The organism is Rothia uropygioeca (assembly GCF_004136585.1).
Taxonomy (GTDB): Bacteria; Actinomycetota; Actinomycetes; order Actinomycetales; family Micrococcaceae; genus Rothia.
The window spans coordinates 230,549-288,219 of sequence record NZ_NOIR01000004.1; the positions used below are offsets into that span (position 1 = coordinate 230,549).

Annotated in this window: 52 protein-coding genes and 1 tRNA gene (1 of these 53 cut by a window edge); 13 read left to right on the forward strand and 40 right to left on the reverse strand. The window is 61.1% G+C overall.

Features of this window, described 5'->3' with window-relative positions:
- Positions 1 to 81 precede the first annotated feature (81 nt).
- Together EWR20_RS11030 and EWR20_RS11035 are read left to right on the forward strand one after the other, a co-directional pair.
- Complete coding sequence (locus EWR20_RS11030) at positions 82 to 1,701, forward strand: LCP family protein (RefSeq protein ID WP_129360718.1); 1,620 nt, start codon at positions 82 to 84, stop codon at positions 1,699 to 1,701.
- A 17-nt stretch (positions 1,702 to 1,718) separates the two neighbouring features.
- Positions 1,719 to 2,720, forward strand: a complete 1,002-nt coding sequence (locus tag EWR20_RS11035) for a lipid II:glycine glycyltransferase FemX (RefSeq protein WP_129360719.1) — start codon at positions 1,719 to 1,721, stop codon at positions 2,718 to 2,720.
- A gap of 56 nt (positions 2,721 to 2,776) precedes the next feature.
- Here the strand turns inward: EWR20_RS11035 and EWR20_RS11040 are convergent, their stop codons facing one another.
- Both EWR20_RS11040 and glpX read right to left on the reverse strand, forming a co-directional pair.
- Positions 2,777 to 3,001, reverse strand: coding sequence for a hypothetical protein (locus EWR20_RS11040; protein WP_129360720.1), 225 nt, complete (start codon positions 2,999 to 3,001; stop codon positions 2,777 to 2,779).
- 104 nt (positions 3,002 to 3,105) lie between these two features.
- Complete coding sequence (gene glpX, locus EWR20_RS11045; protein ID WP_129360721.1) at positions 3,106 to 4,098, reverse strand: class II fructose-bisphosphatase; 993 nt, start codon at positions 4,096 to 4,098, stop codon at positions 3,106 to 3,108.
- 280 nt (positions 4,099 to 4,378) lie between these two features.
- On the opposite strand from glpX, the gene EWR20_RS11050 reads away from it, so the two are divergent.
- The 6 genes from EWR20_RS11050 (at position 4,379) to EWR20_RS11075 (ending at position 11,861) form a co-directional block, all read left to right on the forward strand.
- On the forward strand, positions 4,379 to 5,080 hold the full coding sequence (locus EWR20_RS11050) for a DUF4245 domain-containing protein (protein ID WP_129360722.1): 702 nt from the start codon (positions 4,379 to 4,381) through the stop codon (positions 5,078 to 5,080).
- 76 nt (positions 5,081 to 5,156) lie between these two features.
- A complete protein-coding gene (locus EWR20_RS11055; RefSeq protein WP_129360723.1) occupies positions 5,157 to 5,795 on the forward strand; it encodes a carbonic anhydrase in 639 nt (212 codons plus the stop codon).
- Positions 5,796 to 5,832: 37 nt separating this feature from the next.
- Complete coding sequence (locus EWR20_RS11060; RefSeq protein ID WP_129360724.1) at positions 5,833 to 7,239, forward strand: class II fumarate hydratase; 1,407 nt, start codon at positions 5,833 to 5,835, stop codon at positions 7,237 to 7,239.
- A 187-nt stretch (positions 7,240 to 7,426) separates the two neighbouring features.
- Positions 7,427 to 8,098 carry a TetR/AcrR family transcriptional regulator gene (locus tag EWR20_RS11065; protein ID WP_238147715.1) on the forward strand — a complete coding sequence of 224 codons (672 nt, stop codon included), beginning with the start codon at positions 7,427 to 7,429 and terminating at the stop codon, positions 8,096 to 8,098.
- 86 nt (positions 8,099 to 8,184) lie between these two features.
- Positions 8,185 to 9,942: an MDR family MFS transporter gene (locus tag EWR20_RS11070; RefSeq protein WP_238147736.1), complete on the forward strand. Its 1,758-nt coding sequence runs from the start codon at positions 8,185 to 8,187 to the stop codon at positions 9,940 to 9,942.
- Between the two features lie 173 nt (positions 9,943 to 10,115).
- Positions 10,116 to 11,861: a pyruvate dehydrogenase gene (locus tag EWR20_RS11075; RefSeq protein ID WP_129360725.1), complete on the forward strand. Its 1,746-nt coding sequence runs from the start codon at positions 10,116 to 10,118 to the stop codon at positions 11,859 to 11,861.
- A gap of 81 nt (positions 11,862 to 11,942) precedes the next feature.
- Here EWR20_RS11075 and EWR20_RS11080 read toward each other — a convergent pair whose 3' ends face one another.
- The 3 genes from EWR20_RS11080 to EWR20_RS11090 are packed head-to-tail and all read right to left on the reverse strand — an operon-like array spanning position 11,943 to position 13,782.
- Positions 11,943 to 12,425 carry an NUDIX hydrolase gene (locus EWR20_RS11080; RefSeq protein WP_129360726.1) on the reverse strand — a complete coding sequence of 161 codons (483 nt, stop codon included), beginning with the start codon at positions 12,423 to 12,425 and terminating at the stop codon, positions 11,943 to 11,945.
- A gap of 59 nt (positions 12,426 to 12,484) precedes the next feature.
- Complete coding sequence (locus EWR20_RS11085; protein ID WP_129360727.1) at positions 12,485 to 13,012, reverse strand: prepilin peptidase; 528 nt, start codon at positions 13,010 to 13,012, stop codon at positions 12,485 to 12,487.
- An 8-nt stretch (positions 13,013 to 13,020) separates the two neighbouring features.
- Positions 13,021 to 13,782 (reverse strand): isoprenyl transferase, encoded by a 762-nt coding sequence (locus EWR20_RS11090; RefSeq protein WP_129360728.1) that lies wholly within the window; start codon positions 13,780 to 13,782, stop codon positions 13,021 to 13,023.
- 192 nt (positions 13,783 to 13,974) lie between these two features.
- Here EWR20_RS11090 and trhA point away from each other — a divergent pair, with 192 nt between their 5' ends.
- On the forward strand, positions 13,975 to 14,778 hold the full coding sequence (gene trhA, locus EWR20_RS11095) for a PAQR family membrane homeostasis protein TrhA (protein ID WP_129360729.1): 804 nt from the start codon (positions 13,975 to 13,977) through the stop codon (positions 14,776 to 14,778).
- Positions 14,779 to 14,784: 6 nt separating this feature from the next.
- On the opposite strand, the gene EWR20_RS11100 is transcribed toward trhA, so the two are convergent.
- Positions 14,785 to 15,153: a hypothetical protein gene (locus EWR20_RS11100; RefSeq protein ID WP_238147716.1), complete on the reverse strand. Its 369-nt coding sequence runs from the start codon at positions 15,151 to 15,153 to the stop codon at positions 14,785 to 14,787.
- Positions 15,150 to 16,121 (reverse strand): mycothiol conjugate amidase Mca, encoded by a 972-nt coding sequence (gene mca, locus EWR20_RS11105; protein WP_238147737.1) that lies wholly within the window; start codon positions 16,119 to 16,121, stop codon positions 15,150 to 15,152. The genes EWR20_RS11100 and mca overlap by 4 nt, the downstream gene beginning before the upstream one ends.
- A gap of 147 nt (positions 16,122 to 16,268) precedes the next feature.
- Between mca and EWR20_RS11110 the strand changes: the two genes are divergently transcribed.
- Positions 16,269 to 16,682 (forward strand): DUF4307 domain-containing protein, encoded by a 414-nt coding sequence (locus tag EWR20_RS11110; RefSeq protein ID WP_238147717.1) that lies wholly within the window; start codon positions 16,269 to 16,271, stop codon positions 16,680 to 16,682.
- A 179-nt stretch (positions 16,683 to 16,861) separates the two neighbouring features.
- Positions 16,862 to 17,362 (forward strand): transcription elongation factor GreA, encoded by a 501-nt coding sequence (greA, locus tag EWR20_RS11115; RefSeq protein WP_129360732.1) that lies wholly within the window; start codon positions 16,862 to 16,864, stop codon positions 17,360 to 17,362.
- Positions 17,363 to 17,473: 111 nt separating this feature from the next.
- Here greA and ilvA read toward each other — a convergent pair whose 3' ends face one another.
- From ilvA to sdhC, 24 genes are all read right to left on the reverse strand, one after another.
- The gene (ilvA, locus tag EWR20_RS11120) at positions 17,474 to 18,724 is read right to left on the reverse strand and encodes a threonine ammonia-lyase (protein WP_129360733.1); all 1,251 of its coding nucleotides are present in this window, start codon (positions 18,722 to 18,724) and stop codon (positions 17,474 to 17,476) included.
- Between the two features lie 56 nt (positions 18,725 to 18,780).
- A complete protein-coding gene (locus EWR20_RS11125; RefSeq protein ID WP_129360734.1) occupies positions 18,781 to 20,112 on the reverse strand; it encodes an AI-2E family transporter in 1,332 nt (443 codons plus the stop codon).
- A gap of 111 nt (positions 20,113 to 20,223) precedes the next feature.
- On the reverse strand, positions 20,224 to 21,072 hold the full coding sequence (locus EWR20_RS11130; RefSeq protein ID WP_129360735.1) for a Bax inhibitor-1/YccA family protein: 849 nt from the start codon (positions 21,070 to 21,072) through the stop codon (positions 20,224 to 20,226).
- Between the two features lie 165 nt (positions 21,073 to 21,237).
- Positions 21,238 to 21,314 (reverse strand) — tRNA-Leu (locus EWR20_RS11135).
- Positions 21,315 to 21,395: 81 nt separating this feature from the next.
- Positions 21,396 to 22,781 (reverse strand): NAD(P)/FAD-dependent oxidoreductase, encoded by a 1,386-nt coding sequence (locus EWR20_RS11140; protein WP_129360736.1) that lies wholly within the window; start codon positions 22,779 to 22,781, stop codon positions 21,396 to 21,398.
- 99 nt (positions 22,782 to 22,880) lie between these two features.
- Complete coding sequence (locus EWR20_RS11145; protein ID WP_394342287.1) at positions 22,881 to 24,314, reverse strand: S8 family serine peptidase; 1,434 nt, start codon at positions 24,312 to 24,314, stop codon at positions 22,881 to 22,883.
- A 24-nt stretch (positions 24,315 to 24,338) separates the two neighbouring features.
- Entirely contained in the window at positions 24,339 to 25,310 is a 972-nt protein-coding gene (locus EWR20_RS11150; protein WP_129360738.1) for a Ppx/GppA phosphatase family protein, read from the reverse strand.
- A gap of 15 nt (positions 25,311 to 25,325) precedes the next feature.
- Positions 25,326 to 25,928, reverse strand: a complete 603-nt coding sequence (locus EWR20_RS11155) for a DUF501 domain-containing protein (protein ID WP_238147719.1) — start codon at positions 25,926 to 25,928, stop codon at positions 25,326 to 25,328.
- 43 nt (positions 25,929 to 25,971) lie between these two features.
- Complete coding sequence (locus EWR20_RS11160; RefSeq protein WP_129360740.1) at positions 25,972 to 26,619, reverse strand: FtsB family cell division protein; 648 nt, start codon at positions 26,617 to 26,619, stop codon at positions 25,972 to 25,974.
- Between the two features lie 114 nt (positions 26,620 to 26,733).
- Positions 26,734 to 28,023, reverse strand: coding sequence for a phosphopyruvate hydratase (gene eno, locus EWR20_RS11165; RefSeq protein WP_129360741.1), 1,290 nt, complete (start codon positions 28,021 to 28,023; stop codon positions 26,734 to 26,736).
- A gap of 145 nt (positions 28,024 to 28,168) precedes the next feature.
- Positions 28,169 to 29,008 (reverse strand): MazG family protein, encoded by an 840-nt coding sequence (locus tag EWR20_RS11170; protein ID WP_129360742.1) that lies wholly within the window; start codon positions 29,006 to 29,008, stop codon positions 28,169 to 28,171.
- Entirely contained in the window at positions 29,005 to 30,252 is a 1,248-nt protein-coding gene (locus tag EWR20_RS11175; RefSeq protein ID WP_129360743.1) for an adenosine deaminase family protein, read from the reverse strand. Before EWR20_RS11175 ends, EWR20_RS11170 begins: the two co-directional genes overlap by 4 nt.
- A gap of 39 nt (positions 30,253 to 30,291) precedes the next feature.
- The gene (locus EWR20_RS11180) at positions 30,292 to 32,088 is read right to left on the reverse strand and encodes a hypothetical protein (RefSeq protein ID WP_129360744.1); all 1,797 of its coding nucleotides are present in this window, start codon (positions 32,086 to 32,088) and stop codon (positions 30,292 to 30,294) included.
- Between the two features lie 76 nt (positions 32,089 to 32,164).
- Positions 32,165 to 33,472, reverse strand: coding sequence for a thymidine phosphorylase (locus EWR20_RS11185; RefSeq protein WP_129360745.1), 1,308 nt, complete (start codon positions 33,470 to 33,472; stop codon positions 32,165 to 32,167).
- 63 nt (positions 33,473 to 33,535) lie between these two features.
- Positions 33,536 to 33,961 carry a cytidine deaminase gene (locus tag EWR20_RS11190; RefSeq protein WP_129360746.1) on the reverse strand — a complete coding sequence of 142 codons (426 nt, stop codon included), beginning with the start codon at positions 33,959 to 33,961 and terminating at the stop codon, positions 33,536 to 33,538.
- Positions 33,962 to 33,966: 5 nt separating this feature from the next.
- Positions 33,967 to 35,271, reverse strand: a complete 1,305-nt coding sequence (locus EWR20_RS11195; RefSeq protein WP_129360747.1) for an ABC transporter permease — start codon at positions 35,269 to 35,271, stop codon at positions 33,967 to 33,969.
- Entirely contained in the window at positions 35,268 to 36,584 is a 1,317-nt protein-coding gene (locus EWR20_RS11200; RefSeq protein WP_129360748.1) for an ABC transporter permease, read from the reverse strand. The genes EWR20_RS11195 and EWR20_RS11200 overlap by 4 nt, the downstream gene beginning before the upstream one ends.
- Complete coding sequence (locus EWR20_RS11205) at positions 36,581 to 38,140, reverse strand: ABC transporter ATP-binding protein (protein WP_129360749.1); 1,560 nt, start codon at positions 38,138 to 38,140, stop codon at positions 36,581 to 36,583. The genes EWR20_RS11200 and EWR20_RS11205 overlap by 4 nt, the downstream gene beginning before the upstream one ends.
- Before the next feature lie 15 nt (positions 38,141 to 38,155).
- Positions 38,156 to 39,271: a BMP family lipoprotein gene (locus EWR20_RS11210; RefSeq protein ID WP_238147720.1), complete on the reverse strand. Its 1,116-nt coding sequence runs from the start codon at positions 39,269 to 39,271 to the stop codon at positions 38,156 to 38,158.
- A 132-nt stretch (positions 39,272 to 39,403) separates the two neighbouring features.
- Positions 39,404 to 40,636, reverse strand: coding sequence for an amidohydrolase (locus EWR20_RS11215; protein ID WP_129360750.1), 1,233 nt, complete (start codon positions 40,634 to 40,636; stop codon positions 39,404 to 39,406).
- Between the two features lie 125 nt (positions 40,637 to 40,761).
- Complete coding sequence (locus EWR20_RS11220; RefSeq protein WP_129360751.1) at positions 40,762 to 41,553, reverse strand: succinate dehydrogenase iron-sulfur subunit; 792 nt, start codon at positions 41,551 to 41,553, stop codon at positions 40,762 to 40,764.
- Positions 41,553 to 43,313: a succinate dehydrogenase flavoprotein subunit gene (gene sdhA / locus EWR20_RS11225; RefSeq protein ID WP_129360752.1), complete on the reverse strand. Its 1,761-nt coding sequence runs from the start codon at positions 43,311 to 43,313 to the stop codon at positions 41,553 to 41,555. The genes EWR20_RS11220 and sdhA overlap by 1 nt, the downstream gene beginning before the upstream one ends.
- Positions 43,314 to 43,398: 85 nt before the next feature.
- A complete protein-coding gene (locus EWR20_RS11230; RefSeq protein WP_129360753.1) occupies positions 43,399 to 43,884 on the reverse strand; it encodes a succinate dehydrogenase hydrophobic membrane anchor subunit in 486 nt (161 codons plus the stop codon).
- A gap of 3 nt (positions 43,885 to 43,887) precedes the next feature.
- Positions 43,888 to 44,289, reverse strand: a complete 402-nt coding sequence (gene sdhC, locus EWR20_RS11235) for a succinate dehydrogenase, cytochrome b556 subunit (RefSeq protein ID WP_129360852.1) — start codon at positions 44,287 to 44,289, stop codon at positions 43,888 to 43,890.
- A gap of 332 nt (positions 44,290 to 44,621) precedes the next feature.
- Here sdhC and EWR20_RS11240 point away from each other — a divergent pair, with 332 nt between their 5' ends.
- Complete coding sequence (locus EWR20_RS11240) at positions 44,622 to 45,731, forward strand: mannose-1-phosphate guanylyltransferase (protein WP_129360754.1); 1,110 nt, start codon at positions 44,622 to 44,624, stop codon at positions 45,729 to 45,731.
- A 121-nt stretch (positions 45,732 to 45,852) separates the two neighbouring features.
- Here EWR20_RS11240 and EWR20_RS11245 read toward each other — a convergent pair whose 3' ends face one another.
- The 6 genes from EWR20_RS11245 to glyA form a co-directional block, all read right to left on the reverse strand.
- A complete protein-coding gene (locus EWR20_RS11245; protein WP_129360755.1) occupies positions 45,853 to 46,419 on the reverse strand; it encodes a 2'-5' RNA ligase family protein in 567 nt (188 codons plus the stop codon).
- A gap of 15 nt (positions 46,420 to 46,434) precedes the next feature.
- Complete coding sequence (gene trpS, locus EWR20_RS11250) at positions 46,435 to 47,472, reverse strand: tryptophan--tRNA ligase (protein ID WP_129360756.1); 1,038 nt, start codon at positions 47,470 to 47,472, stop codon at positions 46,435 to 46,437.
- 69 nt (positions 47,473 to 47,541) lie between these two features.
- Positions 47,542 to 48,432, reverse strand: a complete 891-nt coding sequence (locus EWR20_RS11255; protein ID WP_238147721.1) for an exodeoxyribonuclease III — start codon at positions 48,430 to 48,432, stop codon at positions 47,542 to 47,544.
- 70 nt (positions 48,433 to 48,502) lie between these two features.
- The gene (locus EWR20_RS11260; RefSeq protein ID WP_129360757.1) at positions 48,503 to 49,039 is read right to left on the reverse strand and encodes a hypothetical protein; all 537 of its coding nucleotides are present in this window, start codon (positions 49,037 to 49,039) and stop codon (positions 48,503 to 48,505) included.
- Between the two features lie 183 nt (positions 49,040 to 49,222).
- Positions 49,223 to 50,125, reverse strand: a complete 903-nt coding sequence (locus tag EWR20_RS11265; protein ID WP_129360854.1) for a bifunctional methylenetetrahydrofolate dehydrogenase/methenyltetrahydrofolate cyclohydrolase — start codon at positions 50,123 to 50,125, stop codon at positions 49,223 to 49,225.
- A 44-nt stretch (positions 50,126 to 50,169) separates the two neighbouring features.
- Complete coding sequence (gene glyA / locus EWR20_RS11270) at positions 50,170 to 51,456, reverse strand: serine hydroxymethyltransferase (RefSeq protein WP_129360758.1); 1,287 nt, start codon at positions 51,454 to 51,456, stop codon at positions 50,170 to 50,172.
- A gap of 220 nt (positions 51,457 to 51,676) precedes the next feature.
- Between glyA and EWR20_RS11275 the strand changes: the two genes are divergently transcribed.
- Complete coding sequence (locus EWR20_RS11275) at positions 51,677 to 54,988, forward strand: beta-phosphoglucomutase family hydrolase (RefSeq protein ID WP_129360759.1); 3,312 nt, start codon at positions 51,677 to 51,679, stop codon at positions 54,986 to 54,988.
- Positions 54,989 to 55,107: 119 nt separating this feature from the next.
- On the opposite strand, the gene EWR20_RS11280 is transcribed toward EWR20_RS11275, so the two are convergent.
- The 3 genes in view from EWR20_RS11280 to manD are tightly spaced (at most 9 nt apart) and all read right to left on the reverse strand, a layout consistent with a single transcriptional unit that may run on beyond the window.
- Entirely contained in the window at positions 55,108 to 56,079 is a 972-nt protein-coding gene (locus tag EWR20_RS11280) for a bile acid:sodium symporter family protein (RefSeq protein WP_129360760.1), read from the reverse strand.
- Between the two features lie 9 nt (positions 56,080 to 56,088).
- Complete coding sequence (locus EWR20_RS11285) at positions 56,089 to 56,634, reverse strand: gluconokinase (protein ID WP_238147722.1); 546 nt, start codon at positions 56,632 to 56,634, stop codon at positions 56,089 to 56,091.
- A protein-coding gene (manD, locus tag EWR20_RS11290; protein WP_129360761.1) for a D-mannonate dehydratase ManD crosses the window boundary here: on the reverse strand, positions 56,628 to 57,671 show its 3' portion. Its footprint extends 186 nt past the window's final position; 1,044 of the gene's 1,230 nt are visible here — the last part of the coding sequence; its start codon lies beyond the right edge, outside the window — the gene reads right to left on this strand; the stop codon is at positions 56,628 to 56,630. The genes EWR20_RS11285 and manD overlap by 7 nt, the downstream gene beginning before the upstream one ends.

A 57,671-nucleotide genomic window follows, 5' to 3' on the forward strand; every position in this document is an offset into this window, starting at 1 on the left:
TGGTAAACACTTTCAACTTCCCCAAATTCTCCGGCAAAGCCACGTGTTTTCGCTGGTCAAACTGTAGGATCGGGTTCGATCATGACTACTCCCCCAAGCAACCAGGATCCCTCCGACCACATCGAGGCCGCACGCGGGCTGGACGAGCACGTTGGCAGCTCGCGAATGACCGACCCCCTGCGCAATCCCCGCTCAGGTGGGGCTCTCACGCGTACCAAGAGGGCTTGGTTACTCCTGATTCTGACGACCATCATCCCAGGCTCGGCCCAGCTCGTTGCAGGTCACCGAAAGGTGGGGCGGATCGCCCTGACCGTCACGCTGACCGTGTGGGTTCTGCTGATTCTCCTGCTCCTCACGTGGCTGATCCATCGCGCCTGGGTGATCGAGCTCGTCACGGGGCGTTACATGTCGCTCGTCCTGGTCATCGTGCTCGTGGCCCTGGCGATCTTCTGGGCCTTCCTGTTCTTCGACACTTTGCGGTTGATTCGGCCCGTACTCCTGGCCAAAGGCATGCGCCCCGCTGTGATCATCGGATTCGTGGTTCTGCTGTTCGTTACTGCCGGCGGTGTCGGGTACTCGGCGTATCTGGTGAACGTGGGGCGCGGGGCCGTCAGCGGAATCTTTGCCTCCGGAGCGAAGATGAAACCCGTGGACGGCCGGTACAACTTCCTCCTCATGGGTGGTGACGCGGGTGATGATCGCGTCGGTCGACGCCCCGATTCGATGACGGTCTTCAGCGTTGATGCGAAGACCGGGCAGGCCGTGACGATCTCGTTGCCGCGCAATACGCAGAATGCACAGTTCTCCAAGGATTCTCCGCTCTGGGACATCTACCCGGATGGGTACAACTGCGGCGACGAATGTATCCTCAACGCCCTGTACCCCGATGTCGCCAATGATCACAAAGACCTCTACCCGAATGCCGCTGACCCCGGAGCTGAGGCCATGAAGGATGCCGCGGAAGGCATCACCGGGCTCCCCATCCAGGCCTATGTGCTGGTGGACATGGACGGGTTCTCCAACCTCATCGACGCAATGGGCGGCATCGATATCAACGTCGGTGGACGGGTGCCGATCGGCGGCGGACACGACGAGATCACCGGCGAGCCGAACCCCATCGACGGATACATTGAGCCTGGTAAGCAGCACCTCGACGGTTTCCACGCCCTCTGGTACGGACGGTCCCGTGAGGGTGCTTCGGATTACGATCGTGAGGCCCGGCAGCGTTGCGTGCAGTCTGCAATGCTCAAACAACTCGACCCCGGCACGCTTCTGACCCGTTTCCAGGACATCTCCGACGCCGGTCAGAAAATCATTGAAACCGACATTCCCGAGAACCAGCTTCCGAGCTTCGTGGACCTTGGTCTCAAGTCCAAGGACCACGACCTGATCCAGTACGGCATGGCGCCGCCTTACTTCGCAGAGGAGTTCCCGACGTATCCCGATTTCGATGAGTTCCAGTCGTCGGTTTCGAAGGTCATTCAGGATTCCAAGGACGGCAAGACCCCGGATACCAAGGCCGCGAGCGCTCAGGAGGCTCCCGGAGGTGGGGCGAATCCCGTATCGGCTGTTTCCCCGCTTGCTGTGGCCCAGACGCTGGGCCTGAGCAGCCACAACCGGACCAATACGGCCCAGGCTGACAACCTCGATGTTCAGCTTGCCGCCGACCTCACCGAGAATGGCACCTGTTCAGTCCCGTAACTCCTAAGATGGGAAGAATGAGCACAATTCTGCAGTCCGATGCGTGGGCAAAATTTCAGCGCGATCTAGGCCATGAGGTATTCCAGAGGTCGGGTGACGGTTACTCGTACCTCGCTACCTTGGAGGGCGGGCGTACAGGGCGTTACTTGTATTGCCCGTACGGGCCGATTGCCAACTCCGCGCAGGCCTTCACTCGGGCCCTCGAGGATCTCAAGCAGCTTGCCGCCAGCAAGAAGTGCCTGTTCATCCGTGTGGAACCGACCCGCGATGAAATGTTCCCCGAAGGGGCAGACCAGGTCGAGGATCTTGAGAGCCGCGGAATGCATTTCGCGCCCCGACAGGTTCAGCCGAGTCACACGTGGATGGTTGATCTCACTCAGGACGAGGACGCGATCCTCAAGGGGATGAAGTCCACCAACCGGAACCTCCACCGGAACATTCACAAAAAGGGGGTCAGCTTCGAGGAATCGCGCGATCCTGCCGACATCGCAGTTCTGCTGAAGTATTTGAACCAGACGGCGGAGCGAGTGGGATTCAACCGGCAGAAGGATGATTACCTGACGCAGGCCGCGAAGTCGCTCATGCCGCTCGGCGCCGCATCGGTCTACCTTGCTCGCGTCGATGGCGAGCCGATCGGAGCGGCGATGGTCTATGATTCCGAGGACACTCGAACCTACGCGCACGCGTCGATGTCGTACGAGCACCGCAAACTCAGTGCCAATAACCCTTTGGTCTCGACCATGATGCTCGATGCCAAGAACAAAGGGCTGACTCGGTTCGATATGTTCGGCATTGCGCCGGAGGGCGAGCCGAACCACCCGTGGGCGGGGTTCACCGGCTTCAAGAAATCATTCGGCGGCTACCCCGTGACGCTTCCGGGTACGTGGGATCTCCCGGTCAACAACCTGGCGTACAAGGCCTACCGGCTCGCGTACTCGGCTCGGGAAACCGGTTTCCCGAAGGCGAAACGCTTTGTCTCTACCGCGGCCGCCCGGGTACGGAAGACGCTGCGCCGGTAACAACCGGTCGTTATGTTCTGCTCACAGGGTCTCTTCCGACGCCGGTGAGCAGAGGCCTAGACCCCGAGACTTCCCAGCTCGACGAGTCGGGCGAACTCCGGCTCGATCTTACTGAGCCGGGCCATCGTGCCTCGGTTCTTCAACCGCCCTCCGGAGAAGAACAGAATTTCGTCCGCCTTCTTGACCGTGGAGAGACCATGGGCGATGAGGATGACGGTCATGTGTCCCCGCAACGATTCGATCGTTAACGTGATCTCGTGCTCCGTCTCGTTGTCGAGCACGTCCCGGCAGTGGACGCGCCGTCAGCCAGGAGAGGATACCGGAACGGCCCGGGGACGCGGCGAAATGCTCGCGCCCCCGGGCCGTTGCGAAATATGAGTCGGAATTACCGCTGGTACTTATCCCATTTTTCGGCAATGTGCTCAGCTTCGACCATTCGCACGGTCCCGGACTTCGACCGCATGACGATCGACTGGGTGCTGATGCGGTCGCCGAAGTAACGAACGCCACGCAGCAAATCTCCGTCGGTCACACCGGTTGCAGCGAAGAAGCAGTTATCACTTGTGACCAACTCGTTGGTTGTCAAAACGGCATCCAAGTTGTGCCCGGCGTCCAGCGCCTTCTGCTTTTCTTCGTCGTCCTTGGGCGCCAGCCGGCCCTGGATCACGCCACCGGTAGCCTTGATGGCGCAGGCCGCGACGATTCCTTCCGGGGTGCCACCGGTTCCGAGCATCACGTCCACGCCCGTGTTGTCGCGGCACGCTGCGATAGCGCCGGCGACGTCGCCGTCCAGGATCATGCGGGTTCGTGCACCGGTTGCCCGGACTTCTTCGACCAAATCCGCGTGGCGAGGCCGGTCAAGGATGCACACGGTGAGCTGGTTGATGCGCTTGCCCTTGGCCTTGGCCACCAAGTGGAGGTTTTGTTTGACGGGCAGGCGGAGATCGACGAGGTCAGCAGCCTCCGGGCCGGTCACCAGCTTTTCCATGTAGAAAACAGCGGACGGATCGAACATCGAACCACCGTCGGCCACGGCGATGACCGACAACGCGTTGTTCATGCCGAGCGCTGTGAGGCGGGTTCCGTCGACGGGGTCGACCGCGACGTCGAGGGCCGGACCGTCCCCATCACCCAGGTGTTCTCCGTTGAACAACATGGGGGCTTCGTCTTTTTCGCCTTCGCCGATCACCACGGTGCCGTTGAAGTGCACGGTTGAAAGCATGTTACGCATCGCATCAACGGCCGCACCGTCGGCCGAGTTCTTGTCCCCGGCCCCTACCCAGTTGCCGCCCGCGATCGCTGCGGCCTCGGTTACTCGAACCAGCTCGAGCGCTAGGTTGCGGTCAGCCTGGTTGTTCTGTTCGTTCGCTTCCGACACAGAGATCCTCGCCTTCGAAGTTGTCGTCCGCGACGCACCGGCCTGTGGCGCGCCACGTGGTGTCCGTGGGCCTGTCTGCCCAACACGGGTGCTCTGCCCAGCTTACTTGCTCTGCCCGACGCCGGGCTCAGGTCGCCCGATATGACGAAAGGTTGTCCCTGACGAACGCAACCCTCATTCTTCGCAGGCCGAGCTCTCGTCGCTGGGTGCGACCGTGAAAGAGCCCGCGAGTTTCATGAGTCAGCTTTGAGCATCCCTCCGGCTGCGGCAGAATAGCCGGGTGAGCGAATCCAACAACGAGAATCCCGTAGATCCATCCGGCCAGCCCTCCTCGGGCAGGGACGGCACCGACGGTGATGAGTTGCCCGTCAAACCGCAGCTCACCGAGTCTCAGGCAAAACGTCTCAACACACCCGTGCGGGCCATGGTTTTCTCGATGATCGCTCTCCTTCTGATTCTCCTCCCTTTCCTGTGGCTCGTACCCAGACCGGACAACCAGTCGTACCGGCCGGATGTGGATCTCACCAAGACCGCGCAGGAAGCCAGCGAAACCGCAGGATACGCCGTCGTCGCACCGCAGTTGGACGACTCCTGGCACGCGAATTTCGCCCGCTGGAATTCCGGTTCGGCGGACGGAGTGCCGTTCTGGGAAGCCGGATTCGTGACACCGTCCCAAGGCTTCATTACGGTCACGCAGACCAACAAGGCCAACCCGACCTGGATCTCGCAGAAGACCGACAGCGCCCCGGCCACGGGCAAGACCGATATTGACGGCGTCACGTGGAGCACCCGTGTCAAACAGGACAAAAACGGTGGGAACGGGACCACCGCATACGTGGGCGACGTCAACGGAACCACACTGATTCTCTCCGGCGATGCCGAACGGGACGAGTTCAAGGATCTGGCGCACCAGTCGTTGGAGTCCCTCAAGAACGGCGATGCCACGTCACCGTCCCCAACGAGTTCCGCGCAAAGCGGCTGACCAGGCCTAATATCAACTGAAGTCGTCCACTCGCGCTGGGCTGCATGAAGAAACTCCACGAAAGGGCCCCGAACACATGTCTGAGAAGCCGGCACAGATCACTCCTCAAGAAGCGTGGAAACGACTGGCGGACGGCAACGCCAGATTCGTTGCCGGCGAGTCCCACCACCCGAATCAGGACGCCGCCCGGCGAGAATCCCTGGCCGGCGGGCAGAATCCCTTCGCCGTGATCTTCGGCTGCTCCGATTCCCGTCTCGCCGCAGAGATCATCTTCGACCTCGGCTTGGGCGACACCTTCGTCGTCCGGACCGCCGGTCAGGTGCTCAGCAACGCTTCCCTCGGTTCTCTCGAATACAGCATCACGGATCTGCAGGTTCCGCTCATGGTGGTGCTCGGCCACGACTCGTGCGGTGCGGTGACCGCCGCCAAGGATTCCTACGAGACCGGTGCTATGCCACCAGGCTTTGTCCGGAACCTGGTCGAAGAGATCATGCCGGCGGTCATCGAGACTCGTCGCAATTCCGATGCGGAAGACGTCACGCTGAACGAAATGGTCCGCACCAACACGCGGCAAGTCGCCGAGCGCATGATTGACCAGTCGAAAATCATCTCGAATGCCGTGGACGAGAACCGGACCGCGGTCATCGGCATGTTCTACCACCTCAGGGACGGGAAGGCCGAGCTCGTCTTCTCATCGCACGATCTTCAGCCCTAGAGCGGAAATAGAAGCACTGTCGGCCTAAACTGGCGGTATGGCTGAAAATACAGAATTCCGCATCGAACACGACACCATGGGCGAGGTCCGAGTACCGGTCAACGCCCTGTACAGTGCGCAGACTCAGCGTGCTGTCCAGAACTTCCCGATCTCGGGCAAAACCTTGGAGTCGGCGCACATCGCCGCTCTCGCGCGCGTCAAGAAGGCCGCGGCTCAGGCCAACTTGGAACTCGATGTCCTCGACCAGGATCGGGCCGAGGCCATCCGCAGTGCTGCGGACGAGGTGATCGCGCACCAACACGACGACGATTTTCCGATTGACGTGTTCCAGACCGGTTCCGGTACGTCCTCGAACATGAATACCAACGAAGTTCTTGCGACGTTGGCCTCCCGCGCACTCGAGGCCAAAGACATCCAAGTTCATCCGAACGACCACGTCAATGCCTCGCAGTCCTCGAACGATGTTTTCCCGACCTCGGTGCACGTCGCCGTGACAGGTGCTTTGATCAATGACCTCAAGCCTGCATTGGACCAGTTGGCGACGTCGCTCGAGGACAAGGCCGAAGAGTTCAAGAACGTCGTCAAATCGGGGCGAACCCATCTCATGGATGCGACGCCAGTGACCTTGGGCCAGGAATTCTCCGGCTACGCCGCACAGATTCGTTACGGCATCGAACGCATCGACGCCGCCCTCCCCCGCGTGGCCGAGGTCCCCTTGGGCGGGACCGCCGTGGGCACGGGAATCAACACTCCGGACGGATTCTCCGCCCGCGTGATCGAGTTGCTCGCCGAGGAAACAGGCCTTCCTTTGACCGAGGCACGCAATCACTTCGAAGCGCAGGCCAACCGCGACGGCCTGGTCGAAGCTTCCGGACAGTTGCGCACCATCGCATACTCGCTCATGAAGATGTGCAATGACATTCGGTGGATGGGCTCCGGCCCCAACACCGGTTTGGGCGAGCTGCGCATCCCCGATTTGCAGCCCGGCTCCTCGATCATGCCCGGCAAGGTCAATCCCGTCATCTGCGAGGCTGTGATCCAGGTTGCGGCTCAGGTCATCGGCAACGACACCGCCGTCGCCCTATCCTCGACCAATGGCGCTTTCGAGCTGAATGTGGGCATCCCGGTCATGGCCGCCAATTTGCTCGAATCGATTCGACTCCTGAGCAATTCAACACGCGTGATGGCGGAGAAGATGATCGATGGCCTGGAGGCCAACGAAGAACGCGCCCGGTTCCTCGCCGAGGCGTCTCCTTCGACCGTGACTCCCATGAACAAGCTCATCGGTTACGAGGCCGCGGCCAAGATTGCCAAGCATGCCGTTGCCCACAAGACAACCGTGCGCGACGCAGTGATCGAGCTCGGTTATGTGGAACGCGGGGAGGTTACGGAGGAACAGCTGGATGAAGCACTAGATGTGACCAAGATGCTCGGAAACCACTAGGCTTTCGAACTACGCGCTTCGGTGCGCGTGACCGGGCCGGCGTCGTCGTGAACTTCCCGAATTTCCACGAGGACGCCGGCCCTTTTACGCCCGAAACCGCTGGCAGGGAGAGGTTCGCCCACCATGTAGCTGCACGTCACAGTAGATTTATTTGCACTCATCCCCCACGAGTGCAAAAATACACTTTGTGACAGAAAGTGAATATTTGCGAGCCGAGACTCGGAGCGACGGACTCCGCGAGCGCAAGCGATTCGAGACTCGACGAGCAATCCACGAAGCCTGTTTGGACCTCGCGGAGGAAAACGGCTTCAACGGATTCACTGTCGACGAGGCTGCAACACGAGCGGGTATTTCGCGGCGAACCTTTTTCAATTACTTTGCGAGCAAGGAAGACGCGATCTTCGACATCGAGTCTGAAGAGGTCCGCGCGGTTTATCGAGAGAGGTATCTCTCGGGTGATTACCATTCCTCGGACAGTTCCGTCGTCGGGGAAATCATCCACATGTATGCCGACATTGAGCGCACTCGTTTGGACGGTTTTAGACCCTCGCACATGCGACGCGTCAGAGGGATCATCACGGAGAATCCGAAATTGATCGACCATTTCATCAAGAAGGCCGAAGCCAATTTCCAGGAACGTTCGGAGATCCTCAGACAGAGACATCCGCATTTGTCCTCCGAAGAGCGCATGATCGCACTCAAGACCGTCGAGACGGTCCGCCACCTTTACATAGAGCATCTCGGAGAGTCCACGACGTATGGGCCGGAGAGACTCATCAAGACTTACGACGACGTCGCACGCATCGGGTTCAGCCCCGTAACGGACGCGTCGAGCATGACCCTACAGGAGAAGAATTGACCAGTACCTCCGCGCAAGGCGCGGCCCCCGCGGCGGGCAAGAAGTCGCGGCGCAACCAGCAGCTTACCAACGCTGACGGTAAGTTTCTGCTGACCAAGCGAAGGATTTGGACCATCTTCGCGGCTCTCTTGGTCGCCATGTTCTTGGCTTCCATGGACCAGACAATCGTTTCGACGGCTCTGCCCACTATTGTCGGCGACCTCGGCGGCGTCGAGCACCAGACGTGGGTCACCACGGCCTATTTATTGGCGTCCACCCTGGTCATGCCCATTTACGGCAAATTCGGTGACACCTTGGGGCGCCGCAACCTGTTCCTCATCGCGCTGGTGATTTTCACGGGCGCCTCCCTGGTCATCTCGTTGTCCACGAGCTTCTGGTTCTTCGTGATCTTCCGTGCGATTCAGGGCCTGGGCGGCGGTGGTCTGATGATTCTGGCCCAAGCGATCATCGGTGACATCATCCCCGCCAAGGAACGTGGACGCTACATGGGTGTCATGGGCTCCGTGTTCGGCATGTCCGCCGTCGTTGCCCCGCTGCTGGGCGGGTTCTTCGTGGACCACCTGACGTGGCAGTGGTGCTTCTACGTCAACGTTCCGCTCGGCGTCGTAGCGCTGATCGTCGCGATGGTGTTCCTGAAGCTGCCGTCCCATCGCCCGGAACATCGGATCGACATCCTGGGTGTCATTTTCTTGTCGATCACCACGACGTGTTTGATCTTCTTCACCGATTTCGGCGGATCCGACGCCCACGGTTGGGACGCGATCGAGACCTGGATGTGGGGCGCCGGTGCGCTCTTGGCTGGCTTCGTCTTCGTGTTGACCGAGTCCAAGGCCAGCGACCCGATCATTCCGCTCACCCTGTTCAAGAACCGGATCTTCATCGTCGCGACGGCGATCGGATTCTTCCTGGGTATGTGCATGTTCGCGGCCCTCGCCTTCATCCCGACCTTCCTTCAGATGTCGACCGGGACGTCGGCCGCGGCCTCTGGGCTGCTGATGCTGCCGATGATGGTGGGCCTGATGCTCACCTCGATCGTCTCGGGTAATTTGATCTCGAAGACCGGCAAGTACAAGGCCTATCCGCTCATCGGGACCCTGGTGACCTCGGCCGTGATGGTATGGATGACCTCACTGACGGCAGATACCCCGGTGTGGGTCATCTGCGCGATGCTCTTCAGCTTCGGCTTCGGCCTGGGACTCATCATGCAGGTTGTCGTGCTGGTCGTCCAGAACTCGGTTCCCTTCACCCAGTTGGGTACGGCCACGAGCGCGAACAACTACTTCCGTGAGATGGGGTCTTCGGTTGGCGTCGCAATCTTCGGTGCGATGTTTACCTCGCAGCTGTCGACGAAGCTCGGCGATCTGTTCACGTCGTTGCCGCCGGAAGCTGCGCAAGGAGCCGGCGCTGAAGGCGCTGGTGGGAACTCTGCTTCGTCCTTGACCCCGCAAATGCTCAACGATATGCCCGATTTCCTGAGGGATGGCGTGGTTCGTGCATACGCAGAGTCGTTGGCACCCGTATTCTGGTATCTCCTGCCCTTCATGGCCTTGGCATTCGTCCTCGCGTTCTTCCTCAAGGAGATTCCGCTCCGTTCGGTCTCCGGAATGGTCGCCAGGGGCGAAGCCATTGACGGCGAAGAAGCAGAGGTTGCCTACCAAGGCCTGATGACCGGTAGTTTCCCCGTCGTTTCAACCAACGCCGCCTCAGACTCGGATGGTGCGACCGAAGAGTCAGAATCCTCGGATCCCTCCGAGGACGACACCGTCAAGGGATACAGGGGACGTCACGCCGCGCGAGTCGACTCGGAGGACGAGTCCGCCGTGCACCAGTCCACCGAACGCTAGGAAACACACGCAAAACCGCGGAAATGTTCCGCACAACACTATTCCGCCCCCCTTCTGTGTGATTCGACCCTCAAGAAGGCCCGGGGCGGAATAGTCTGTTTAAAGGCCTAGTTGAAGTGAGTAGAAGCGTGATTGAGTTAGGTCGAATCCGATCGACAAGGAATCGAGGAACATTGAAACTCGCAGAACAGATCGTGAAGCAACTGGTCGAGGCCGGCGTCCACCGTATCTACGGTATCGTCGGTGACTCCCTCAACCCCATCGTGGACGCCGTGCGCGCCACAGGCGGCGCAAAGAAAGGCGGCATCGACTGGGTGCATGTCCGCCACGAAGAAGCTGCCGCATTCGCCGCCGGTGCGGAGGCCCAGTTGACCGGTGAACTCGCCGTGTGCGCCGGTTCCTGTGGTCCGGGCAACCTCCACCTCATCAACGGGCTCTTTGACGCGAACCGCTCCCAGGCCCCCGTCCTTGCCATCGCCTCACAGATTCCCAGCGTTCAGATCGGTCAGGGCTACTTCCAGGAAACCCATCCCGACCGCCTGTTCGAACAGTGCAGCGTCTACAACGAGTTGGTCTCCACGACTGACCAGGCTCCGCGTGTTTTCTCGACCGCGATCCGCTACGCGGTCGGACAGTCCGGAGTTTCCGTGGTGACCCTCCCGGGCGACCTCGCAGATGAAGACGCCACCGCAGAGGCACCGGCCATCGGCAACCTCCGCCGCTCCCCGAAGGTTCCTTCGGATGCGACGATTGCCGAGTTCGCTACTGAGATCAACAACGCCAACAAGGTTGCTCTTTTCGTCGGTGCCGGCGCCAAGGGCGCCCACGACGTCGTCGTCGAATTGGCCGACAAGATCGCAGCCCCCATCGGGCACTCCCTGCGCGGCAAGGACTTCATTCAGTACGACAATCCGTTCGACGTTGGTATGACGGGTCTGCTGGGCTATGGTGCCGCCGCGGAAGGCATTCACGACGCCGACCTGATGATCATGCTCGGCACGGACTTCCCGTACGACCAGTTCCTCCCGGACACCAAGACCATCCAGGTCGACATCGCGCCCGAGCGCATGGGCCGACGCACCAACGTGGATCTCCAGATCGAAGGCAGCGTCCTGGAGACGCTGGAGAAGCTGCTGCCCGCCGTCGATCGCAAGACGGATCGCAAGTTCCTGGAGAAGCTGCTCAAGCGGCACGACACCATCATGAACAAGGCCGTCGGCGCCTACACCCGCAACGTGGAGAAGCACAAGCCGATCCACCCGGAGTACGCCGCTTCCCTGCTGGACCAGGTCGCAGACAGGGACGCGATCTTCACCGCAGATACCGGCATGTGCAACGTCTGGTCCGCTCGGTACATCAACCCGCTCGGAACCCGGCGATTGATCGGCTCCTACTTGCACGGGTCGATGGCGAACGCTTTGCCGCAGGCCGTGGGCGCACAGGTCGCCTTCCCCGACCGTCAGGTCATTTCGATGTCGGGTGACGGCGGCCTCTCGATGCTCTTGGGCGAACTCGCGACCGCCTCGATGTACCAGTTGCCGCTGAACATCGTGGTGTTCAACAACTCGACGCTTGGCATGGTCAAGATGGAGATGATGGTCGATGGTCTGCAGGACTACGGCGTCGACGTGCCCGACATCAACTACGCCGACGTGGCCAAGGCGATGGGTTTCCACGCGATTCGCGTGACCGATCCCCGGAAGCTGCAAAAGGCCTACGAAGATGCCCTCGCGTACAACGGCCCGAGCGTCGTGGAGGTCATCACGGATCCGCTGGCCCTCTCGGTTCCCCCGCAGATCAATAACAGCATGGTCTTCGGCTTCGCGACCGCGATGTCCAAGATCGTGTTCAACCGCGGCGCGGGTGAGGCCGTTTCGATGGCCCGTTCGAATATGCGCAATATCAATGCGCTGAGGTAGAAACCGACCTCACATAACAGCGTTGCGTGAAAAAGGCCCCTCTCTGAGACCGCCTTTTTCACGCAACGCTTTTTTCGTTCACTACTCGAGGCCCTCCAAAGAAAACTCTGTACGGCCGGTGAATTCGGAGGCCGATCGAATCCGGTAACGCATCCGCTCGCTCATCTCCGGGAGGTCATCGAGGTCGGCCCATGCGACTTCCGTGGATTCCTCGTCGTTCACGCGAGCCGTTCCGGAAACGTAGCGGCATCGGAAAGTCAGATCGAGGAACTGAGCACGGTCTCCATTGGTGAAAGTTTGCGGCGGGTTGGCCTTGACCGATGCGAGGCCTTCGACTTCAATCACGACGCCGGCTTCTTCCTCGGCCTCGCGGATGGCCGTTACCGCGGGCTCTTCTCCCGGGTCCACGATTCCGGTGATGGGAGTCCACGCGCCGTTGTCCGAGCGGCGGCACAAAAGGACTCGACCTCGCTCATCGAAAATCACGGCCGTCACTCCGGGCATCCACAATGGGTCATGCCCGATCTTCTCGCGCAGTGACAGGATGAAGTCCGGTGTGGGCATGTGGGCTTGCTCCTTCTGGAGACGACGTCGACATCAGCACCCACCTTACTCGCGGGCGTTCACACCATGCTTTCGGGCAAGGCCAACCATGCCGCGGCCGAGCAGCCACCCATCCATGGGCCCAGGGCGACATGCCCATGGGGCTCGGTCCTCCGCAGAATGAGCAGAAATAACGCCCACAGGCCGCATGCGCAGAAAGTCAGCACAACGCCCGCAACCGCGTGAGGAACCGATACAAAGCCGCACACCCCACCGAGCAGCGGCGCCAACCTAATATCTCCACGCCCGACGGATCGCGGGGATAGCAAGCGCATGGCCGCATAAACCCCTCCTGTCACCAGTGCACCGAGGAACGACGTGATCATCCGATCGGCCTCGTCCGCACACCAGGCGGCCACGAAGAGCCCACCGCCCAACACGGGATACAGAGGCCGGACTATACGCCGCGGCAGGAGGTGCTCATGCGCGTCGATCCAGCTCAACCGTCCAATGGCGAGCACGTAGATCGCAATGCAGATGCCGCCGAGCGCTCCGGCGGCGATGCCGGGGCCGCCTCTGCCCCACCACGAGCAGATCACATCGATCATTGGCTGCTCTAGGATCCGAAGCGGCGCTGCCGTCCTGCGTAGTCCCTCAAAGCGCGCAGGAAATCAACGCGGCGGAAATCAGGCCAGAGGGCTTCGCAGAAATAGAATTCGCTGTAGGCCGACTGCCAGACCATGAACCCGGAGAGCCTCTGCTCGCCCGAAGTGCGAATCACCAGGTCGGGATCGGGCTGGCCCCTCGTGTAGAGATAGCTTGAAATGTCGTCCGCGGTGAGACCTTCGGCGACGTCGGCGATATCGCGACCGGCGTGGACGGCGTCGCTCAGCAATTCCCGAACGGCATCGACGATCTCTTGGCGTCCGCCATACCCGACAGCAATATTCACGTGCAGTCCGTCCACGTCAGCGGTCTGTTCCGTGACACCCGCGACTGTCTCCGGCAGCCCCTCGGGAAGCAGATTCAGAGCCCCGACCGGTTGCAGACGCGCGATTCGGCTCTTGCCAAGCTCATGCAGAAGATCGTCAATGACCCCGATGAGGTCCCCCAGTTCGGAGGCAGGGCGCTTCAGGTTCTCGGTCGAAAGCATATAGAGGGTCACGACGTTGATTCCGAGCTCACGGCACCATCCGAGGAATTCAATGATGCGCTCGGCGCCTTTCTGATGGCCGTGTTTGGTGGTTTGGCCCATGAGGGCCGCCCAACGGCGGTTCCCGTCCACCATGACGCCGACATGGTGGGGCAAGCGTTCAGAAGGTATAGAAGCCGCCAGATTGCGCTCGTACACGCTGTACAGAGGCTTGACTAGCTTCATGATGTTCCTTTGACCCGAGAGGTTTATATGGCAGATCCCAACGTCGTTCAGCAACCGACCAAAGATCCTTTGTGGCTTAACCGTACCTTCTCTCGCCCCTGCCCGATGTGCACGTCCACAGTCACACAGGCGCTTCACGATGCACCCTAATAGACTTCACATGAACCGCCCGCGCTCGAGAGGACCCTACGCATGAGCTCGAACTCAAATCGACAAGGACCGACCGGAGGGTCCAGGCCGGCCAGTGGTAACGCGGGTTCACATCACCAGAAGTCGTTCGGGAAGAATGCCGGCCCTGCCGCTCGTGCGGCAACAGCGAAGGCTGAGGACGTCGCCACTGCGGCGGCGGATCGCTTTCACGACGTTCTGGAACGCAAACCCCTGTGGCGGGGATGGATTCACTCGTCCTTCGCACCCGTGGCATTCGCCGCAGGGATCGTCCTGATCGTCCTGGCCGGAGGCGGTGCGCGTTCGGCTGCTTGCGCCGTATTCGGATTGACCAGCGTCGTGCTCTTCTCGGTTTCCGGGATGTACCACCGCGCCTACTGGCAGGACAAGGCACGGATGGCTTTCAAAAGGTTGGATCACTCCAACATTTCTCTGGTCATCGCCGGAACCTATACGCCGCTGGCGCTGACGTTGTTGGATCAGCCGCGGACCGCAATCCTGCTCTGGAGCGTTTGGGCCTGCGCGCTTTTGCTCATCGTCTTCCGGGTTTTCTGGACCGGAGCACCGCGGATGCTCTACACACCGTTGTACGTGGTTATGGGGCTCATGGCCCTGTTCTACATGGCCGATTTCTGGTCGGTCAGTCCCGTAGCGACAATCCTCATCTGCGTGGGCGGAGTCTTCTACATCGTCGGGGCGGTCTTCTACGCTCTCAAACGACCCGTGCTCTCACCTCAAGTCTTCGGGTTTCACGAGCTGTTTCACGTCTGCACGATCCTCGGCTTCGCATGCCACTACATCGCGGTGGTCTTCTCGATCTACGTATGAGCGGTTCTAGTTGCGTCTTTCTCGGCTCGATCCCGAGTCGGGGTGTTGATCGGCATTGTGGTTCCCGTGTGCGGTCGGATCCCGGTCGGATTCCTCGACGTCGGAGGCCGTTTCGGTGCCGGCCTGCTCGGCAGCTTCTCGCTCTTCCGCCTCACGTGCCATCGCATAGTCGAAACGGTTCTTGAGGCGACGTTGTCTCCGGGTGTGGTCGAGAGCCACCAGTATGATCAGAACCGCCAACAGCAGCGTCAGCAGAAAACCCACGACGCCGGGCGAGACCTGATTTGCGTCCAGGCCCGGTTTCAGGCTCGGCGACTCTCCATCAGCGAGAAGTCCCGCGGAAAGATGCACAACGGTAGAGCTGGCGTTCATCATGAGGGTTGATCATTTCCTAAACGAGTAGCCGGAGCCTGTTTGTAGTCGATGCCCTCGGCGAAGCTGAATTCCGGAAGTTCCGTCTCAACCCGGTTCGCGGCGAGCACGTAGTCTTCATACGGCCAAATCTCCCGCTGCAGGTCGTTGGTGACGGCGAAGAAGAAGCCGTCGGGGTCGACCTGAGAAACGTGCGATTTCAGGGCCTGGTCCCGGACGTCGAAGCAATCCGAGCACGGAATCTGTGTCGTGGTCTGATGACGCGAAACCGGTGGTGCACCTTCCGGCTCAGACTCGGTGAACATCGCGATGCGCTCGGCGAAAGGCGACTCCATGCCACGTTCTTCCAGGGCCTTGTGGAAAGCCAGAAAGCGATCCACGTTGAAGGCGCGGTCGTAATAGAGCTTGAGCGGCTCCCACGCGTCTCCCTCGGCGAGGTAGCGGCGAGGGTCGCCGGCGGCTTCCCACGCCTCGATGGCGACCTTGTGCGCCATGATGTGGTCCGGATGCGGATAACCGCCGTTCTCGTCATAGGCAAGGATCACATGGGGCTGGAATTCGCGGACCACACGAATCAACGGAGCGGCCGCACGTTCCAACGGGGTCTTCGCGAAGCATCCCCACGGCAGAGGAGGAAGCGGATCACCTTCCGGCAGTCCGGAGTCCATGAAGCCGAGCCAACGGTGTTCGACCCCGAGGGCTTCTCGGGCGCCTGCCATCTCTCGGTGCCTCAGCCCTGCCAGGTCCCAGTGCGATCTCGGGTTCTCCTCGACGCCTGGGTTCAGAATCGACCCGCGCTCTCCACCGGTACATGAGACAACCATCACACGGGCTCCGCGACGCGCGTACGCGGCCATTGATGCCGCACCTTTGCTCGACTCGTCGTCAGGGTGCGCATGAACCGCGAGAATTCTCAGGCCGGTGTAGTCCGACTCGAGCTCGTGCTGCCCAGAGCGCTTCGCCTGTGTCAAGGCAGATTCTTGAGCGCTTGTCACGTACTGACACCTCATTCTTTTCGATACAGTAGAGAGTACTTCACGGTTCCCGTCCGCAGCCCCCTGCGCCTTTGCAGGACTCACACGGGCGGGCCCGCAGACTATGGACAGGTTTTCCCCAAATTGACCACTTCCACTCTAGACCAGCGATACGGCAAGAACCGTTCTGCACGTCATCTCTCCAAACGTGCATGGTGGGGCATCGTCGCCGTGCTTGTAGTGCTGGCGGCTGTATTCGTGGCGTGGCTCGCGTACGGAAACTCACAAGCACCGTCCTTCAAGGAAGTGAGCTTCGACGACTCCCGCGCTGATGCAGTCACGCTCGATTTCGAGCTGACCAAGGAACCTGATCAACAAGTCACCTGCGCCGTTCAGGCTCTCAACGACCAGCACGCGATCGTGGGCTGGAAAGAGATCACCATCGGCGATGTCCCGGCCGATCAGCTCAAGAACAAGACCTCGACCCACAGGGTCAGCCTTCGCACTACTTCACAAGCCCATACGGCGACCGTGGATTCCTGCTGGAAGTCAAGCTAAAAGATTAGTTTTCAGTTCCGTGCGTCACTAGCTACAATTGAACCTTGACGTCTCCCGCCATGGGTTTGCCCTGGCGGGTTTTATCTATCCGTTCAGACGCCGTGTGGGGAGGTCAACACCTTCCTCGCAGGAACCACCGTGAAAAAATCGCGGCCGCGGCGTCGCACCAAGGAGACATCATGTCAGAAGAAACCACCGAAAATGGCACGTGGCTGACCCAGGAGGCTTACGACCGCCTCCAGGCCGAACTCGATGATCGTGAGGGTCCCAAGCGCCAGGAGATCGTCGACCGCATCGAAGCTGCTCGCGAAGAGGGCGACCTGCGCGAGAACGGTGGCTACCATGCGGCCAAGGAAGAGCAAGGCAAAAATGAGGGCCGCATCGCCCAGTTGCGTTACTTGCTCGAGAACGCCGAAGTCGGTGCCAAGCCCGCGGACGACGGCGTCGTCGAATCCGGCATGCTTGTCGAAGCGGAAATCGGCGGCAAGAAGCTGACCTTCCTCCTCGGCAGCCGCGAGGTCGCCGAGACACTCGTGGGCGACCAGGACATCCAGGTCTTCTCCGAGAAGTCCCCCATGGGTCAGGCTATCCACGGCCACAAGGTCGGCGACCAGCTGTCCTACAAGGCACCCAACGGAAAGGACATTCAGTTGAAGGTCCTCTCGGCCAAGCCGTACTAGTCCATCCGTCCCAGACGTCATGAAAAATCCGGACCCGCTTGTCGGCGGGTCCGGATTTTTGTGGTGTAAGAGCATCTGCGGGGCGGATTGGCCCCCGCAGAGATCACGTCGTCAGCCGACGACCATCGGTGTGAAACCCTCGGCTTCCAGAGCCTGAAGCACTTCGTTGCTGTGCTCCTCCCCTTTTGTCTCCATGTCGATCGTGATGGATACGTCTCCCATTGACAGCGAACCGCCGACGCGCGTGTGGTCCACACCCGTCACGTTTGCACCGCAGTCCGAGATGATACGGGAAATGTCGCGCAGCTCCCCCGGGTGGTCGGTCAACATGATCTTGACCGTCAGGTAGCGTCCTGCAGCCGAGAGACCCCGCTGGATCACCTTCAGCATCAGCATGGGATCGATGTTGCCGCCCGAGAGCAGGCAAACGGTTGAGCCGAGGTTGCCGTATTTCTCGTTGAGTTTGCCATTCATCAAGGCGGCGACTCCGACGGCTCCGGCCGGTTCGACCACGAGCTTATTGCGCTCGATCAGGAAGATGAGAGCACGGGCGAGGTCGTCTTCGGAAACCGTGACGACGTCGTCGACGAGCTCTTTGATGATGGAGAAGGGCAACTGGCCCGGACGGCCGACCGCAATACCGTCTGCGATCGTCGAGACCTTCTTGAGCGGGACCAAAGCGTCCGCGGCCAGGGACGGCGGATAGGCGGCCGCGTGCTCGGCCTGAACGCCGATCACCCGGATCTTCTTGCCGGTTCTGGCCTCATGGTTCTTGGCCGCGACGGCCACGCCGGCCAGAAGACCGCCACCGCCGACGCCGGTGATGATGGTGTCCACCTCGGGCACTTGGTCGATAATTTCGGTGCCGAGCGTTCCCTGGCCCGCCACGATGTTCTTGTTGTCGAAAGGGTGAACGAACACTGCGCCCGTCTCGTCCGAGTATCGTTGAGCCTCGGCCAAGGCCTCGTCCACCGTGTCTCCGTGGAGGATAACCTCCGCACCGTGGCCTTGGGTCGCGGCTATCTTCGGCAGCGCCGCACCCTGTGGCATATAAATACGAGCGGTGATTCCCAATTTCGACGCCGCCAACGCAACTCCTTGCGCGTGGTTGCCGGCGGACGCCGCGACCACGCCCGCGGCCTTCTCCTCGTCGCTGAGCTGGGCAATACGGTTGTAGGCGCCTCGCACCTTGAATGATCCGGAACGCTGCAGGTTCTCGCACTTGAAATAAACCGGCGAACCGATCTTCCGTTCGAGCGCTCGAGAATGCGCAATAGGAGTCCTCTCAATGATCCCTTCCACAAGCTGGGCCGCTTGTTCTATGTCCTCGATCTGGACAGGGAGATTTTCCAAAGGGGTCACTGATCCATCCTTACTTCGGATACTGCGGTCATGGGCGGTGGCCCACTCACGACAAATTACTTTCCTGAGGACGCCTGAGTCGAGGGTGACCCCTCATCGTCCGCGTTCTGGACGTCCGGCGCATCGGCGTCGGCCGCGGGGGCTTTCGTGGAACCGTTGCTCTTGGAGAGCCTTTCCTTGACCTTCTGGGCCGCGGACTTCTTTTGAGCCCGCTGTATCTCCCAGTCAAAGGCGTACGGGGTGGTTCGAATATTGGGGTCGTCCTCCCATTCCCGGTTGGCCAGGTAACGGATCACGGTGTTCACCACAGCGAGAACAGGAACGGCGAAAAGCGCGCCGATGATGCCCAGGACCATTGATCCGAGGGCCACCGCGAGTACAACCGCCAGAGGATGCAGGGAAACGGCTTTGCCCATGACGAGCGGCTGAAGAATGTGGGACTCGACCTGCTGGACCAGAAGAACCGCGGCCAGCATGATGACCGCGTTGATCGGTCCGTTGGCAACCAGGGCCAGCAATACGGCCACCGCGCCGGAGACGAGGGCGCCGATAACCGGTATGAATGAGCTCAGGAACACCAGGACGCCCAGAGGGAAAGCCAGCGGCACACCGAGGATCAGGGCGGCGAGTCCAATACCCAACGCATCGACGAACGCCACGAGGACCTGCACACGGGTGTAGGAAACCAGAGAGTGCCATCCTCGGCGTCCCGCGCCGTTGACCGCCTGCCGGGCCTTTCGGGGGAAGAACTTCAACATGAAGAGCCAGATCTTCTCTCCTTCGAGCAAGAAGAAGATCAGCGTGAACAGCATGATCAGCAAACCGGTGCCGACTTCTCCGGCGGTCGAGCCGACGGCCGCCGCACCGCTCATGAGCTGACTGGAGTTCTCTTTGGCCGTGGTGGTCAGCGAACTGATGGCGTTGTCGACTTGGTCCACCGACAGCTGCAATGGCCCGTCGGAGAGCCACTGCATGAGTTCGTGATAGCCGGTGACGAGTTGATCGGAGAGCTGGGAGAAACCTTTGACCAGCTGCTGACCGACCAGGGTCAAAAGAGCGAGGACCAGAACGATTGCGCCCAGTTCAACGATCGCGGTGGCTATACCGGCTCGCACTTTCTTCCCCCGAAGCCACAACACGAAGGGAGAAAGCAGCCCGGCAATCAATGCGGCCACCAGAACCGAAATAATAACGGTGCTCACTGAACGCGAGAGGAAGACGACGACACCCGCCATCGCCAAAATCACGATGATCCGCCACGACCAGGCGGCCGCGACATTGAGCGCGTATGGGATATCGGGGCCGTTCGATGGGCGCTCCGAGCCTCCGTTCTTGGCCCCACGGACTTCTGAGATGTTTTCTGCGGTCACGTTCGAACTCGAGTTCATAGATTTCATCATAGAGGTGATGGTGGTTCTTTCTCTGAAGACGACACCGGGGCCTCACCTTTCAGGTGAGGCCCCGGACAGTTTGGGAAACGTATGCGAAAAATGATTCCGCTAATTCCTCGGCATGAAGTAACTGAGGAGGCGAAGGATCTCGACGTACAGCCACACGAGCGTGACAATCAAACCAAATGCGAGTCGCCAAGATTCCTTTTGGGGAACCCCCGCGCGCAGGGCGCCGTCGATCTGCTGAAAATCTTGGATGAGGCATGCACAGGCCATGATCACGGCGAGCAAACCAATGATGATTCCCACGGGGATGCCGAAGATCGTGAAGTCACGCATTGACGAGCCGGTGAAGGCGCCGAAAATCAGGTTTCCGACGATAAAGACGAGGTAGGCGACCATCCCGATGGCCAAGACCTTCGCGGTCTTGCCCGAGATCCTGACCCCGGCTTTCGCATAGAGGGCCAGCATGCCGAGGAATACCACCAGGGTGGATACGACAGCCATCAAGACGATGCCGCCGAACTGGGACTCGAATATACGAGAGATACCGCCGAGGAAGAGACCCTCGCACGCCGCGTAAGCCATGACCAAGGCGGGTGAAGTCTTGCGCTTGAAGATCACGACCATCGCCAGGACGAATCCGATGATCCCGAAGAGAGCGGAAATTCCGCCCAAGAACCAGCCTACTGCTCCGCCGACGGCAATCAGACCGAGCATGCTCAAAGTCTTGACCACGACGTCGTCCATGGTTGCCCGCTGCATATCCGCCGATGTCGCCGCGGGAGCGTTGTACATCTGGTTCAAAGACGCGGCACTCGGCGCCTGTTGGCCGCCTTGCTGCTGGCCATAGCGGTTCTGCCCGTACTGGTCCTGCTGCGGCTGGCCAGCATAAGCATGGTCGGTTCGCTGCGCATCATTGTTCATGCGCCTGATCAGGGGATTTCCACGTCCCATGGGATTCCTCGATTCTCAAGCGGTGGTCTCCCGAGACGGCCGCACCGTGCTTGTTGCACCGGCCGAAGCATACCCGGGATTTTTTCCATTCTACAGAATGGCGCGCCAGGACATCAGGGCAATACTGGTCATTCCGCTCTCGGGCGAGAAAATGATGGCTATATCTGGTGCCCCAGGTGGGACTCGAACCCACACTGAACGGATTTTAAGTCCGCTGCCTCTGCCGATTGGGCTACTGGGGCGAGACTCACCCCGCACTTTCGCGCGAAAGTGCGGGGTGGCGTCATTGGTTGTTCCCCGATATTACGGGAACCGAAGCTGACTCAGAGTCGAGCCTTCTCTTCCTTCGGAGCGGTTCCGGTTGCCTCCTGGAACGGCAGACGCGGGGAACGCTCATTGCGGATCGGCGAGGTATCCCGACCGAAGATCGTGCCCAGCAACCAGTTCGCGGCCACGCGAGTGGTCCGCTCGACGGTCGGGATCGCCATGCCGTGGTATCCACGGTGCATGAGCCAAGCCACGGGGCCTTCGAAGGAGCGGCCCTTGATGTTGGCGACGCCCTTATAGACGCCCAAACCGGCTACGGCGCCCAGATTCTCGTGGTAGTAGTCCTTGAGCTCCCCACCGTTGCGCGCGGCCAACAGGTTCTCGGCCAGCGTTACGGCCTGACGCGACGCGTGCTGGGCGTTGGGGACGCAGAAGCCGCCCACACCCTTTCCGGTCAGGTCCGGAACGGCAGCGTTGTCGCCAGCAGCCCAAGCACCCTCGAGGACTCCGTCGTCACCGGTGACGCGCAGGTCTGCGCCCACACGGACACGGCCGCGCTCATCGAGCGGCAATGAGGAGTTCTTGAGGAACGGGGCGGCCATGACACCGGCGGTCCAGATCAGCGTCTGAGTCTCGACCTCACCCGCCGGCGACTTGTCGCCCATGTTGATCAGTTTGCAGGTGTCTCCGTCGACCTCGCCCAAGGAGGTGTTCAACAGTACTTCGATGCCGCGCGAACGCAGGTGCGCGACCACCGACTCGGCGCGGTCCTCCGGGACCTCCGGCATGATCCGGCCCATGGCCTCGATCATCACGAAACGCAGGTCGGAAACGCGAAGGCGGGAGTTGCGGGAAACCGCATCGCGAGCCATATCCTCGAGCTCTGCGATGGTCTCGACGCCGGCGAAACCACCGCCGACCACCACGAAAGTCAGGGCACGACGACGAGCCGCCTCGTCCTTGAGCAGGGACGCGGTCTCGATGCGGTCAAGCACCCAGTTACGAACGTGGACGGCTTCTTCGACGGTCTTCATGCCGATCGCGGCCTCGGCCAAACCAGGAATCGGGAAAGCACGGGTTACGGAACCGGCGCCGATCACGATCTGGTCGTACTTGAGCTCGTATGTGTCACCGTCGTCATTGCCGCGCACGGTAGCGGTCTTCGACTCATGGTCGACCTTCTCGACCCGAGCACCCAAGATTTCGCAGTCCTGAAGGTGCTGGCGCAGCGGAACGGTTGCGTGGCGCCCCTCGATGCTGCCGGCGGCCACCTCGGGCAGGAATGGCTGGTAGGTCATGTACGGGTTTGGGTCGACCACGGTCACAACGCCGCCCGAAGCCTTGATGGCCTTCTGGATCTTGGTTGCTACGGTGAAACCGACGTATCCGCCGCCAACTATCAGAACGCGAGGGCGATCGTTCGCCACCTGGTTAAAAGACATGGTAGAAATGCTACTCCCTTAAGATGTGTGGACTGCGATGGTCTCGATTCCCCATATTGCCATCCAAAACCTTACGCCGCTATCCGGGTTTCCGCCGCTTTATTGCCTACGCCCCCAGAAATCCGTACTTCTTTGATCTCCCGATACCCCATGAGAGTTCCGGCTGCGTTTTCCCAGCCCAAGGTATTCGGCCAGGACTCGCCTCGGAGGGTGAGGCGGCGAACCCAGAATTCTCCGCAGTCTGGCGACGGTTCCAGCGGCCAGCAACCACATCCAGCCGGCAACCGCGGCAATGAGCCCGATCGGCAGCAGAAGGTTCACATGTGAACCCGGGGCCGCCTCGGGGGCGGCGACTGGATCGATCTTCTCCCCCACCGTGTGTTCTTCCGCCGGAGGATCGCTGGGCTCGTCCGTCGGATCCGCCCGACGATGAACCTTCGCCCACGCGGCGACGGAACCCAACGGATTGTCTCGGACCCCCGAGACGTCTTCGTCTCGCGTCAGAGCGGCGGTCGGATCGACGACCCCGTACCCGTATTGGGGATCACGGCCCGGCGGGCCCTGGTCCCTGGCCGTGTCGATGAGCCGCTTGATGATTTGGGCTGAGGATTCGTCGGGATACTTCTGCCTCATCAGGGCGAGCACCCCGGAGACCATCGGTGCCGATGCCGATGTACCGGACCACAGTCCATATTTGTTCTCGGGCATTGCGCCGATGAGATCCTCGCTCGGAGCCGCAACGGCGATCGAGATCCCTTGCGCCGAGGAATCCCACGATGCCTTTCCCTGGCGATCCACGCCGCCCACTGAGAGTACCCCGGGGATAGTCGACGGCGCGCCAACCTGCGTCACCCCCGAGCCTCGGTTGCCAGCCGAGGCGACCACCACGGCATCGTGGTCCTGCGCATGTTCAAAGGCCTGATCCCACGAGTCCGGCCAATCGGTCTTTGACGAACCGACCGAAAGGTTAATGACTTTGGCCCCCGAATCGACGGCTTCCCGCACGGCTCGCGGAATCTGGTCTTCGACCGCGACGCCGCCGGGGTTCTGGGTTCCCAACCACGCGGAGATCGGGACGATGCTGGCTTCGGGAGCAATGCCGATCACGCCGGCGCCGTGCCCCGGCTCCCCCTCAGGAGCCTTGCTCGCATCGCGGCCTTCGTGGCCGTGCCCCGCTATCATCGACGCTACAAGGGTGCCGTGTTCGGGTTCGGCTCCGATCGGTTTCCAGCCGTCCGAGCTACCTCCCTTAGACACGTCCTTCCCCGACTCCACATTTCCCGTGAGGTCCTGGTGGTTTCCGTCCACTCCGGTGTCGATCACGGCGACTTTGACGCCTTTGCCGGTCGTTTGTTTCCACGCGGAGCGGATGCCCAATTCGTCGAGCCAGTACTCGTGGTCTCTGACGTCGTCGCCCTTGGGATGGGAGGATACGACCGGGACGGTGGGCAACGGACCCGGTTCCGCATGGGCAGACGTCACGGCCGCGACGGAGACAATTCCCGCTGCCAGAGCCGCTGCCAAGACCCGCATTCCGCGCCCGTGCCGCATGATGACTCAGGGCTTCTTCCGAGCCGCGGCGACGGACAGGGCGATGCCGTCCAGGATGTCGTGCTCGCTCGCGATGCACGTGGCAATGCGACCGTCGGTCAGTTCGGAGGTTCTTTCCGCAATACGTGCCCAAATTTGAGCGCCCGCACCGATCACGTCGACGCGGCCCTCGTGCATGATCCCGAGTTCGGAACGTTCCTGACGTGACATGTTGGTCAGGATCCGCGCGGCCTCGGAGACCGCTTCGATGCTCAGTTCGCTGCCGTGAATCCGGTCCGGATCGTATTCTTTGAGGCCAAGGGCCTGTGCGGTGACCGTTGTGACGGAGCCAGCCACACCGACCAGGCGCGTTGCGGTTCCGATCGGCACCGAGTCGAGCGCCGTGGTGACGGCAACATCGACGTCGTCCAGGAGTCGCCGAATCTGGCCTTCGGTCGGCGGATTAGAGCTCAGGTGCCGCTCGGTCAACCGAACGCAACCTATATTGACCGACCGGGACGCGATCACGCCGTTCTCGTCCCCCAGGACAAATTCCGTGGATCCCCCTCCGACGTCGACGATCAGGTTCCGTCCGCTGTGGGCGGCTTTGATGGTCGCGGCGGCACCGTAGAAGGACAGCTCGGCTTCTTCCGAACCCGAGATGACTTCAGGAGCGACCCCGAGCCGATCCGTGATTCCTTCGACGAAGGCATCGCGATTGCCCGCGTCTCGGGTCGCGCTCGTCGCGACCATACGAACGTGCTTGACCTTGTGCTTCTTGATCAAGGCCGCGTATTCCTCGGCGGCCGCGAAGGTCCGGTCCAGGGAAGCCTGTGCCAGCCAGCCGGTGGCGTCGACTCCCGCGCCCAACCGAACGACCCGCATTTGCCGGACGATGTCGGTGACCTTCGGGTGCGTCCCCTCCGACGGATTCTTCTCGACGTCCGCGATGAGCAGGCGAATCGAATTGGTGCCGCAATCTATAGCTCCAACGCGCATAGTTGTCCGTGCTCCTTAGACCTGGTTCGACGGTGACGATTCTTCGCGCCACGCTGGGTCGCAGGCGCATTGTTCGGGCATCCACCACTGCTCAATGGCATGCAGGGTCTCGTCCCCAAAGGGGTTGATTCCTTCGCCGACGGACAGTGTATGGCCAAGCACCGCGTGAAGGCATTTGACCCGTTGTGGCATCCCGCCGGCGGATATCCCCTCGATCTCCGGAACCGGATCGGTGCCCGCTTTGACACGTACCCGTTCACGCTCGTCGAGGTAATTCTGGTGAGCGGCCTGGTAGGCCTCGGCCAGTGCTTGGTCCCGCGTGATGCGGTCCGTCATGTCGTACATCAGGCCGGCGGCTTCCAACCGGGAGGCGGCCTGCGTAATGACCGGGTGGGCCAGATAAAAAACGGTCGGGAAAGGCGAACCGTTCGACAATCGAGGTGCGGTTGCGGCAACGAGCGGGTTCCCGCAGACACACCGAGCCGGAATTTCGACGACGTCGCGCACAGTCCGCCCCAACTCGCGCGAGAGAACGAGCAGATCCTGCTGGGTCGGGTCCAGGGTGTCCTGGCTGGCGCCGAATCCGCCGGGTTCTTGAGCGGCTGATTTCTGAGTCACCGAACTCCTTCTCGAGGTGCTGCTTTCACGGATTGTGCGTAGGTCATTTCGACGACTCCGACAGTGAGGCCCACAGGTTTTCTCCCCACGAGGGCGGCGTAGACGTCGTCGCTTCGGCCGATGAGTCGTCCGCCTGGTCGCTCTGCTTATCCTTGCCCGTCACCACATACGGTGTTTCCCCGGGGTTGACGTAGAACAACCGTTCTCGGGCCTGCTGCCGGACGTAGTCGTCGTCATTCCAGCGGTCGTTCTGATCCTTGAGATCCTGTTGCTCATCCTTGAGGTGGGAAATATCCTGCTGCAAACTGTTGATCTCTGCCTGCTGGGCAAAGTACCGGTGCACCGTGGGGGCCAAAGGAACCACGAGGGCCAGGATGATCAGGAGGAGCAACACGGTCCTGCCTGAAAAAGTCCTGGCAGCCACGGGTTCCCGGGTGTCCTCGACGTCGCCCCAGTCCTCTCGCCCGATTTGATCCTCTTTAGAGAATTCCGGGTCACGGAATGCGGAGCTGCCGCGAGGCTCCGCGCGCTCGACGACGCGCTTCTGTCGCCACGATCCGAACCCCAGCGTCTGGGATTCCCTCGACGAAGATTCGGAACGGGTCTCGTACGGGTCGCCCGAGAAATGGTTCGAGCTATCCGCCCTCTTGCGACCGAGACGGCGAGCCGCGGCTGAGAAGGGGTTCTTCATAGCGATCGGACCTCTCGAAGCAGGGGAAGGAGCTTTCGAACCCTCACTCTACCGAACGACGCCCCGCCCGGAAGAACCCGGCGGGGCGTCGTCATCGGATATCCGGCGTCGATACTACTCGGCAGAGAAACGCGGGAAAGCGGAGGCTCCGGCGTAAGTCGCCGCGCCGCCCAGCTCCTCCTCGATACGCAGAAGCTGGTTGTACTTGGCAACCCGCTCCGACCGTGCAGGGGCGCCGGTCTTGATCTGGCCGGAATTGGTTGCCACGGCGATGTCTGCGATCGTCGTGTCCTCGGTCTCTCCGGACCGGTGAGAAACCATGCAACGGAATTCGTTGGTCTGCGCCAGAGAAATCGCGTCGAAGGTCTCCGTCAACGAGCCGATCTGATTGACCTTGACCAGCAGGGCGTTGGCGGCTCCGATCTTGATGCCCTTGCCGAGCCGCTCGGGATTGGTCACGAACAGGTCGTCACCGACGATCTGAACTTTCGCACCGAGCTGACGGGTGATGGTCTGGTAGCCGTCCCAGTCGTCTTCGTCGAGCGGATCCTCGATCGACACGAGCGGGTACGCATCGACGAGTTCGCCATAGTAAGCAGTCATTTCTTGGGCTGTCTTGCGGCCGCCTTCGAAGGAGTAGGTGCCGTCTTCCTTATTGAAGAATTCGGAAGAGGCGACGTCCAGAGCCAGGGCAACGTCCTTGCCCGGTGCGTAACCGGCCTTCTTGATGGCCTCGAGGATCAGGTCGAGTGCGGCCCGGTTCGAATCGAGATTGGGAGCGAAACCGCCTTCGTCACCAAGGCCTGTCGCCAACCCGCGGTCCTTCAGGACGGACTTGAGCGCGTGGTAGACCTCCGCGCCGTAGCGCAAGGCTTCCGCGAAAGTCGGCGCGCCGATCGGGGCGATCATGAATTCCTGGATGTCCACGTTGGAGTCGGCGTGAGAGCCACCATTGAGGATATTCATCATCGGAACCGGCAGAACGTGGGCGTTGGGTCCGCCGAGGTACTTGTAGAGGGGCAGGTCCGATGCTTCGGCAGCCGCACGGGCAACGGCGAGGGACACACCCAGAATTGCGTTGGCGCCCAGCTTGCCCTTGTTGTCGGTACCGTCGAGTTCGAGCATGGCGGCGTCGACCAGGCGCTGGTCCGTGGCGTCAAGACCGATGACCACCTCAGAGATCTCCTCGATGACCGCCTTGACTGCGTCCAGGACGCCCTTGCCCAGGTAGACGCTCTTGTCTCCGTCGCGGCGCTCGACCGCCTCGAACTCGCCCGTGGATGCGCCGGAGGGAACGGCGGCGCGACCGAAGCTTCCGTCTTCGAGAAGAACCTCGACCTCTACGGTCGGGTTGCCTCGGGAATCGAGGATCTGACGGGCATGAACGTCGATGATGATAGCCATCTGGATGCTCCTAAAAATCGTGAAGAATGAATTGGCTTTTCTGTACCGAGCCTAGTGAGTTTGTGGGAAATTCTGAACTGTTCCCGCACAGTGGGCCCGTTCTCACTTCCCATACTATCCAATTCCCACATAAGCACACATATTCTCAGGCATTCCCACCTGAGGAATCCACGAAATGACGAACCGCGCGCCGCAAAGCTTTTTCAGGATCCACGCCCCGTTCACGGGCATGGGCCACTACACCCAGCAGGTGTCTGCCGATCTCTTCCTCGGCGTCATCCGTGGTTCCGGGTGCCACCGACTCCGGAGAAACCTGAGTCTGCGGACGATCATGGTCGGAGGACGCGACGACTTCGGAAGAGCGCTCGTGTTCCAGGGTCTCGACCGCTTCGGGCAACGGCAAGGATGCCTTGGCAGCCTTGCTCAGTGTCTTCTCCGCGAGCGCCAGAGCCGGCAAGGCCGGTGGTATTCCGTCGAAAGGGCCTTTCCGTTCGGGCTTTTCGGCGCGTTTGATCTCATCCCAGCGCCGGGTGAGCGTTTCGAGCTCGTCGCTAGCCAAAGTCCGTTCTCCGACGGGACCATCCTCGGCGTCGGCGAATCCCCCGAATACGTGGGGATGCCGTCGAATCAATTTGGCATTGAGCCCTTGGATGACGTCCGCGATTCCGAAACCGCCGGCCTCCGAGGGGACTTCTTCCGCGACCCTCGCATGGAAGACCACTTGGAGGAGCACATCACCGAGCTCTTCCTGCAGAAGAGCACGGTCGACTCCGTTCGGTGCCTCGATGGCCTCGACGACTTCGTAGGACTCTTCGATCAAGTAACGGACCAATGAAGCATGTGTCTGTTCGCCGTCCCAGGGGCAACCGCCCGGCGACCGTAGGCGGTCCATGATGGCCACGAGCTCTTCGAAAGCCGCAGTCGGGGTTTCGGGTTCGAGTTCCGGCCCGTCGGGCTTGCCCCGCGGAAACTGTGATGTGGTCATGAACCGACCTCCGGGGATGTGGAATATCCGGCCAGCACGCGGTCGACGAGGTCGTTTCTTTCGTCCAAGGGCAGGAAAGCACTTTCTGCCGCGATCAACGTGACACTCAAGAAATCGTCGCGTTCATATCCGAACTCATGGGCCAGTTTGAGGAATTCGCGTGTCATCGACGTGCGGGACATCAATCTGTTGTCCGGATTGATCGTCACGGCGAAACCGAGGCTCCTCAGCAGCTCGACGGGGTGTTCTCTGTACTCTCTGGCCCAGCCGGTCGACGAATTCCCTGTCCGCGCCGTGACCCCGATATCGCTCACACGAGGGGCAGCGTCGGTCTGAAGATTCGAACAGGGGCAAATCTCGAGCGGGATGCGCCGGTCCCTGACCCAGGCCGCAACTTCTCCCATCGAGTACAGGGAAGTCGCAGGCACCAAGGAGACATCGTGGCTATGCGGTAAACGCGCCACGTTGTCCGCGAGCGCGGCGTGACGCTGCCTGCGCGTCAGGTCTTCGACGATCCGGACCCCGTGCCCGAGCCGTGCAGCCCTGCCCTCGTGGAGAGCCTGACGTATTGACTCGACCCCGTCTGCTTCTCCTGCGTGCAGGGTAACCTGCAGGAAATGCCTCGCGCAGTAGTCCAACGCCTCGCGGTGTAGTTCAGCGGAGAAACCAAGTTCGGGACCCGCAAGGTCGAATCCGACGACGCCGCTCGATCGATTACGCACGGCGGCCCGTGCAACTTCCAGGGAACAATCGTTCTGGCGCATCGCGCAGACGATCTGACGAATCGAAATGATGTGGCCGCGGTCCGCGGCGTCCGATTCTCCGGCAACGATCCCGCGCTCTACCGCGTGGATCGCAGCGTCGAGGTCCAGCCCTTCGCTGAGGTGTTGTTCGGGCGCCCAGCGCACCTCACCGTGAATAATCCCGTCCGCGGCGGCGTCGACCACGTATTCCCTGGCAACTCTTTCGAGCGCTTCGGCGGTGCGCATCACGCCGACGGTGTGCTCGAAAGTTTGGAGGTAGCGAGCCAGGGACCTCGAATCCGCTGCTTCTGAGAACCACCGTTCGAGCCGGGCCTGGTCGGTATACGGAAGCTCGTGGCCGACCTCGGCGGCCAGCTCGATCACGGTCTGCGGACGCAAGGAACCGTCCAGGTGATCATGCAGACATACCTTCGGAAGGGAGGCAATCCACCCTTCGTCATAAGCGTTGTCGAAGAGCGGCGTCACAACCTGCGCGCTCATTGCGCAGCTCGCCGGCGGATCCGTACTGTCATTCTCCGCTCAGAGGCTCCATTGAGTCAGCGCATCGGTCATGTGCTCGGGGATATTTGCTCCTGTGCGGGGGAACATCCGGAGTTCCTCGATGTACTGCTGGGCCGGAAGGCGATCCTTGTACTTGACGAAGCTTTCTTCGTCCTCGTAGGAGAACGAAACCAGCGGAGGCACGCCCGGGGTGAAGCGGAACATCATCGCGATCGGTGAGCCCGCGCCCTCTTGGTACGAATCCGACTTGAGCTCCAGGATGTGGAGGGCCTCTTCGGGGACGAGATCGAAGGTCTTGCGCTGATCCCAGAAGCCATTGCGGCGAACGTGGGTCAAAGCGTCGTAGTAGGAGCCGAGAGCGCGCACACGAATCAACACGGTCGAGACATCGCGGGCCGTACCGTTTGCACCGAAGAGAGTCTTCTGGGCTTCGCCCATACGTTGCAGAACGTCGGCTTCCGTCAGGACCAAGTTGCCCGGTGCGAGCTGCGTGGTCGATGGCTTCTGCGGAGCGGACTGGCCGGAGCTGGAGTACGACGGCGCGACATCGGTCTGGTCTGCCGTGGACGGGACGGAATCCGGCAAATCGGCGGCTACCGCAGAGGGAGCACCGGCCTCGGGACGGTTTTCCTCGCCTTCCCAGTGGGAGTCCTCGACCACGGCGGGAACAGGTTCGGCCGTCGTCTGACCGTCTGTGGTCGCTGTGTCCGCGCCCTTATCAACGTCCTTGGCGGACGGGGCCGTCTGTTGTGCGGCCTTTTCTTCGCCTTGTTTCGAATCCTTGCCGGAATCGGCCACAGCGGCCGCGGTTCCACCAGCGGCCGCACCACCCAGGGCGGCGCCTCCTACGGCTACGCCGGAAGCCGAGTCGCTCTGTTTCTTCGATCCCTTGGCATTGGCCTCCGAAAAAGAGCTGCTCGTCTGCGCTGACGAGGAGGTCTTGGTGGCATCCTTCGAATCCCTCGGGGCATCCGTGACGGCCGAGGTCTTCTCGGTTCCAGAAACTACGGTTGCGCTCGAATCGCTCGAGGTCGTTGACTTGGCCCCAGAATCGGATCCCTCGGGTGTACCGAGGACCGAGGGCTTGGAGGACGAGGAGCTCGCCTGGTCATCTCCGGATTTGCGCGCTTCGGCATCGTCCGCCACGGCGCTGAGGGCTTCGTTACGGTCCTTCTCAACGGACGGCTCGGTCTCGTCTGAAGACTTGGCCGGGTTCGATGCGGCAGCACCAGCGGCTCCCCCGGCGACGGCGCCGGTCGCGGCGACCTTGCTGCCCTCCGAGCGTCCCGACTCCTGATTGGCCTCTGCATCGACCGAGCTCGCTTCGCCACCGCGTGAGAGCGTGGTCGGAACGGTCTGCGTGTACGCCTCACGGACCTGCTCATCCGAGTTCGGGTAGGTGTACTCGATCTCGACCGACCGCTTTCCGTTCCTGACCGAGGAAATCATGATCTCGGCGCGCCGCCAGGGTCCGTTCTCGCTGGCCTGAGCCGCCGTGTAGAGCTTGGCCACCGGGTCGAACCAGGTGGACTGGGTATCCACGGTGGTTTTGCGCTCAGGCTTTTCGCTGGGGTCCATCACGGCGGTCATTTCGTTGCCCTGCTGGTTCAGCTGGAGCGTGGCGACCCTGTTGGACTCCATCATCGTGACGATTTCGGGAAGACCATTCGTCTTCGGCAGCTCGGGGCGGTCCGGTAGGGCACGAACCTCGGAGCTCGACGGTGTTTCTTCCTGCCGCCCCGCGTCGTTCAGCTCGTCGTCTGAACGCCGCGCGGCGTCGTCGTCTGAGTTCTTGCGGAAAAGCTTGAAAGCCACGACTCACCTTGTTTTCTGCGCCCCCGTGAGGCGCCTCGAGATCTGCCTCAGTCGATCGAGGCATGAATTTTGAACCCTATTCTGCCGACAGTCTATCGAGGATCAGGCGCCTTTCGACATCGGCCGGGCCGGACTGAGCAATCTTAAAGCTGCCATTCAGAGTATTCAGGGCTCTTTCGAAGCGCTCCGGTGTGTCCGTCAGCAAGGTCATCAGGGGTTGCCCCTCGGCGACGTGGTCGCCGGGCTTTGCGTGAAGACGGACGCCCGCGCCGGCCTGCACGGGGTCTTCCTTGCGGGACCGTCCTGCACCCAGCCGCCACGAAGCCACGCCGACCGAAAGCGCGTCCAAACTCTGTAACGTACCGGTTTCGGGTGCCTTGACCACGTGTGATTCCCGTGCAACGGGAAGTGCCGTATCCGGATCTCCGCCCTGAGCCCGGATCATGTCCTTGTAGACGTCCATGGCCCGTCCGTCCGCGAGGGCCTCGGCCGGATCCTCGTCGACCCCCGAAGCGAGCAGCATTTCGCGGGCCAATGCGACGGTGAGCTCCACGACATCGTCCGGGCCACCGCCCGAGAGGACCTCGACGGATTCCTCGACCTCGATCGCGTTGCCCACGGTCAGACCGAGCGGCGTCGACATATCCGTCAACAATGCGCTGGTCCGAACGCCCGATTCGTCTCCGAGGGCGACCATGGTGCGAGCCAGTTCGCGCGCGGCTTCCTCGTCCTTCATGAACGCGCCGGATCCGACCTTGACGTCCAGAACCAAGGAATCCGTGCCTTCGGCGATCTTCTTGGACATGATCGATGAGGCGATCAGGGGTATGGCTTCTACCGTTCCGGTCACGTCCCGGAGCGCGTACAGTTTCTTGTCTGCTGGGGCAAGGCCCGTTCCGGCCGCGCATATGACCGCCCCGACGCTTCCCAGCATCTGCATCATGCGCTCGTTGCTGACGGAAGCCTGCCATCCTGGGATCGATTCCAATTTGTCCAGGGTCCCGCCTGTGTGCCCTAGCCCACGGCCAGAAAGCTGGGGAACGGCGATCCCGTAGACGGCCACGAGTGGGGCCAGGGGCAGTGTGATTTTGTCACCCACGCCGCCCGTCGAGTGCTTGTCCGCGGTTGCGATCTTGCCCTTGGGACCGAGGATCGGAGAGAAGTCCAGCCGCTCTCCGCTTGCGATCATGGCTTGCGTCCAACGAGCGATCTCTTCACGCCTCATGCCGTTGAGGTAGATCGCCATCGCCAGCGCGGACATTTGTTCCTCCGCGACTACACCCCTGGTGTACGCATCCAAGACCCAGTCGATCTGTTCGCCGCTGAGTTCCTGTCCGTCTCGTTTGGCGCGGATGACATCCACCGCGTCGAATGCTTCGCTCATTGCTCTGTGTCCTTTGCTCTTCGACTTGGGTGTTCCTGCGTGCGATTCACCGGAAGGGCGTGCTCACCGGTCCGAGTAACCGGCAATGTCCTGAGGCCCGAAGGCCTGGGGCAACACCCGGTCCATGTTCCAGGGGCCCTCCGGCGTCAGAATCTGCATGTCAGGTGCGCGATGCTCGTACAGGAGCTGCCGGCAGCGTCCGCAGGGCATGATGACTTCCCCCGGCTCGTTGACGCAGACGAACGCCGTCAATTTCCCGCCGCCGGTCCGGAACAGGTCCGAAACCATGGAGCATTCCGCGCAGAGGGTCACCCCGTATGCGGCATTTTCAATATTGGCGCCTACCACGATCCGGCCGTCGTCGACCTGCCCCGCAGCACCTACCGGAAATCGGGAATACGGGCTGTAGGACTGCTCGAGCGCTTGACGGGCCGCGGCCAGCAGAGACTTCCACACGGAATCATCGGCAGAAAGCAAAGGCTGATTCATCGTTTCTACTCCTTGACGTACGGGACGCCGCTTGCGGCCGGACCGCGCGACCGACCGACAAGCCCAGTCACCGCTGCGATCGTGACGAGGTACGGAAGCATCGCGAGGAATTGGCTCGGAACCGTTGTTCCGAGGAGGGACAGCACGGACTGCAGATTAGTTGCGAATCCGAATAGGAGGGCCGCAAACAGTGCGCCGAAGGGACGCCAACGGCCGAAAATCAGGGCCGCCAGGGCGATATACCCCTGACCAGCGGTCATGTCCTTGTTGAAGGAAGACACGGAGACGAGGGTGAAGAAGGCGCCACCCATGCCCGCAACGGCGCCGGCGAGAAGCACGTTCCAGAAGCGCAAGCGGTTGACTTTGACGCCCAACGTGTCCGCTGCCTTCGGGTGCTCGCCGACGGCCCGCGTCCGCAATCCCCACCGGGTCTTGGTCAGCCCGTACCAGATCAGGAACACGACCACGTACATCAAGTACACGATCACGGATTGATCGAAGAGGACCGGGCCGACGACCGGGATCTTGGACAGGAAGGGAATCGAAAAACTGGGCAGATGCTCCGGAGCATTGAGACCAACATTGGACCGAGAGAGGACGGTCGAGTACAAGAAGCCTGTCAGCCCGGAGACCAACACGTTGACGACAACGCCGACGATCACCTGATTGACCAGATACTTGATCGTGAAGATCGCGAGGATCAGAGAAACCAGGACCGCGCCGAACATTGCCGCCACCAAACCGACCCAGGCATTGTGCGCCACGGATCCCGCGACTGCGGCCGCGAAAGCACCGAAAAGAAGCTGCCCTTCGATCGCAATGTTCACGACGCCGCTCCGCTCGCAGAGCAGACCTGACATCGAACCGAAGATCAGGGGCACCGCGAGTGTTAGCGACCCGCCCAGCAGACCGGGCAAGGACAAGCTATTGCTGTCCGCGTGACTGACCGCCCAGACGAGCATCGCGATCACGAATGCTGCCCAGAAAACGACGGCACACCACTTGGGAACCTTGCGGCCCCGGACGCCGAGCACCCAAGCGATCACGGCCATCATCGCGGTCACGATGCCGAGGACCCAGCCGGTGGGGGTCGCGGCAAGTTGAACATCGCCCAGTCTGATCGCATCCCCCGACTCCGACAATCGGAAGACTACGGTGTCTTCGATCGAATTGAGGCCGCACACCACCAGGGTGACCACGGCCAAGACCGTAAAGATGACCGCGTTGCGCCACTGACGCACGATCGTCTTGGGAGGTGCTTGCCGGGACGGGCTGGAGGGATTCGTTAGTTCCTGAACGGAGGTGCTCACTGGGTGGCTCCTGCCTTCCGTGCGGCGGGCATGCGGCGCTTGGCTTTGCGGGTTTTCGAGGGGTCGGGCAAGCGGAAGATCGCCCGGACGAGCGGCGGAGCCGCGATAAAGAGGACGATCAGGGACTGGACCACCAGAACGATATTGATGTTGGTTCCCGTATTGGTCTGCATGGCGACACCGCCGGCGCGAAAAGCACCATAGAGCAAACCAGCCCAGAACGTTCCCCACGGGGTCGAACGGCCCAGGAGCGCGACGGTGATCGCGTCGAATCCAAAGGAAGCGGCGACGTCGCCGGTCAAGACCTTTTCCGTACCTGAAATCTGCGATACGCCCGCCATCCCGGACAGCCCACCAGACATCAGCATGACGATGATGTAGCCCGCGGTCACGTTGATACCGGCGGACTTCGCGGCCTCGGGGTTGGCCCCTACGGCACGCAGCCTGAAGCCGATCGTCGAACGATTGATCATCCAAGAGACCAGGAGGACCGCGAGAATCGCCAGCACGAAGCCCCAGTGCAACCGGAAGGAATCACCGAACATTTTGGGCAACTGCGCGCTGGAATCAATCTGGGGAGATATGGGGTTCGTGGATCCCGGCCGCTGGAACCCCGGCGTCGTCAGCACGTACAGCACCAGATTGAGTGCAACGTAGTTGAGCATGATGCACAGAATGACCTCGTGAGCTCCCGTCTTGGCCTTGAGAAGCCCCACAAGTCCTCCCCAGATCGCACCGCCGATGACGCCACCGAGTACGACGAGTAGCAGGTGAATCGCCATGGGCAAGTGCCAGCTGAATCCGATGTAGCCCGCAACGATCGCACCGAGGATGATCTGGCCTTGTGCGCCGATGTTGAACAGGCCGGAACGGAAGGAAATCGCCACGCCCAGACCGGCAAAGATCAGTGGAGTCGCGATAGTCAGTGTCTCAGTCAGCGGGTAGATCTTGTCGACAAAAGTCCCACCGTGCGGATTGAAGATCGCGCCTTCGAACAACGCGGCGTACGCGGTGCTGGAGGCTTTCCATGCGGCCTCGAAAGTGTCGCTGGGACGATTGAAAAAGTAGTTCATCCGGGTCAGCACGCGCTGGTCCGTGAAAATGATGAGCAGCCCACCGACGACTAGAGCGGCGATCAGTGCGGCCGCGGACAGGACGAGGGGTGAAGACGTAATCCGGTACGCCAGCGACGGCTTCTCCGGCCCGGTGGCCCACGGAGGCGTTACCGGGCTCGGCGAGGACTGCGCCTCCGGCGTTGCTCCCAAGCCGTCGGCCGGGGCCGCAACGGGCTGCTGTGACTCGGTCGAGCTCATGCGTGCTCTCCTTCGACGGTGATTTGGGCGGTGTGGTCCTGGGCTTCGGAGAAGGCTTCCTCGGCGGTCGCACCGGCCATCATCTGACCGAGGACTTCCCTCGGGGTATCAGGCCCCACGATCCCCATGAGTCTTCCGTGGTGGAATACGGCGATCCGATCAGCCAAGGCGTACACCTCGTCGAGCTCGGTCGAGACGATTATTACGGGAGTACCGGCGTCGCGCTCCGCGACGATCCTTTCGTGGATGAATTCGATCGACCCGACGTCGACGCCGCGGGTCGGTTGCGAGGCGATGAAAAGTTTCAGGGGACGGGACAGCTCTCTGGCGACCACGACCTTCTGCTGATTGCCGCCGGAAAGGGTCGCGACCTGATCGCTGACCGCGTTCATCCGGATGTCGAAAGCAGCGGCTTTCTCTCGGGCGTTGGACCGTATCGCTCCTCGTCGAAGCGACGGCCCCGCGGAAAACTTCTTGTGGTCGAATTGGTTCAGAACCAAGTTCTCCTCGATGCTGAACGTACCCACGAGTCCGTCGACCGTCCGGTCCTCGGGGACGAAGCCGACTCCGGATTCGATGATCCTCTTGGTCGAGGAACCCAGCAGGTTCTTGCCGTCCAGCATGATCTTGCCCGACGCTTTAGGGTGCAGCCCCAGAACGGTCTCCGTGAATTCCGTCTGTCCGTTGCCCTGGACGCCCGCAACCGCAACGATCTCGCCTCCGCGGACGTCCAGGTCGATCTCGTCGAGGACTTTGACCCCGGATTCAGCGACCAAGGAGAGTCCTCGGACGCAGAAGCGGGAGTCACTGTACTGCGGCTCATCCTTGGCGACCGTCAGATTGACGTCGTGACCGACCATCATGGACGCCAATTCCGTGGTCGACGCCGTGGGTTCCACGGTTCCGACGACCTTGCCCCGTCGGATCACAGTGATCTCGTCCGATACGGCGCATACCTCACGCAATTTATGCGATATGAACAATAAGGATTTGCCGTCGTCTCGCAGCTGAGCCATGATCGCGAGCAATTCGTCCGTTTCCGCCGGGGTCAGAACCGCGGTGGGTTCGTCCAGGATCAGGATTTCTGCGTCCCGGACGAGTGCTTTGATGATCTCCACGCGCTGCTGGACGCCGACCGGTAAGTCCTCGACGACGGCGTCCGGGTCAACACGGAATCCGTACCGGTCCGAGATCTCGCGGATCTTGCGTCGGGTCTGGTCCAGATCCAGGCTCAAGCCGCGCATCGATTCTGCGCCCAACGCGACATTCTCCGCGACCGTGAATACGGGGACCAACATGAAGTGCTGGTGGACCATGCCGATCCCGGCGCGCATCGCGTCGCCGGGTCCGGAGAATCTGACTTCGCGGCCGTCGATCATGATCTCGCCGGCGCTCGGTTCGTACAATCCGTAGATCACGTTCATGAGCGTCGATTTGCCGGCGCCGTTCTCTCCGAGAAGGCAATGGACGGTCCCTGGCTGGACAGTCAGGTCTATCGAGTCGTTCGCTGCAAAAGTACCGAAACGCTTGGTCACGGACCGCAATTCGAGTTTCATCGTCGGGGGTCCTTACTAGTTCTTCACCGGGCTGGCCTGCGAGTGCACTGTGATTTCCCCGCTGGTGATCTTGCTCTTGAGGTCTTTCAGCTCGTCCTTCATCTCATCCGAGACGTTGCCGTCCTGATCGTGGAACGGGGCCAGCCCGACACCATCGTTCTCCAGGTTGCCGACGTACGGGGTATTGGTGAACTTGTCATCCATGTCATCCACATAGGCTTGTTCGACCGCGTCGCCCATTTTCTTGATCACCGAGGTCAGCAAATATTCCTGCCCGCCAGCCAGGGTTTCGTAACCATCCGAATCCACCCAGATGACGCGGGCGGGGTTCTTCGGTTCGTCGGCGTTGTACCCGTTCACCGCATCCATCGCACCGTTGCCGACGGGGCCCGCAACCGGCATCACGATGTCGGCCCCTTCATTGAGGAAGTTCTGGGTCGTGGTCTTGCCTTTGCCCGTATCCTCGAAATCGCCCGTAAAGCTGCCAGTCTGCTTCTGGACGTCCCACCCCAGCAGCGACACATCCTTGTTCTTCTGCTGGTTGTAGTAGTTCACGCCCTCGGCGAAGCCGTCCATGAAAATCGTGACGGTCGGAATCTCCTGTCCGCCGAAGGTCGCAATTTTGCCGGTTTTCGTCGAACCGGCGGCCAAATACCCCGCCAGGAAGGCGGCCTGCGAGGTGTCGTAGATGATCGGACGCACATTCGGCAGGTCGATCGAGTTGTCGTCGACGGTCGCGAAATGCTTGTCCGGGTGGGCTTGTGCGGTCGACTTGGTAACGTCCGACAGATTGAAGCCGACCGTCACGGTCAGCCCGCAGCCGCCCCGGACCATGGAGTTGACGTTCGGCTCATAGTCCGTGACCGCCTGGGATTCGGCTTGCTTGGTCTGGATGCCGTAATCGTCCTTGGTCTTGAGCAGGCCTTCGTACGAGTTCTGGTTGAACGAGCGATCATCGAATCCACCGGAGTCGGAGACGATGCATCCCGTGTAATCCGAGCGGTCGTTGGCAATATCCGCGTCTTTGTCCGGTGCGGGGGCGCAACCAGTCAGTAGCAACGCTGTTGCGCTGACGATGGCGCCACCTGCCAGTACGGCACGGCGCGGGCCCATGGGGTAAAGGGCAGGCATGAGAAACCTCCGGGTGCGCCGTTCCCCGGGTCTCCATTGACGATGCAGGAGGGTGACGGCAGCGAGTGATCTGCGGTACGCCCCATAGTCTAAACCGTCACTCCGTCATTCGCTGACAGCTGACAGCATTAATTACCGACGTTTGTCCTCGTCACTCCGACGTTGGTAGTTGATGGCCCGCAGGGCGGTGGCTGTCATGACACGCACGCCGCATTCTATGGCTCGTTCGTCGGCGACGTAGTCCGCTTGGTGCAGATCGTAGGTCGGACCCCCCGGAGGGCGCGTTCCCAATCGCATCATCGAACCGGGAACTTCTTGCAACATCCACGCGAAGTCTTCCCCGCCCATGGACTGTTCCATGAGCACCACGGAGTCTTCGCCCAGTTCCGCCCGTGCGGCATTTTCCAATAGCGTCGTCTCGGCTTCGGTGTTGACCACGGGCGGAACGCCAGGAACGTGTTCGAGTTCCACATCTATGCCATAGGGCGCTGCGACCTGCTCGACGACTTCGTCGAGCATTTCTGCTGCCTTGTACCACGCATCAGCGTCCAGGCACCGCATAGTCCCGGCCATATAACCGGTCGCGGGTATCGCGTTGGGGGCCACGCCTGCCTCGATCTGTCCCCAGACCACCAGGACCCCCGAGCGGACATCCAAGTTTCTGGACAGTACCGCCGGAACGTTGATCGCGATCTGACCCATCGCGTAGATCAGGTCTTCCGTCAGATGCGGCCTGGACGTGTGCCCGCCGTGTCCGCGCACGGTCAGCTTGATCGTGTCGGTCGCGGAGGTGATGGCTCCGATACGCGTGCCGACCTGCCCTACGTCGACCTTCGGCTCGCAATGCAGGGCAAATGCCCTCGGAACGTCCTTCAGAACGCCCTCTTTGATCACGGAAATCGCGCCACCAGGAAGCTTCTCTTCGGCCGGTTGGAAGATGATCCGCACGGTACCCGCCAGGGGCGCGGAAGAATTGATGTCCGCCAGGGTCAGTGCAACACCGAGCATGACGGTCTGGTGAATATCGTGACCGCACGCGTGCATCACGCCCTCGTTGATCGACGCAAAATCAAGGCCCGTATTCTCTTCGATCGGCAAAGCATCGATGTCCGCGCGGAGAGCAACGGCAAGGGGGCCGTTGCCGATATCGACGTAGCACCCTGTGTACTTGAACCGGACGGGGTGCAGGCCGGCCTCTTCCAAACGCTCAACAATCCTGTCCGTCGTCCTGTGTTCTCGGAAAGACAGCTCCGGGTGGCGGTGAATCACGCGTCTGAAATCGATCAGCTCGTCGACGAACTTGCCCACGAGCGGGGTCACGTGGAGCGGGCTACCAGATGCTGATGGAGACGGACTATTTGCCATACAAGCGACCTTAGCGCCCTGAAAGGCAATCGTGCCCACGTTGCATCCGTGTCAGAACATGACGACGCCGCCCTCCCCTTTTTCGGGGAAGGGCGGCGTCGTGATATTGCCAGGTGGTGGTTGGATCAGAACGCGCGAGCCAGTACGGCCTGCTTGACCTCGGCGATGGCCTTGGTCACCTGAATCCCACGGGGGCATGCTTCGGTGCAGTTGAAGGTCGTGCGGCAACGCCACACGCCTTCCTTGTCGTTCAGGATCTCCAGACGAAGATCGCCGGCGTCGTCACGCGAATCGAAGATGAAACGGTGCGCATTGACGATCGCCGCGGGACCGAAGTACTGCCCATCGGTCCAGAAGACGGGGCAGGACGACGTGCACGCGGCGCACAGGATGCACTTGGTGGTGTCATCGAATCGTTCACGGTCTTCCTGGGACTGGTACCGTTCCCGCTCGGGCTCGTGGCCCTCGTTCATGAGGAACGGCATGATCTCGCGGTAGGACTGGAAGAACGGTTCCATGTCCACGATCAAGTCCTTTTCGCACGGAAGACCCTTGATGGCCTCGACCGTGACCGGTTTGGAGAGGTCGAGGTCCTTGAGAAGGGTCTTGCAGGCCAGACGGTTGCGACCGTTGATACGCATCGCGTCCGAACCGCACACTCCGTGAGCGCACGAGCGGCGGAAGGAGAGCGAGCCGTCGATCTCCCATTTGACCTTGTGCAGTGCGTCCAGAACACGGTCCGTACCGAACATCTCGAGTTCGAACTCGTCCCAGTAAGCCTCATCCGAAACTTCGGGGTTATAACGCCGGACCTTCAAGGTCAGATCATACGTGGGAATTTCTCCCCCGCCACCGGTCTCACCCGGTAGATCAACCTTCGATGCCGGCTCGGCAGCTTCCTGTTCCTGAGTAGTCATTAGTACTTACGCTCCATCGGCTCGTAGCGGGTGAAGATCACCGGCTTGGTCTCGAGACGAATGCCGGCGACGCTGTCGGTCTCGGCGCTTTCGTCCAGGTAGGCCATCGAGTGCTTCATGAATTTGTCGTCATCGCGATTGGGGAAGTCCTCGCGGAAGTGACCGCCGCGGGATTCCTCACGGTGCAAGGCCGCGACCGACATGACCTTGGCGAGCTCGAGCAAGAAGCCCAGCTCAACGGCCTCGAGCAGATCCAGGTTGAAACGCTTGCCCTGGTCCTGGATCTGTATGTGCTTGTAACGCTCCTGCAGATCAGCGATCTTGTCCAGGGCGCTGTGGATGGTGTCGGCCGTGCGGAATACCTGCATATCGGCGTCCATCACGTCCTGCAGCTCCTTGCGGAGGACAGCAACCTTTTGGTCGCCCTTGCCATTGCGCATCAGATCGAGCAAATCGAGAGTTGGCTGCGCGGCATCTTCCGGAACCGGCAGGAAATCTGCGGTCGCGGCGTATTCGGCGGCCTTGATGCCGGCGCGCTTGCCGAAAACATTGATGTCCAGCAGGGAGTTGGTGCCGAGACGGTTGGAACCGTGAACGGACACGCAGGCGACCTCGCCCGCGGCAAACAGCCCGGGGACAGTCTGCTCGGAGTTCCGGTAGACCTCGGCGTCGATATTGGTGGGAATACCACCCATCGCGTAGTGCGCGGTCGGGAACACCGGGACCGGCTCGGTGTACGGCTCGACGCCCAAATAGGTGCGTGCGAACTCGGTGATATCAGGCAATTTTGCGTCGATGTGCGCCGGTTCGAGGTGGGTCAGGTCGAGCAGGACGTAATCCTTGTTCGGGCCGCAACCACGGCCTTCCCGCACCTCATTGGCCATGGAGCGGGCCACGATGTCACGCGGCGCAAGGTCCTTGATGGTCGGGGCATAGCGTTCCATGAAGCGCTCGCCCTCGGAGTTACGGAGGATTCCGCCCTCACCTCGGGCGGCCTCGGAGACGAGAATACCCAGACCCGCAAGTCCCGTGGGGTGGAACTGGACGAACTCCATGTCTTCGAGCGGAAGGCCATTGCGGAAAGCGATGGCCATCCCGTCACCGGTGAGGGTATGCGCATTCGAGGTGGTCTTGAAAATCTTCCCGCACCCGCCGGAAGCGAAAACGATCGACTTGGCCTGGAAAACGTGGACTTCGCCGGTCGCGAGGTCGTAGGTGACGACGCCGGACGGGCGACGCTCGCCGTCGACCTCCGTCATGACCAGGTCCAGGACGTAGTACTCGTTGAAGAACTCGACGTTGTGCTTGACGCAGTTCTGGTACAGGGTCTGGAGAATCATGTGCCCGGTGCGGTCGGCCGCGTAGCATGCACGACGCACGGGCGATTTGCCGTGGTCGCGGGTGTGGCCGCCGAAACGACGCTGGTCGATGCGGCCCTCGGGCGTGCGGTTGAAGGGCAGACCCATTTTCTCGAGGTCCAGCACGGCGTCGATGGCTTCCTTTGCCATGACCTCCGCAGCGTCCTGGTCCACCAGGTAGTCGCCGCCCTTGATGGTGTCAAAGGTGTGCCACTCCCAGTTGTCTTCCTCGACATTGGCGAGTGCCGCACACATACCACCCTGCGCCGCACCGGTGTGCGAACGAGTTGGGTAGATCTTGGTCAGTACGGCGGTGCGGGCGCGCTGGCCGGACTCGATGGCTGCGCGCATACCGGCTCCGCCGGCACCGACGATGACCACATCGTACTTGTGAAGCTGCATTCTTCGATGCTCTTTCCTTGTTGAGTCTCTGTATATGTGGGGGTGGCGGTCGGCCGAATCCCCCGACGTCGTGCCTCGGCCGGTACTACGGTGCCGGGCAGAAGGACGGAACCAGCGAGGGGTCTGCGCCCGTGGGGCACGGCGAGAAGGTGAAGATCACCAAGGTGCCGACGAGCAGGATGAACCCGGAGGCCAGGAAGAGCAGAGTCTTGAGCCAGAAGCGGGTCTTGTCCTTTTCGGCGTAGTCGTCGATCACGGTGCGAACGCCATTTGTTCCGTGAATCATGGCGAGCCACAACATGATCAAGTCCCAGGTCTGCCAGAACGGATTGGCCCATTTGCCGCCCACGAAGCCGAAATCGATCGCGTGCACGCCGTCGCCCATCATGAGGTTGACGAACAAGTGGCCGAAGATCAAAACGATCAGCAGGACACCGGAGACTCGCATGTACAACCATGCGAACATCTCGAAGTTATTGCGCTTGGAACCGGAGCGGTTGTATTTGATGCCATCGACGCTGTTGTCACGGCTACGGGGAACCGCGATCCGAGTTTTCAACGGAGTTGCCATTGGTTAGTGACCTCCAAAGACGATGGCGAGATGGCGGATGAGGAACGGCACAACGGCAATGACCCAAAGAATCAGAACGCCCCAAAGCATCGCCTTCTGGTTCTTGGCGCCGTTCTTCCAGAAGTCGATCAGGATAATCCGAAGACCGTTGAAGGCGTGGTAGACGATAGCGGCAACCAAGCCGGCCTCGCCGAGACCCATGATCGGGTTCTTGTACGTGGCGATCACGTGGTTGTAAGCCTCGGGGGAAACCCGCACGAGGGCCGTATCAAGTACGTGGACAAGCAAAAAGAAGAAGATAGCGATGCCTGTGACGCGATGGGCCACCCAGGACCACATGCCCTGGCGGCCTCGATAGAGGGTGCCCTTGGATGTATTCGGCACTGAATAACCTCCCTGTTTCATCAACCGGAGGGCCGCGGCGTCGGTCTTCCATCCGGCGAGGGGCCCACGTTTACACTGCCACTGCGCAGACCGGGCAGGCCCGTGAGTCATGAGTGAGCGAGTTCTCTTGTCAGATTACCAGCAGCCAGACGGCTTGCTGACACCATGTCGACGCCGCCCTTCCCCGGAATTCTGGGGGCAATAAGCAACAATTTCATCACCTAATACCTTGCTTCCCACTGTTTCCGCCGATCGGCTCCCGGGAAATTCCCAGGCGGCCTGGTCGACCTACCCCAAAGGCTCCTCCCCGAGCCTTGAGAATTATGACGAACGCAACCGGTACGATGTGAGCGATGAAATCACCACACAAACACTTCCACCCATTTATCCCGGCAGGCGGGGTTGGGTCCCGCCTTTGGCCCCTATCCAGGGCAGACGCACCAAAATTTCTCCTGGATCTCACGGGATCGGGCCATTCGCTTCTGCGCTCCACCTTCGACAGGCTGATCGATCTCAGCTCAAGTGGTGTGATGGTTGTCACCGGTCGCTCTCACGCCCAGGCCGTCCGCCAGCAGTTGCCAGAATGCTCGGAGTCGGATCTGGTCTTGGAGCCCTCCCCCAAGGATTCGGGTGCGGCCATCGGCCTGGCCTCGGCCATCATTTCCCTGCGAGATCCGGAAGCCATTATCGGCTCGTTCGCTGCCGACCATGTGGTGGAACCCACAGATGAATTCCATAGGGTCGTCGAGGAAGCCATCGCGACCGCGGCCACGGGCCGGATCGTGACCATCGGTATCACGCCGACGTCCCCTTCCACCGGCTTCGGCTATATCCGTGCCAACGAGAGACTCGACGTCCCGGCAGCTCCATCGGCACTCAAAGTCGCCGAATTCGTCGAGAAACCGGATGAAGACACCGCGCGGGCCTACGTCCGCAGTGGCGAATACACCTGGAATGCCGGAATGTTCGTGGCGCCTGCCAAGCTCCTCTTGGCCCATCTCGAGGCCAGCCAGCCCGAGTTGCATGCAGGCATTATGGAGATCGCCGAAGCATGGGAGACAGAACAGAGAGATGCGGTGATGGACCGCATCTGGCCGAATCTTCCGAAGATCGCTATCGACTACGCCGTCGCGGAGCCCGCCGCGGCTGCGGGCGACGTCGCCATGGTTCCCGCGTCCTTCACCTGGGACGACGTCGGGGATTTCGCCGCCATCAGCCGGCTGAACCGCGCCGTCAACGTGGACGAAGTGGCGGTCATCGGCAAGAACAAGCGCGTGATGACCGATAACGCCTCCGGCATCGTCGCCTCTGACACGAGCCGCATCGTGGCGTTGATCGGGGTTGAGGACATTGTCGTCGTCGATACCCCGGATGCCCTGTTGGTGACCACTCAGGAGCACGCTCAACGGGTCAAGAACGCTGTCAATGCACTCAAGGAGAACGGCGACACCGACGTCCTGTAAAGGCATCGTCCTCGCGGAACCCGAAGGCCTCTGGGGGCCCGCAAACCTCGAAGCCGCCCCAGTCTCTTGCGGAAGACGGTGGCGGCTCTGACTGCCCTCGGTGCCGGTCCATACCAGCGCCTCAGCCGAAGTTGATTCTTCCCAACGGTCGCCAACCGCTGACTTCACCGATATAGGCATCCATTCCTCGAAGCGGGAACGTGACCCTGTAATCTCGGAAGTCGGACAAGGCCGCCTCGAGGGTTTTGCGGTTCTCGTTCTGGGTCAGTGTCATGTGCGGATGATAAAGGAACGGTGAGGCGCTCTCCCGTAACGACAGGCACCGCTCGTGCAGGTCGGTCAAGAAGTCCTCGCCCTCCCCCACGGAGAGAAACACGACGTCGCTCATGGGCCGGAAAGTCCCGGTGCCGGACAGTGTGAGGTTCCCCGGCGCGAGACCGCGGCATTTCTCGCGCAGCTCGGAGATGAAGCGCGTGGCTTCTTCTTCAGGATTCTCGCCCAGCTCCGCAATGAAGACCGTAATGTGGAGCGGAACCCCAGTGCCCGTGCAGTGTTCCGAACGCCAGCGAATAACGTCCTCGTGCACTTGAAGGGGCACATCCAGAACCAAACTCAGATAGCTGCGACCAGGCATGATGGTCGGACTCACACTAATCTTGCCGTTGTTCACGTCAGAAGTGGGCACCATGGTTTCCAAGAGGTTTCAGGCCCGCGGAGGCAGGAATCCCATGTGCTCGTAAGCTGACGCGATGGTCGGAACCGCGATTTCCCGGGCTTTGGCGGCTCCGATCGCCAGGAGCCTGTCCAATTCAGCGGGATCATCCATGATCTCCAGCGTGCGTTCACGGATCGGCCCGAAGACCTCAGCGACGACTTCGGCCAGTCCGACCTTCAGATGTCCGTACATCTTGCCTTCGTATTCCGCGACGATTTCATCGACCGGACGCCGGGTGAGCGAAGAATAAATGGTCAGAAGATTCGAAACACCCGGTTTGGATTCCCTGTCAAAACGGATTTCCGTGCCGTCGTCGGTGACCGCGGATTTAATCTTTTTCGCCAACTTCTTCGGATCGTCCAGCAACCAGATGATTCCGCTCTCGGACTCCGCCGATTTGGACATCTTGGCAGACGGGTTCTGCAGATCGTAAATCTTGGCGGTGTCCTTGAGGATCTTGGCCTCCGGGACCACGAAGGTCTCCCCAAAACGTGCATTGAAGCGTTGTGCGAGGTTGCGGGTCAATTCGAGGTGCTGGCGCTGATCTTCGCCGACCGGGACTTGGTCGGTTTGATACAGCAGGATATCGGCGGCCATGAGCATCGGGTACGCGTACAGACCGGCAGATGTGTTCTCGGATCCCTGCTTGGCGGATTTGTCCTTGAATTGCGTCATGCGACGGGCCTCGCCGTCACCCGTAATGCAGTTCAGCAACCAGGCCAGCTGCGTATGCTCCGGAACGTGCGACTGCACGAAAAACGGCGTCTTAGTGGGATCGATGCCTGCCGCGATGTACTGCGCCGCCGTCTTCCGAGTCCGTTCCGCGAGCTGTTTGGGATCCTGCGGCACAGTAATGGCATGGAGGTCAGGAATGAAGTAAATGCACTCGTTTTCCTCCTGCATGTCCACCCAGTTCCGGACCGCTCCAACATAGTTTCCCAGATGCAGGGAATCAGCGGAGGGCTGCGCACCGGAGAATACTCGAGGCGCGCCGGTGGATGCGTTGGGAATAGTGCGTTCAGTCATTCTTGTCTTTTCTACTCTCTTCAATACCTGCCCAGCATGGCCGGTCATCGACGGATGGGCTAGGTATTCCTAGAACTGGTAATCGACCACGAGCGGCGCGTGGTCGGAGAAACGGGTGTCATAACTCGGCGCACGATCGACCACTGCGGACTTCGCTGCTTCGGCCAGAGCCGGAGTCGCCATGTGGTAGTCGATCCGCCAGCCGGCGTCGTTGTCGAAGGCCTGGCCCCTGTAGGACCACCAGGTGTACGGGCCGGGCACCTCGCCGGCCAGCTCGCGGGCAACGTCGCGGTATCCGAGGTCGCCGAAGAACCGATCGAAATAGGCCCGTTCTTCCGGGAGGAATCCGGCGTTCTTGAGATTGCCCTTCCAGTTCTTGATATCGAGTTCGGTGTGGCCGACGTTGAGGTCGCCTACGATCAGCGCGTGGTCGGAATGCTGAGCCAGCGCAGGCAGGCGCTCGAGCATGACGTCCAGGAAACGGTACTTGTCATCTTGACGCTCCGTGCCGACTTCGCCCGAATGGACGTAGGCAGAGACGACCGTCAGGGTTTCACCATGGGGAAGCTCGTAATCGGCCTCGACCCAGCGGCCCGACGTTGCGAAGTAGTCGACTCCAATGTTCTCCCTCTTGGCTACGGGTTGACCGGACAGACGCGAAGGACGCTCGGCCGAATCCTTGCGAGTAGCAATCGCGACTCCGGCGCGCCCTTTGGCTTCGGCCTCAGCATGGAGGATGTCCCACTCGTCTTCACCGAGAAGGTTGCGGAGGTTCTTGTCCGGAGCACGAACCTCCTGCATGCACAGGATGTCGATATCGCGATCTGCCAGCCAGTCCCCCATCGTCTGCTTCTTCTTGGGGTTGTAAGCTGCACGGATTCCATTGACGTTGACGGTCGCGATGCGCAGACTTTTGGCGTCTCGAGTGCTCTCATTCATGTAGTGGGGGGCCTTCCTCATGATCCTTCGAATTGCCGGCGCGAGGCGTCCTCAGGCGCCCTGGCGCATGTGCCGATGTTCGTAGTGGGTGTCAGTCGACGACCGTGCCGTCCACCGTGTCCTGCGACTGAACCATACCCATCCCGTTCTTGGCCGTGAAGTTGATGGTATCGATCGCACGGTCGACGACTTCCCGATCAGCCTGCTCGCCTTTGGCGATTTCCTCTTTGAGGACCTTGTTCTGGACCAGCACGATCTGGAAGGAATGCGCGAGTTTTTGGTCCCGCATGGCGTCCGCTTCGGGCACGGACGATGTTCCCGAAGACGGCGCCCGGAGCTGAGCGTCCTCGAGGTCGCTCTGCAACTTTCTGACAGCATTTTTGCCGAAGCGCAACGTTCCTCGGACGAGGAAAAGAGCATAGGCCGCGAGGGCAAGCCACCCCAATGCAATAGCGGCCAGGATCCAGCCCAGAACCGACTGCTCATTGGCCGCGGTGATCACCGCAAACACGAAGATCAGAACCATCACCGCCATGCCAATCACGGTGGCCCAAAAGGCCCTTCCGCTCGTTGCACTGTTGGTACTTGCATTGCCCACGCGGGGGCCTGAACTTCCGATCGGTTGCATGGTGCCTATTGTACAAGGACGTTTATACACAAACACGTGGCGGACGAGCCTGTGGAGAAGCCCTACGGCCACAGACCGACGGACCACCATCCCCTACGAAAAAGTGGCCGCCTGACGCGTGCGATTCCTCCACGGATCGCTCGCCAAGCGGCCACTCTAAGTAGCGAAAACGACCGCGGCCGGTTATGCGTCTGCCGCCAGCCTTTCGGCTCTCTCCACGACGTTGACGAGCAACATCGCACGTGTCATCGGACCGACTCCGCCCGGGTTGGGCGAATACCATGAGGATTTGGCCGCCGCTTCCGGATGGATGTCCCCGGTGAGCTTCTTCTTGCCCGTTTCCGGGTTCAGAACTCGTGAAACCCCGACGTCCAACAGAATCGCCCCGTCAGCGACCTGTTCCGGCCGCACCGCATGCGGAACTCCGATTGCCGCAACAATAATGTCCGCACGGGACAGAACGTCGTCGAGATTCTTGGTTCCCGTGTGAGCGATTGTCACGGTCGCGTTGATGTCTCGGCGCGACAACAGCAGCCCCAGAGGGCGCCCGACCGTGATTCCGCGGCCCAGGACCACCACATTCTTTCCAACCAAATCGATTCCGTGCCGATGCATCAGCTCAATGATGCCGTTCGGCGTACACGGAAGCGGAGAATCGATATCCCCGTAGACATTCAGCACGAGCCGCCCCAGGTTGGTCGGGTGCAAACCGTCGGCATCCTTGTCCGGGTCGATTCTCTCGAGGATTCGGTTCGTGTCGATATGCGGTGGCAACGGCAGTTGAACGATGTAACCGGTGCATTCCGGATCCTGGTTCAGCTCCTCGACAACTCTTTCGAGCTCTTCCTGGGTCACGTCTTCAGGCAGTTCTCGGCGAATCGACGCGATCCCCACCTCGGCGCAATCGCGATGTTTGCCACCCACATAGGAGTGCGACGCCGGATCGTCACCGACCAAAACCGTCCCGAGTCCGGCCGTGATTCCCTTTCCCTTGAGAACCTCCACCCGGTCATGGAGCTCTGATTTGATGGCCGCAGCCGTCGCGGTGCCATCGAGGATCTTCGGGGAATTGCCGTGGTTGGCCATATCGCTGATTTCGGATTCTCTTTCTTTTTGTTCTTCGGTTACCGTCACCACTGCTCGAGGCCCTCGTAGAGAGGGAATTCTCCGGCCAGCTTCTCGACCCTGCTCCGCAGCGATTCGACGTCGACACCCGGTTTCAGGGCCGCGGCAATAATATCCGCGACCTCGGTGAACTCCTCCCGACCGAATCCACGGGTCGCCAGGGCGGGGGTTCCAATGCGGAGCCCCGACGTCACCATGGGCGGACGAGGATCATTGGGGACCGCATTGCGGTTCACGGTGATGCCGACCTCGTGCAGGATGTCTTCGGCTTGCTTGCCGTCCAACTCTGAATTGCGCAGATCCACCAGAACCAGATGCACATCGGTGCCTCCGGAGAGGACGGAGATTCCGTGCTCGGCGACGTCGGATTGCGTGAGACGGTCCGCGAGAATCTTGGAACCCTCAACGGTCCTCTTCTGTCGGTCCCTGAACTCTTCGCTCGCGGCAATTTTGAAAGCGACGGCCTTGCCCGCGATAACGTGCATCAACGGTCCCCCTTGCTGTCCCGGGAAAACTGCCGAGTCGACCTTCTTCTTCAGTTCCTCGGTGCAGAGGATCACACCCGAGCGGGGACCGGCCAGAGTCTTGTGGACAGTGGACGTCACGACGTGAGCGTGGGGCACGGGGTTCGCGTGGATCCCTGCGGCGACGAGACCGGCGAAGTGCGCCATGTCGACCCACAGGTATGCGCCGACCTCGTCGGCGATCTCACGGAAACGCTTGAAATCCTGTTCTCGCGGGTACGCTGACCAGCCTGCGACGATGACCTTGGGCTTGGCGTCCAGAGCAACCTCTCGCACACGATCCATATCGAGTCGGCCGGTTTCCGGATCGACCTCGTAAGCGGCGATGTTGTACAACTTGCCCGAGACGTTGAGCTTCATCCCGTGGGTCAGGTGGCCACCATGGGCAAGTGAAAGGCCCATCAGGGTGTCCCCCGGCTGCATGAGTGCCATCATCACGGCCGCGTTGGCCTGGGCGCCGGAATGCGGCTGCACGTTGGCGTGCTCGGCGCCGAACAACGATTTGGCGCGCTCGCGAGCCAGGTCCTCGACGACGTCGACATACTCACAGCCGCCGTAGTAACGACGGCCGGGATAACCCTCCGCGTACTTGTTGGTCAGTACCGATCCCTGCGCTTCCAGAACCGCCCGAGGAGCGAAATTCTCCGAAGCGATCATTTCCAGGGTATTGCGCTGTCGGCTCAGCTCGTTGTCAATGGCTTTCGAAACTTCGGGGTCGAGTTCGGCGAGCGGCCGGTTGTTGACATCCTGCGCGGACGAGTTGCTCATAGTTCTCCTGTTGGGCTGACTCCACACCGGGCCCGGCGTGGCACGCGAAAGGCTTCTGCATCATTCTAGGACATGGGACACCATGGACATTGGTCCGTTTCACAGTAGGACGGGTTGTGTATAGCCGTACGTGAACGGCCCAAGAAATAACCCTCGTATCGAACCAATCGGTAACTTGAGCGTGTTTAATGGGTGCCTGAGCCAACAGGAAAGGTCCTTGATGAACTCTCTCAACCCGCTCGGAACCAGTGATCCCCTTAACCTGCGTTCCGGTTCCCCGTACAGGCCGGAATCGAGCACTACGAGAGAAAATCGTTCGCAACTGCCGCTTTCGGTGCCCCAGAAGGCCGTCATCTTCGACATGGACGGCATCGTCACGGACACGGCAGCAGTGCACGCGAACGCGTGGAAGAAGCTCTTCGATGCGATCCTGTCCGATTCTCGCCTGGAGCCTTCAGAAGGGCACGACGCCGGGGACATAGATCGCAGCGAATTCAGCATCACGACGGACTACCGCTCTTACGTGGATGGGCGCGCCCGCGAGGACGGCGTTCGAACCTTACTCGCGGCCCGCAACGCGGCTCTCCCCGAAGGCAATGACAACGACTCCGCAGGTCAGTGGACGGTTCAGGGACAGTCTCGCCTCAAGAACGACTACTTTCAGGAGGAGCTCGAGTTCAACGGCGTGACCGTTTTCAAGGGAACCGTTGAACTGGCTCGCCGCCTCAAGCGCAGCGGCGTGCCGATCGCCCTCGTCACGGCGTCCAGAAATTCGACGTCGGTTCTCGAGGCCGCGGATCTGGGGGACCTCTTCGACCTCATCATCGACGGTACTTACGCTCTTGAGAACAACGTCCCCGGAAAACCGGCGCCCGATATGTTCCTCGCCGCGGCGAAACAACTCGGCGTCGCCCCAAAGGATGCCGCGGTCATCGAGGATGCCGTATCAGGGGTTCAGGCGGCTCGGGCAGGCGGGTTCGGTCTCGTCGTCGGCATCAACCGACACGGCGACCGCAATGAACTGGACGAGGCCGGCGCCGACCTGGTGCACAACGACGTCGCGGAGCTCGATCTCGGAGCGCAACGTGACGATTCGTGGAAACTCATCTACCACGGTTTCGACCCGGAGCAGGAAGGCCATCGGGAAGCGCTACTGACCCTCGCCAATGGCTACATGAGTGTCCGTGGCTGCCGGCCCGAGCGCGGCGACGACGGGGTCCATTACCCGGGAACCTACGCCGCGGGGTTGTTCAATCGTGTGGTCTCCCATATCAACGGTCGCGATCTCGAACACGAGTCGATGGTCAATCTTCCGAACTTCCAGTTCTTGGACCTTCGGTTGCGGGGCGGCGACTGGTGGTCCGAGGGCGGCATGCAACCCCTCGACGAAGTCACGGAACTCGATCTGCGCCATGGAGTACTCTCCCGTCGGTGTCTGTTGGAAGAGGTTCCCAGCGAGGTCGGCGAGCCCTATTCGGAAACACCCCGGCGTGTCCAGGTCGAACAGCGACGCATCGTCTCGATGGCGAATCGTCACCTGGCCGCCATGGAAACCACGGTGACACCGGTCGGCTGGTCGGGGCGAATTCATGTGCGGAGCGGAATCGACCCGAACGTCACCAACAACAATGTTGCCGAATACCGCGAATTGGCCCGTCATCACCTCGTCGCAGAGGCCTCGACCACGCTTCCGGACAACACCTTGATCAACGTCGTCCGGACCAATCAGTCGGGCCACGAGATCGCCGTCGCTCAACGCACCGAAGTCCGTGCGCCCGTCAGCTCGCGTCTCGAGCGGGAAATCCGACCGGGCGGGGTCGAAATGCGCCGTTACCGGGTAGACGGGCAGGACGGAAAGGCCGTCGTGTTCGATACGACCACGGCGCTGGTGACGTCACGCGATTCGGCGATCGCGTCCCCGGTGCTCGGCGCGGTTGAGGCGCTGAACAGAACCGACACCGGGTTCGATGCGCTCTACGGCCCCCACGAGCAGACGTGGTCCCGATTGTGGGCTCGATTCGCCGTGGACATCGAGACCGATGTGGATACGATGCTGGCCCTCCGCCTCCACATCTTCCATATTGTGCAAACCCTCGGCCCCAACATGGAGCTCAACGACGCCGGCGTGACCGCTCGCGGCCTCCACGGTGAGGGTTACCGGGGGCACATCTTCTGGGACGAGATCTTCATTCTGCCGATCATCACAATGCGCCTGCCTTTTGTGACCAGGTCGCTCTTGCAATACAGGTGGGCGCGCCTGCCAGCGGCACGATACAAGGCCACAGAATTCGGGGCCAAGGGCGCAATGTTCCCCTGGCAGTCCGGCTCAGACGGGAGAGAAGAAACTCCCGTCGAGTTGTACAACCCTCATTCGGACCGTTGGATGCCGGACAACTCGTGGCGCCAATTCCACGTGGGCCTGGCCATTGCTTACAACTCATGGCAGTACTACACCGCCACGGCAGACACGAGCTGGCTCGCTCACCAGGGCGCGGAGCTCATGATCGAGATCGCTCGTTTCTTCACCTCGCTGGTGACCTTTGACCCTAACGACCGGCGGTACCACATCGAAGGAGCGATGGGACCGGACGAGTATCACGACGGCTACCCCGGCTCAGTCGATGGCGGCGGCCTGAAGGACAACGCATACACCAATGTCCTTGCCGCGTGGCTCTTCCGCCATACGCTTGAGATCTTCGAGGAACTGCCCGAGCATCAATCACTGCGGGTGTCGTCGGCGAACAACGTGACCGAGGCCGAACTCGCTGCGTGGAAGCATATGGCCGCGAACATTGCGGTTCCGTTCAATCATGACGGAACCATCAGCCAGTTCGAGGGGTACGACGATCTCAAGGAGATCGACTGGGACCATTACCGGCGGAAGTACGGGAATATCGGGCGCATGGACCTGATTCTCGAATCGGAGGGCGATGCGACCAACAACTACAAGCTCTCCAAACAGGCCGATACCCTGATGCTCGTGTACCTCTTCGGGCAACGGGGCCTTCAGGAGGAGTTGGCGCACCTGGGCTACGACGTATCCTTGGCCAAGATCGAGGACACGATCAGCTACTATCTGGCCCGGACGTCCAATGGCTCCTCGCTATCCCGAGTCGTGACGGCGTCGATCATGTCCCGAGTCGACCCACGGCACTCATGGAGTGTCTACCAGGACGCACTCATGGCCGACCTGGACGACACCCAAGGCGGCACCACTCAGGAGGGCATTCACCTCGGGGCGATGTGCGGCACGCTCGACGTCGTGCAAAGAGCCTACGCGGGGGTTCAGGTGCTCACGGATTGCATTCAGCTGGAACCGTCCATGCCGGAAGAATTGCGCTCAGTCGGGTTCGAGGTCCAGTATCGCGGTCAACTGCTCGACGTTTTCATCGATTCCAAACGAGTTCGGCTGTCCGCGCGGTCGCAGAAAGCCAGCGCCGTACGGGTACGCGTCGGCGAATTCGAAACGGTTCTCGAGGGCGGAGACTCGTGCGAATACAAGCTCGAGGATCTCCACTCCGTAACGCGCTGAGGGGCTCTCGGGCACCTCGCCCGACACGCTGACCCCAAGCGACTGAAAAGGCCCCGGTTTCGAGTTGAAACCGGGGTCTTGTGTCGTTTCGGCCGCGGCGTCTGGGACCACGCCGTATCTCAGTCGCGAGAAGCGGACCTGCGGCGCAAGAACGCGGCCACGAGAGCTCCCGAAACGTTGTGCCACACCGAGAAGACCGCTCCCGGCAGGGCGGCCTCCGGGGTGAAATAGGTTCGAGCCAATGACGTCGCCAGACCCGAATTCTGCATTCCCACCTCGATCGCGGTCGTACGACGAGCGGAGACTGGCACCCGGAACAGGCTCGCCGCCCCGTAGCCGAGAAGGTAGCCCAGACCGTTGTGCAGGATCACCGCGAGCAGAACCAGGAGTCCCGCCGACACGATCGCTTCCGCGGACCCGGCGACGACGATCGCCACGATCACCGAGATCGCCGCGACCGAAACCCAAGGCAACGCGGGGGTCACTCTGAGGACTACGCCGGGCGCGAGCCAGCGCACCACGAGGCCCAGGACCACCGGAATCAGGACGACCTCGAGGATCGAGAGCATCATGTCACTGCCGCTCACGTTCATCCGTTCACCCGCCAGCCAGATCGCCAGGAGCGGCGTGAGAAAAGGCGCGATCAACGTCGAGATCGAGGTCATCGCAACGGAAAGCGCGACATCGCCCTTGGCGAGGTACGAGACGACGTTCGAAGCCGTACCCCCAGGGCAACAGCCGACCAGGATCACACCGACCGCGAGCGCGGGCGGAAGCTGCAGAGCCCACGAAATAACGAACCCGAGCAGCGGCATGATGACGAATTGTGCGACCACACCGATGATGACGGGGACAGGATTCTTGGCGACGAGCGCAAAGTCAGGGCCCGTCAGTGTCAGTCCCATTCCGAACATGATGACGCCCAGCAGTGGATTGACCCATCCAGAGAACCCCGAGAAGAACCCCGGGAGAAAGAACCCGAGAATTCCGGCCCCAAGGATCAATAACGGAAAGATCGTCACGGCGTACAGAGCGCTGCGCTCTTCAGAATTCTTGGTCGGTGACGGCGTGGTCTGGTCGGTGGAGTTCATGTGATATCTCTACCAGCCGGCGGCCCTACGGGCTATTGCTCGCACTGATTCGTCCAAGATGTGGTCTATCGACGCATCGATGTCAATGCGCGCACCCCGCTCGTCGTCTTCAAGTTCCTCGAGCGTGTCCAATTGCGAGCGCAGAAGTCCTTGAGGCATGAAATGTCCGCTCCTACCCTCGAGACGGTGAGACAGCGTTTCTTCGTCGCCGGCGAGATGAACGAAGAATGTCCCCGGGGACTCCGCGCTGATCGTCTTGCGATAGACACGCTTGAGTGCCGAACACGCAATGACCAGTCCGGTGCTCTGGGGGTCGGCGAGGGCGGCATCGTGCAGCTTCTGGCCGACGACGCGCAGCCACGGCCACCGGTCTTCATCCGTGAGCGGGTGACCAGCCGCCATTTTCTCGACATTCGACAGAGGATGCAGCGAGTCGGCATCGACGAATTCGGCGTCCAAGCGAGTAGCCAGGAGGGATCCGATGGTCGTTTTGCCCGCGCCGGAAACCCCCATGACCACGATCAGCGGCGGCTCAGTATGTTGATTTTCTACCAATTGTGTACGGTCCCATCGGCAAGTCGGTTGTACGGGAGATATGCCTGATCGTAGGGGAAACGGGCCGCGGCTTCCTCATCGAATTCGACTCCGAGTCCCGGAGCGTCACCCGGGTGCAGATATCCGTCTTCGAAGGTCAGCCCCTCGTGGAAGACTTCACGTGTCAACGGGGAATGGGGCATGTATTCCTGGAGCCCGTAGTTGTGGATGGACAATCCGAGGTGAAGTTGAGCCGCGAATCCGATCGGTGAGACGTCCGTAGGACCGTGGAATCCCGACTTGACCTGGTACATCTCGGCAAAATTCATGGCCTTCCTGAGCTGCGTGATTCCGCCGAAATGCGTCGAGGCGCACCGCACGTAGTCAATGAGCTGTTCCTGGATGAGATCTTTGATGTCGTAGACGGAGTTGAAGACCTCACCGATCGCCAAAGGGGTCGTGGTGTGCTCACGGACCAGTCGCAATGCTTCCTGGTTCTCGGCCGGCGTGCAGTCCTCGAGCCAGTACAAGTCATACGGTTCCAGTGATTTCCCCAGTTGAGCGGCCTCCCGAGGTGTCATCCGGTGGTGGCCGTCGTGCAGCAAGGGCAGCTCAGGCCCGAACTCGTTGCGCACGGCCTCGAAGACGGTGGGGACGTGCCGCAGATAGGCCCGGGTGTCCCAGTCCTCCTCGACGGGTTGGGTCCCGCGGTTAGCTGGTTCGAAGTCGTACCGCTCTCCCGTCGACTGTTCCTGTGCGGCCACACCGTACAGTTTCTCGATTCCGGGTACCGAGGTCTGCACCCGAATCGACTTGTAGCCCAACTCGAGTTCCTCCCGGATCGAGTCAAACAGCTGTTCAAGGTCTCTTCCGGACGCGTGGCCATAGGCCCGGCAGCCGCGGCGCGAGGCCCCGCCCAGCAACTGGTACACGGGCATTCCGGCGACCTTGCCCTTGATATCCCAGAGAGCCATGTCGACGGCGGCGATCGCGGCCATGGTGACCGGGCCGCGTCTCCAGTACGACGCCCGATACAGGAATTGCCATGTGTCTTCGAT

What these genes read in the sequence shown, in the direction of transcription:
- EWR20_RS11200 (WP_129360748.1), bottom strand. Translation starts at nt 36,584, where the DNA reads ATGAGCTCGACCGAGTCACAGCAGCCCGTTGCGGCCCCGGCCGACGGC.
- EWR20_RS11280 (WP_129360760.1), bottom strand. Translation starts at nt 56,079, where the DNA reads ATGAACTCCACCGACCAGACCACGCCGTCACCGACCAAGAATTCTGAA.
- EWR20_RS11150 (WP_129360738.1), bottom strand. Translation starts at nt 25,310, where the DNA reads ATGCGCGTTGGAGCTATAGATTGCGGCACCAATTCGATTCGCCTGCTC.
- EWR20_RS11245 (WP_129360755.1), bottom strand. Translation starts at nt 46,419, where the DNA reads ATGGTGCCCACTTCTGACGTGAACAACGGCAAGATTAGTGTGAGTCCG.
- eno (WP_129360741.1), bottom strand. Translation starts at nt 28,023, where the DNA reads ATGGCTATCATCATCGACGTTCATGCCCGTCAGATCCTCGATTCCCGA.
- EWR20_RS11275 (WP_129360759.1), top strand. Translation starts at nt 51,677, where the DNA reads ATGAACTCTCTCAACCCGCTCGGAACCAGTGATCCCCTTAACCTGCGT.
- EWR20_RS11210 (WP_238147720.1), bottom strand. Translation starts at nt 39,271, where the DNA reads ATGCCTGCCCTTTACCCCATGGGCCCGCGCCGTGCCGTACTGGCAGGT.
- greA (WP_129360732.1), top strand. Translation starts at nt 16,862, where the DNA reads ATGTCAGAAGAAACCACCGAAAATGGCACGTGGCTGACCCAGGAGGCT.
- EWR20_RS11085 (WP_129360727.1), bottom strand. Translation starts at nt 13,012, where the DNA reads ATGATCGATGTGATCTGCTCGTGGTGGGGCAGAGGCGGCCCCGGCATC.
- EWR20_RS11205 (WP_129360749.1), bottom strand. Translation starts at nt 38,140, where the DNA reads ATGAAACTCGAATTGCGGTCCGTGACCAAGCGTTTCGGTACTTTTGCA.
- EWR20_RS11030 (WP_129360718.1), top strand. Translation starts at nt 82, where the DNA reads ATGACTACTCCCCCAAGCAACCAGGATCCCTCCGACCACATCGAGGCC.
- EWR20_RS11230 (WP_129360753.1), bottom strand. Translation starts at nt 43,884, where the DNA reads ATGGCAACTCCGTTGAAAACTCGGATCGCGGTTCCCCGTAGCCGTGAC.
- EWR20_RS11060 (WP_129360724.1), top strand. Translation starts at nt 5,833, where the DNA reads ATGGCTGAAAATACAGAATTCCGCATCGAACACGACACCATGGGCGAG.
- trpS (WP_129360756.1), bottom strand. Translation starts at nt 47,472, where the DNA reads ATGACTGAACGCACTATTCCCAACGCATCCACCGGCGCGCCTCGAGTA.
- EWR20_RS11140 (WP_129360736.1), bottom strand. Translation starts at nt 22,781, where the DNA reads ATGTCTTTTAACCAGGTGGCGAACGATCGCCCTCGCGTTCTGATAGTT.
- sdhA (WP_129360752.1), bottom strand. Translation starts at nt 43,313, where the DNA reads ATGCAGCTTCACAAGTACGATGTGGTCATCGTCGGTGCCGGCGGAGCC.
- EWR20_RS11260 (WP_129360757.1), bottom strand. Translation starts at nt 49,039, where the DNA reads ATGCAACCGATCGGAAGTTCAGGCCCCCGCGTGGGCAATGCAAGTACC.
- glyA (WP_129360758.1), bottom strand. Translation starts at nt 51,456, where the DNA reads ATGAGCAACTCGTCCGCGCAGGATGTCAACAACCGGCCGCTCGCCGAA.
- EWR20_RS11090 (WP_129360728.1), bottom strand. Translation starts at nt 13,782, where the DNA reads ATGAAGCTAGTCAAGCCTCTGTACAGCGTGTACGAGCGCAATCTGGCG.
- sdhC (WP_129360852.1), bottom strand. Translation starts at nt 44,289, where the DNA reads ATGAAACAGGGAGGTTATTCAGTGCCGAATACATCCAAGGGCACCCTC.
- EWR20_RS11100 (WP_238147716.1), bottom strand. Translation starts at nt 15,153, where the DNA reads ATGATGAACGCCAGCTCTACCGTTGTGCATCTTTCCGCGGGACTTCTC.
- EWR20_RS11255 (WP_238147721.1), bottom strand. Translation starts at nt 48,432, where the DNA reads ATGAGGAAGGCCCCCCACTACATGAATGAGAGCACTCGAGACGCCAAA.
- trhA (WP_129360729.1), top strand. Translation starts at nt 13,975, where the DNA reads ATGAGCTCGAACTCAAATCGACAAGGACCGACCGGAGGGTCCAGGCCG.
- EWR20_RS11215 (WP_129360750.1), bottom strand. Translation starts at nt 40,636, where the DNA reads ATGGCAAATAGTCCGTCTCCATCAGCATCTGGTAGCCCGCTCCACGTG.
- EWR20_RS11160 (WP_129360740.1), bottom strand. Translation starts at nt 26,619, where the DNA reads ATGAAGAACCCCTTCTCAGCCGCGGCTCGCCGTCTCGGTCGCAAGAGG.
- EWR20_RS11080 (WP_129360726.1), bottom strand. Translation starts at nt 12,425, where the DNA reads ATGCCCACACCGGACTTCATCCTGTCACTGCGCGAGAAGATCGGGCAT.
- EWR20_RS11190 (WP_129360746.1), bottom strand. Translation starts at nt 33,961, where the DNA reads ATGAATCAGCCTTTGCTTTCTGCCGATGATTCCGTGTGGAAGTCTCTG.
- EWR20_RS11125 (WP_129360734.1), bottom strand. Translation starts at nt 20,112, where the DNA reads ATGAACTCGAGTTCGAACGTGACCGCAGAAAACATCTCAGAAGTCCGT.
- EWR20_RS11170 (WP_129360742.1), bottom strand. Translation starts at nt 29,008, where the DNA reads ATGACCACATCACAGTTTCCGCGGGGCAAGCCCGACGGGCCGGAACTC.
- EWR20_RS11145 (WP_394342287.1), bottom strand. Translation starts at nt 24,314, where the DNA reads ATGCGGGTCTTGGCAGCGGCTCTGGCAGCGGGAATTGTCTCCGTCGCG.
- EWR20_RS11220 (WP_129360751.1), bottom strand. Translation starts at nt 41,553, where the DNA reads ATGACTACTCAGGAACAGGAAGCTGCCGAGCCGGCATCGAAGGTTGAT.
- EWR20_RS11130 (WP_129360735.1), bottom strand. Translation starts at nt 21,072, where the DNA reads ATGGGACGTGGAAATCCCCTGATCAGGCGCATGAACAATGATGCGCAG.
- EWR20_RS11175 (WP_129360743.1), bottom strand. Translation starts at nt 30,252, where the DNA reads ATGAGCGCGCAGGTTGTGACGCCGCTCTTCGACAACGCTTATGACGAA.
- EWR20_RS11265 (WP_129360854.1), bottom strand. Translation starts at nt 50,125, where the DNA reads ATGGCCAACCACGGCAATTCCCCGAAGATCCTCGATGGCACCGCGACG.
- EWR20_RS11240 (WP_129360754.1), top strand. Translation starts at nt 44,622, where the DNA reads ATGAAATCACCACACAAACACTTCCACCCATTTATCCCGGCAGGCGGG.
- EWR20_RS11035 (WP_129360719.1), top strand. Translation starts at nt 1,719, where the DNA reads ATGAGCACAATTCTGCAGTCCGATGCGTGGGCAAAATTTCAGCGCGAT.
- EWR20_RS11185 (WP_129360745.1), bottom strand. Translation starts at nt 33,472, where the DNA reads ATGAGCGAAGCATTCGACGCGGTGGATGTCATCCGCGCCAAACGAGAC.
- EWR20_RS11055 (WP_129360723.1), top strand. Translation starts at nt 5,157, where the DNA reads ATGTCTGAGAAGCCGGCACAGATCACTCCTCAAGAAGCGTGGAAACGA.